The sequence below is a fragment of the Rhizobium ruizarguesonis genome, assembly GCF_017357285.1.
GTDB classification, from domain to species: Bacteria; Pseudomonadota; Alphaproteobacteria; order Rhizobiales; family Rhizobiaceae; genus Rhizobium; species Rhizobium ruizarguesonis.
The window spans coordinates 3775425-3833095 of sequence record NZ_CP071678.1 but is presented as its reverse complement, the minus strand read 5'-3'; the positions used below and the strand labels follow the sequence as shown (position 1 = coordinate 3833095).

Here is a 57671-nt window from a genome sequence, read left to right as displayed (position 1 = left end):
GTATCAAGTGACCCCACTTACAAGATAAGAAGAGGCCGAGTCGATAGGTCTTTGAAAGAGAAGGCCACAGCACCGTCTCCGCTGCCGTCGGTCTTTTTGGCGGATGCCGGCTCCCGGCTGTTATGCTGCATTGCACCATAACTGATCGCATGTTATGGCCGGGCGGTCGTCTGCAAGCAGGTCAGGATCGATGAGAGATATAATTTATTGGATTCTCTGCGCGTTTCTGACCGTTGCCATCGCGATCGTATCGTTACGCTATGTCACCAACTTCTGGCTTCTGTCCTTCGTCTACAGCTTTCAGGTTCACCTCGGCGTCGTGTTCGTCGCCGCCAGTCTCATCGTTCTGGCTATCAAAAGGCAGATCTACGGCTTTATCCTTCTGCTTGCCTCGCTTCTTCTCATCGCTCACGGCATCCTCATGCTGCGCGAATTCGCGGAGGGCGACAGAAGCACCGACACGCCGCCGCTTTTCCGTCTCATGTCGTTCAACATCGCGATCGACAATTGGAAAAACTCGACTGAAATCACCGACATGGTGATCGCGTCGAATGCCGACGTCGTCAATCTGCTCGAAGCCAAGCCGCTGACGTTTCACCTGCAGCAATTGTTCAAGGCCTATCCCTACCATATCGGTTGCGATGCCGGGAAGGATACATGCGATACGCTGGTGCTCTCCAAACGCCCGTTCGTCAGCCGGCAGGTTGCAAGTATGGGCAGTCTGCGAAAAAACAGGCTTGTTATAGCAAGCGTCGACTTCGGCGGCGAGACCATCAATCTGGTCTCAGCGCACCTGACCAAACCATATTTCGACGATTTCCAGATGGCTGAATTGGAAGATCTCGTCAAAGCGGTCGGCTCGATCGACGGCCCTCTGGTACTGTCAGGCGATTTCAACTCCTCGGTGATCGCCCCGAGCATCCAAGGTTTCCTGCGCGAACAGAAGCTGAAGACGATCACGCCAGAACCGGCAACATGGCCGGTCGGCGCCGGCGCGCTCGGGATCGCCATCGATCACATATTTGCGCGCGCGCCGCTTCATTTGACATCGCTGAAACGTCTCGATGACAATCTCGGCTCGAACCATTCAGGCCTGATCGCTGACTTCGTTCTCGACAGGGATGGCGAAACGTCGCCGGCAAAATGATTTTGCCTGGGGCAAGATAAGCTTGACCGAGCAAGGCAAGCTTGCTGGGGGTCTAAATCAGAATCTGGTTCGGCCGCCCTTTTTGTCGATCATCTGAAAGGTCTTGCCGTCGGTCTTCACGTTGACGCAGTCGGTCTTCTTGCTGGGGAACAGGACGCACACCTGGCCATTGTTTATCTTGTAGCCATTCTTATTGCCGTCGCGATATTCGTAGCCGTTCTTGCCTTCTTTCAGTTCAGACGTGCCGGGCAGGTGCTGGCGAATTTCCGACTCGCTTGCCGCTCTCATGCTTGCCGTTTCGGCAAACGCCATTCCCGGCACCATGATTGCAAGAAATCCAGCAAGGACGGTCAGGGTACGCATCAGGGGGGTATCTCCGGTCATGTCTGTCGGTACATCCATTCTACGAGAACCCCAAGAGGAAATTCAACAGCGAGATGGTCGCGCCGGAAAAGGCCCGACCATCGCTCCGGTTGCGATTTTACGTTCTTCCGAACTCATCAACGATACGGATGATGTCGTCCTCGCCGAGATAGGAACCCGTCTGCACCTCGATGAGCTCGAGAAGGATCTTTCCGGGGTTGGCGAGGCGGTGGACTTCGCCGAGCGGAATATAGACGCTCTCATTCTCACGCAGCATCCGCACTGTCTCACCGACGGTCACCTCGGCCGTTCCCTTGACGACGATCCAGTGTTCGGAGCGATGGTGGTGTTTTTGCAGCGAAAGCTTCTTGCCCGGTGTAACGAAGATGCGCTTCACCTGGAAGCGATCGCCGTTGAAGATGGAGGTATAGCCGCCCCAGGGGCGATAGGATGTCGGATGGGTTTCGGTGAATTTCGCGGTGGCGGACGTGGACGCCAGCAGCTTGACCAATTGCCCGACGTTCTGGCTGTCTTTGAGCGGCCCGACATAGACGGCGTCTTCGCTGGCGATGACGGCGACATCATCCATGCCCTGGACGGCAAGATGCACGCCATGCGTCATGACGAGCGAGTTGCGGGTATTGACCACGGTGGTGTTTGCGGCGGCGACGTTGCCGTTACCGTCGCGTGCGCCTGATTTCCAGACGGCATCCCAGCTTCCCATATCAGACCATTTGAAGGGCGAGGGGACAACGGCGGCCTTGGAGGTCTTTTCCATGATCGCGTAGTCGATGGAGATGTCGGGGCTCTTGGCGAAATGGTCGGCGTCGAGGCGGGTGAAATCGAGGTCGCGGCTTGCCTTCGAAACGGCCTTGCTGGCCGCCTTCAGCACGTCAGGCGCATATTCCTGCAGTTCGGCAACGAGTTCCGCCACCGGGAACATGAAGATGCCGGAGTTCCAGTAGAAGCCGCCGGCGGCGAGCATCTGCTCGGCCTTCTCAAGTGCCGGCTTTTCGACGAAGCGCTTGACCTTGTGCGCACCGTTTTTGAGCGCATCGCCGATCTCGATATAGCCGTAACCTGTCGCCGGCTCCGTCGGAGTGATGCCGAAAGTCACGAGCTTGCCGTCGGCTGCGGCATCGCGGGCGATGCGGATGCAATCGAAATAGGTCTCATCGGCCAGGATCTCGTGATCCGAGGCGAGCATCTGGATGATGGTGTTCTTGCCGAACAGCTCGCCGGCAAGCGTAGCGGCGGCGGCCACCGCTGCCGCGGTGTTGCGGGCAACCGGTTCGAGCAGGACGGCGGCGAGCGGGATGGCGAGCTCGCGGGCCTGCTCGGCGACCAGGAAGCGGAATTCCTCATTGGTGACGACGATCGCGGCTTCATAGAGATCCGGATTGGAAACGCGGTCGAGGGTCTCCTGAAACAGCGTCTTGTCACCGACGAACTGGATGAACTGTTTCGGTGCGGTGGCACGGGAAAGCGGCCAGAGCCGGGTGCCTTTGCCGCCGGCCATGATCACGGGAACGATTTTCTGCGTCATAGGCGGGTTCCTTGAAAAAAGCGTGTTCGTCGCATGTTTAGCGGGTGTCTCCGCCCAGTCTCGTATACGGGTCAGCCCGGCGGTCAGAAGATCCAGGGCTGCGGTCTCGCTCTCGGCTTCCACGTAGCAGCGCATTTCCGGCGCATTGCCGGACGGGCGGAAATGGATGATCCTGCCGTCCCTCAGTGTTACGCGAAGTCCGTCGATGTCGGACTTCGCAGCCACCTCGCCGATCGGCTGCAGGAAAGCCGAAAGATTTTCATCGGTGGCACGCAGATACTGCATCAGCGCCGCGCTCGTCTCGACCGGAAAATTCTCCAGGCGGTCGGCGGCGGCAAATGGCAGATGATAGGAGGCGGCAACGGCCGAAAGCGGTTGCTTGCGGGTGGCGGCGAGCGACAGGATCGCGAGCATCGGGATAAAACAATCGCGTGTCGGCAAGGCACGCACGTTCCGGCCGTTGATATCAAAGGCGGTTGCGGTCAGCAGTCCGCCATTGGCTTCAAAGCCCATGACATGATCCTTGCCGGCCGCCACGGCCTCTTCCATGCCTGAAATGACGAAGGGTGAGCCGACGCGGGTGCGCCGCACGGCGAAAGAGCCCGCGGCCTCGATGCCCGAATTGGAGGTAACCGGTGTCACCACCGTGCCGGCACCGAGGAAATTGGCTGCCACAAGGCCGAGAAGGTCACCGCGCAGCGGCGTGCCGGTTTCGTCTGCGACCAGCGGACGGTCGCCGTCGCCATCGGTCGAGACGATCGCATCGAACTTGTGCTCGGACACCCAACGCTTCATCAGCGCGATCGTCTCGTCGGAAACGGCTTCGGTGTCGACGGGAATGAAACTCTCCGAACGTCCAAGAGCGGTGATCTCGGCGCCGTAATGGGCGAGAACGTCAACCAGCAGGTCGCGGGCGACGCTGCTGTGCTGGTAGACACCGATCTTCAGGCCGGACAGCGCGTTTTGCGGAAGCAGGGCGGCATTGCGTTCGAAAAAGAGCTGCCGGCAGATCGCTTCATGCTCCTCCGTCTCGGCCAGCGCCTGCGTCACCGTTTCACCGGTTCGCTCGATCTCGGCCGCCAATGCGGTGATATCAGCCTCGTCCGATTTGTCGATCTCGCCATCCGGGCGATAGAATTTGATGCCATTGCGGTCGGCCGGAATATGCGAGCCCGTCACCATCAGACATGCGGCGTTGCTTTCGAGACCATAAAGGGCAAGGGCGGGTGTGGGGACATTGCCGCAGTCGAATACCCGAAAGCCGAGCGCGGCAAGCGCACCGGCACAATTTCCCGAGATTTCAGGGCTTGAATCGCGAAAATCGCGGCCGATCAGAATGACGTCGCCAGCCCGCGCCTCGCCGGTCTGCAGCAGATATTTGCCGAACGCGGTGGCGTAGAGGGCAGAGGCGCGTCCCTTGAGATCGACTGAAAGTCCGCGAAGGCCGCTCGTGCCGAATTTCATAGGAAGACATGGCTCCGATTTCACCATCAAGGTTCTACTCAGGCCGCCCGCCGGCGTAAATACCGAAGCTGTCATATAGTTAAACACGGACGACGATGTTTCGAGCAGGCTTTTACAATCTTCACTCGCCGAGTTCGCAAGACATAGACCATCGCCAAGGCGACAGGCATTGCAGCCTATATCGATTTTGCTAGAACCGTGTGTCCGTTGTTTTGTCCTATGCGAAGGATTTTCCCAGATGAGCGATACATCCGTCAGTCTCGAGGAGAGCTGGAAGGCTGCGCTGGAGGGGGAATTTTCCAGCCCCTACATGCAACAGCTCAAGTCTTTCCTCGTCGCGCAAAAGCAGGCCGGCAAGCGGATTTTCCCCAAGGGCAGCGAATATTTCCGCGCCCTTGATCTGACGCCGATCTCCAACGTCAAGGCCGTCATCCTCGGCCAGGATCCCTATCATGGACTCGGGCAAGCCCATGGGCTGTGTTTCAGTGTCCGGCCGGGCGTGCGCATACCGCCGTCCCTCGTCAATATCTACAAGGAGATGGAGACGGATCTCAGCATAGCGCCGGCACGGCACGGTTTTCTCGAACATTGGGCAAGACAGGGCGTGCTCCTGCTGAACAGCGTGCTGACCGTCGAGGAAGGGCAGGCAGCGGCCCATCAGGGCAAGGGGTGGGAGCGCTTCACCGACGCCGTCATCCGCAAGGTCAACGATGAATGTGAATCCGTCGTCTTCATGCTCTGGGGTTCCTATGCCCAGCGCAAGGCCGCCTTCGTCGATACGACGCGACATCTCGTGCTCAGGGCGCCACATCCCTCGCCGCTTTCGGCCCATAACGGGTTTTTTGGCTGCGGGCATTTTTCAAAGGCGAATGCCTTTCTGCAGTCGCGCGAGCGCACGCCGATCGACTGGCAATTGCCGGCCAATCCGCAGGATTTCTGAGTTTTCCTGAACGCTGACCGCGGATCGTTCACAAAAAGAAGACGATGCGTTGTGGTCGGCGGGTCTATTCCGCGGGCGCCGGAAAGCGCATTTATGGCCCATCGAAAGCCCGCAACGGCGGGCATGAAAGGGGTCTCAAATGCTCGATCAGATCAAGGGTCTGCATCACGTCACGTCGATGGCGCAGGACGCCCGCACCAACAACCAGTTTTTCACCAATGCGCTCGGCCTGCGCCGCGTCAAGAAGACTGTCAATTTCGACGCGCCTGACGTTTATCACCTCTATTACGGTGACGAGACCGGCACACCCGGCAGCGTAGTGACCTATTTCCCGTTCCCGAAGATGGCGCAGGGTCGTCCCGGCACAGGCGAGGTCGGCACGACGGTGTTTTCCGTTCCCAAGGGTTCGCTCGGTTTCTGGAGCGATCGGTTCAGCACGCTTGGTATCGACGGGCTGAAGGCTGAGGAAAGTTTCGGCGAGAAACGCCTGAATTTTTCCGGTCCCGACGGTGACGGTTTCGCGCTTGTTGAAGTTGAGGACGATAACCGCCAGCCCTGGACGCATGGCGGCATCAGCGAGGACCTTGCCATTCGCGGCTTCCATTCCGTTGCCATGCGGCTGCGGGACGAGGGCGCCACGGCCGAACTCTTGAAGTTCATGGGCTATCAGCTCCAGGACGAGAAGGACGGCGTCAAGCGGCTGATCATGCCTGCCGGTAATGGCGCCCATCTCATCGATCTCGAAACCATGCCGAACATCGCCCGTGCGCTGCCCGGCGCCGGCTCGGTTCATCATGTCGCCTTCGCCGTCGAAAACCGCGAGAAGCAGCTCGAAGTGCGCAAGGCGCTGATGGACACGGGTTATCAGGTCACGCCGGTGATCGACCGCGACTACTTCTGGGCGATCTATTTTCGCACGCCGGGCGGCGTGCTGTTCGAGGTCGCGACCAATGAGCCAGGTTTCGACCACGACGAGGACACTGCCCATCTCGGCGAAGCCCTGAAACTGCCGCAGCAGCACAACCATCTTCGCGCGCTGCTCGAGCAGCACCTGCAGCCGCTCGAAGCGTAAGGAGAGGCGATATGACCGAAACTGGATATGTGCACCGGCTGCATGCCGGTGCACCTGATAAACCTATCCTGCTGGTGCTGCACGGCACCGGTGGCGACGAAAACCAGTTTTTCGACTTCGGTCGGCGCCTGCTGCCGGAAGCGACGATTCTCTCCCCGCGCGGCGATGTTTCCGAACACGGCGCGGCGCGGTTCTTTCGCCGCACCGGGGAAGGGGTCTACGACATGCCCGACCTTTCGCGCGCGACCGAGAAGATGGCTGCCTACGTCAAGGCATTCGCTGACGAGTACCAGGCTTCCAAGATTCTCGGTTTGGGATTTTCGAACGGTGCAAATATTCTTGCCAACGTGCTGATCGAGAAGGGTATCTTCGATGCCGCGGTTTTGATGCACCCGCTCATTCCGTTTCAGCCCGAAGCCCAGGTAACGCTTGTGGGAAGAAAGGTGCTGGTGACGGCGGGACAACGGGATCCGATCGCTCCCGTCTCCATGACCGAGGCGCTGTCCGAACATCTGAAAAACCGAGAGGCGGAGGTCAGGGTGGTCTGGCACCCCGGCGGTCACGAAATTGCGCCGCTCGAGATCGATGCGGTCCGCGATTTCCTCGGCAATTATTGACCGCGCGCGCCGCGGCAGCGCCGCGTCTTTTTAGACGCGCAAAGGACGCTGTAGCATTTTGAAGTGCAACATAATTTGTCCTTCAATCGATTCCGATTCAAGGAATTATGCAAGTAGCTGGCGGGAGACTGATTTGCGGGACCGGCGAATGCCGGTCCCGCATCTTTGCTGGAACGATGATCCCATCGTCCGTTCTCGATAAGGCATTAGGGACGGGGAGGATATTTGCCCCTGATTGCCTTCATATAAAAATTTCCTGGCGATTCCGCCATCGTCAATCCGACGACGACACCCTTGGGAACGCCTTCATATTCTCGCCTCTGACCGTTGGTCAGATAGACCCTTAGATGCCGGCTGTCTTCGTCGTAGGTGATCGCCTCGATAAGCTTCGAATCAACCGCAGTTTCCACTTTGCACCCCGCAGTTTAGGATCTGAGATTCCTGATCAAGAATGTCATTCACGCTCGCAACGCGCCATCATTATGCTGCGCCGCAATGGCGTCAAGCGTGATCTGCTTTAACGTTCATTTTTTCCTGCGGTCTCTCGTTATAGTTGATTTTTGCAGCTTTTCGAAGGTCACGCCTGTGGAAATCCAATACCTGTGGCTCCCCCATTTGGGGAATATTAGCCGATAATGTCGCGAGAAACGCAATAATCGCCGGCTTAACGCCGGATTAATCATCATATAGCAAACTATAGCGTAATATTAACCGCAGCACCCTCCCAAGCATGAATGATTACATCCGCAAGGCGGAGCGTGACCTCGCCGCTGCAACGGCCAATATCGGAGCTGCCGAGTCGCAGCTTTATCCGAGCATCACTCTCAGTGCTTCGATCTCGCCGTCATTCATAAAACAAGCGGGTAGCGCGGCCGGTGGCCTGACCACCTGGTCCTTCAGGCCGACCCTCAACCTGCCGATCTTCGATGGCGGACGGCTGCGCGCGAATGCGGAGATGACGAGATCCGGTGCGAAGGTGCAGTATCTCGTGTGGAAGCAGACTGTTCTGACCGCCCTCGAAGAGGTTGAGCGCGCGCTATCATCCGTTCACCGCGACGCGCAAACCGTTCAGGCGCTGCGGGCGCAGGTCAGGACGACGCAGGAGACTCTTGCGCTTTCGATCGGGAGCTACAAGGATGGACAATCATCCTTGCATGATGTGCTGGATGCGCAGCCCTCGGTCGCGACCAGCCAGGCGAGCTTGGCGCAGGCGGTGCAGCAGATGGCGAAGGATTATGTCGTTCTGAATATGGCAATCCGGTTACAACTTCGATGGGGCCGCGATCCGGCCAATTTTCTTATGCAGACTGAGCCTCATGCCGTGGCAGCGATGGATAAGAGATGGATTATTTCCGGCAGCCCGCCATTCAGTCGGGTCTCATAAATGGGTTACATGTTTAACTATCTAGGGCCGTGGCGACGACACATACCGATACTGGCCGGCAACCTTAACAGACGCGCTCGGCTGACGTTTGCCGAAGGCGAATTCGCTGCGGTCTACGCGATGAGCGATGTTCACGGATGTTATAACGAGCTGGTCGAGGCGCATCGCCGCATCGTCGAGGATGCCGCGCGCTTCCCGGGGCCGAAACTCATCGTCATGCTCGGTGACTATGTCGATCGCGGGCCTGATTCGAGTGCGGTGCTGGAGTTCCTGAGCAAGACCCCGCCGCCGGGATTTCAGCGCTTCGTCCTGTGCGGCAATCACGACGCGGAGCTGGTCAAACTCTACCGCAAGCCGGCGCGCATTCTCGAATGGCTCGGCTTTGCCGGAACGGAGACGCTGCACTCATACGGTATCGACATCGAGCATCTGCTGCAGTCGGCGGCCGGAAGCGAAACAATTGCCCGCGTCATCCGCAACATGATACCCGAGCGGCATATCAAATTCCTGGAATCGCTGCCGATCATGCTGCGGATAGGAAGAGTCGTCTTTGTTCATGCGGGCATCAAGCCGGGCATCGACCTCAAAAAGCAGAAAGACAGCGACCTCATGTGGATCCGTCAGCCCTTCCTGGATGAAGGCCCGCAGCTTCCTGTCCTCGTGATCCACGGGCATACCCCGGCACGAATCCCGACATTCGGGCCGCAACGCATCGGTATCGACACGGCGGTTTCGGCGACGGGCCGGCTGACGGTGCTGACGATAAAGGGGACGCGAGTCGGCATCCTTTAAATCGGCGAACATGGGGCCGTCCGAAAACCACTGCACGCTTTTGCGCGACATGCTTAAAACCAAACGCCGCGGGACTTGCGCTCCGCGGCGTCAGGACGATCAGATGTTCAGGAGGCTATCTCAGGCGCCGGTCACGTCCTGATAAAGGTTGGTGCCGATGCCGGTATAGGTAAAGCCGTGTTTGCGGACCTCGTCGCTGCGGTAGATATTGCGCAGATCGACCAGGATCGGAGTGCGCATCGACTGCTTCAGGCGATTGAAATCGAGCGCGCGGAACTGGTTCCATTCGGTGACGATGACAATCGCATCCGCACCAGCGGCCGCCTCGTAGGGTCCGCTCGCATATTCGATGTTCTCGATCACCTTGCGGGCGTTTTCCATACCCTCGGGATCGTAGCCGACCACTTGCGCGCCGTTGTCCTGCAGGGTCTGGATGACCGCGATCGCCGGGCTGTCGCGCATGTCGTCGGTGTTCGGTTTGAAAGTCAGGCCGAGGATCGCGATCTTCTTGCCGCGAATGTCTCCGCCGACGGCCGAAATGACTTTGCGTCCCATCGCCCGCTTGCGGTTGTCATTGATCGAGATCGTCGTCTCAATGAGACGCATCGGCGCGTCGTAATCCTGCGCCGTCTTGGCAAGAGCAAGCGTATCCTTGGGGAAGCACGAGCCGCCGTAACCCGGGCCGGCATGCAGGAACTTGGAGCCGATACGGCCATCGAGACCGATGCCGCGCGAAACGTCCTGGACGTTTGCGTCGACCCGCTCGCAGAGATCGGCAATCTCGTTGATGAAGGTGATCTTCATCGCGAGAAATGCATTGGCCGCATATTTGATCAGTTCCGAGGTGCGGCGAGTGGTAAAGACCAGGGGTGCCTGGTTGAGGTAAAGCGGGCGATAGACCTCGGTCATGGTTTCGCGTGCCCGGTCGTCGTTCAGCCCGACGACGATACGGTCAGGACGCTTGAAATCCTCGATGGCGGCGCCTTCGCGCAGGAATTCCGGATTGGAAACGACGGCGACATCTGCCGCGGGATTGGTTTCGCGCATGATCCGCTCGACCTCGTCACCCGTGCCGACCGGCACCGTCGACTTGGTGACGATAACTGTGAAGCCTTCCACATAGGTGGCGATCTCGCGTGCAGCGGCGTAGACATAGGAGAGATCCGCGTGGCCGTCGCCGCGTCGGGACGGTGTGCCGACAGCGATGAACACGACGTCGGCGCTGCGGACACTTTCGCCGACATCGGTCGAAAAGGACAGCCGGCCGGTGCTGGTATTTTCGGCGACCAGTTGCTCGAGACCCGGCTCGTAGATCGGAATGCGGCCTTCGCGAAGGGCTTCGATCTTACTCAGATCCTTGTCGACGCAGATGACGTCGTGGCCGAAATCCGCAAAGCAAACGCCTGAAACGAGGCCGACATAGCCTGATCCAATCATCGTGATGCGCATATTTCCCTCAAATCATTAGAGTAGAACGTCATGCTGCGTCGCAGCATGACGTTCGTCATAGTTAATCTGGACGAAAAGACAATACCGAAGATCGCCTGAAACCCACATCGAAAATCGAACTCCGGGCACCGCAGCTTGCCGCGCGCTGCCCCGTCGATAGCCAAAACATAGGTTTGTGTGGGCGATATGACAAGTCGAGCGGCTCGTCAGAGCACGCTCGACTTCAATCCGGAAACAGGATCAATCAGTCTATGTCGCTGCCTCGGTTGTTATAGCCGGTACCAGACGTAGGGGTCTGTTCCCGATTGAATCTTGTCCCAGCGCAGATCGGTATCGCGCCAGTTCTTGATGCTGCTTTTCCTGTTGTCGAGGACGAGGTCGCCCTTGTCGGTTCTGACCACGAGGACCGCATGTCCTTCACCGGAGGGTGTATATGCCGTTGCGATTCGCAAAGCGCGCGACGACCAGCCCATCGCGATCAGCCGACTGCGCTTGGTCAACGCGAAATCTTCGCAATCGCCGCTGCGAACATTCACCTTCCAGACGTCGCCATTCAGTTCGTTGCGGGAGTCGTTCCGGCCGATCATCGTACGATTGACGGCGGTGTTGACATCCTTTAGTTGCAGCATTTGCTTGTCCGTCAGTGCAACGACCGCCAAACCATTGTTGTCGCGGCATTCGGTCGGGTTCTGGGCGCAGAACAGCACCTGGGCGAAAGGCGGAATGATCTTGCCTTTTTCAGAGATATAACTGACCGCCGAATTACCGGTCAGACCGCGGGCAAAACCTGCGGGACCGGCGGCAAATGCCGAGCACGCATTGCCTGCTGTAAGGGCCAGTGCCAGAAGTGTAACGAAAGTTTTCTTCATCTCTTAAATCCCCGTCAGGACAACCGATTGAGATCAGGCTTGCCTTTTTTCTCGGTCAATGGCATGGCGATCTGATGATCTGCCAAGTATTGGGCGCAGAATATCTGTCCCGTTTCTGCTGCTTGGAAGGAGCATAGCCAGGCCTTGTCTCGATTGGCTTAAACCTTTCGCGACAATTTTACACGATGTGGAATTCTGTTACACTTTAGCACGCAAGTGCTTGATGTTCAACTTATGTTAGTACGAGTAAATTAATCTCTTCGGTTGCAATGGCTTTGGTCGCCGCCTACTCTGGTAAACGAATTCACATGTTCTCCAACCTCATCAATAAGCGGGTCTTGCGAGAGGTTTTGCTTTTTGCCTTCATCGGCCTCGTTATATTGACGCTCATACCGTTCGGGAGCGTTACACCCTTTCCTTTCGCCTTCGCCGCGATCGGGATGTTTGCCCTCGCCATCATTTCGGGACTGCTGTTCGGAGAGCCGAGACAAAGCAGATGGGTTTTCAGTATCGCTTTGTTTCTACTCGTCGTCCTGGCGGGCTGGGCGTTCATCCAAACCATCGAACTGCCCGCCAATTGGTTGGCGAATCCCGCCTGGAATGCCGCGCGTGACCTGGCAGGTGCCCAGTCCGCGGCGATCTCGGTCGAACCGGCCGACACGTTCGCGTCGATCCTCCGGGTCGCCCTGCCTTTCGTCACGTTCCTGACCGGGCTCCTCTTATGCGATACCGATCAGCGCGCGAGAAAAGTGCTTGCCGGCCTCGGGCTTTCGGCGGGCATCATCGCTGTTTTCGGCCTGCTGCAGTTTTTGCTGTTTCCCAGCATCCTGATCGTCATCGAGAAACATGCCTACCTCGACAGCCTGACCGCGGTCTTCGTCAACCGCAATACCGCCGCGACCTTCCTCGGGCTTGGAACGCTGCTCATGCTGACCCTGGTCAGGGACATTGCCCGTGCCTATTCGAACTATCCGCCCGGTGAGCCGGGCCGAAACGCGCTTCTCTTGCGATCGTGGGTCTATATCCTGCTCTTGTGCGCATGCTTCACCGCGCTGATGCTCAGCCGCTCGCGCGCCGGGATATTTGCGACCTTTGTTGCCGCTCTCATCTATTTTCCGTGGCTTGTCATCAATTGGAACGGCTCGAGGCGTCATCTGAGACCGGCGTCAAGATGGCGTTCGATGCTGAAGCTCCTCTCGGCGATTGTCTTCGTCGTAGTGTTACTGACGATGTTTGCAGGCCAGGCGATTTTGCGTGCGCAAGAGCGGCTGCTCGAGGATGATGATCGGTTTTGCATCCTGCCGGGCATATGGCGTGCCATTTCGGATCATTGGTTGACGGGAACCGGGCTCGGTACCTTTCGGACCGTGTTTTCTGCCTACCGCGATCCGGCCTGTGGAATTTTCGGGATCTTCGATCGCGCACACAATTTCTATCTCGAAGGGTTTCTGGGCCTCGGAATATTGTTCCCCATTGCGGCCGTCCTTGTCCTCTCGGTACTTGCAAGAGTGTTTTGGCGCGGGCTCGTCCAAAGGCGGCGTCTGAGGCACTATGTTCTTCTTGGTCTAGCGGCGACGGTTTTGGTCGCCCTTCATGCGGCGGTCGATTTTTCGCTGCAGATACCGGGTTTTGCGGTGTTTTACTCCGCCTTCCTCAGTGCGGTTGTCGCGATAAGCCTCGGGCGTAGCAACGGAGAGGCGGACATGGCATATGAGCGGCCGTTAACCACTTAAAGTTTAAATGGATGGATTTTAATAAGATTTTCGGAAAAGATCGATTGTGCAGGTGCGAACGGTTGACTCTGAAACCCAAGAAATTTTATAGCGGGTGCAGCCTTCGGATTGTTGCGGCGCAAGAAAAGTCGCACCGGGGCCGTTTTTCGCTTCCTAAGGGCTCGACGTTGCCAGCCTGCCACAGTTAGGGGAATGTTAATCGGCTTTCAGTGTTATTGATCGGGGATCGTCTTGTATTTTGTCAGATTGCGGAGCAGTAGCTTCAGAGGCGTCAACACAGGGTATTCTATGGGTTGTTCTCGTATCAGTAGTACACGCGTCGCCATTGTTGTAGCGCTAACGACTATATTGGCAAGCTGCACATCGTTGCCAAGATCCGGTCCCGATCACAAAGATGTTGATCGCGATGCAGCCGTGAAAGTGACAACCAAGGAGCGTCGCGTCGGTATCGACTACGCCCTGATTGATCTCAGCAAGAACGTCCTGTCGTATTTTACCGCTCCCCAGCCAACATCCTTCAAAGGTTTTGGTGGTGGTCGAGGCGGGGCGCCCGAAATTCCGCTCGGTTTCGGTGATGTCGTTTCGGTTGCCATCTTCGAGGCTCAGTCGGGCGGTCTTTTCATTCCGTCCGATGCAGGTAGCCGACCCGGCAATTACATCTCGCTGCCAGAGCAGACCATCGATAGAAACGGAACGATCACAATTCCCTATGCAGGCCGGGTTCCGGCTGCCGGTCGCCTGAAGGAGACCGTAGAGCAGGACGTCGAGGATCGCCTGGCAAGCCGCGCGATCGAGCCGCAGGTGGTTATAACCACAACCACAAGCCGCTCCAGTCAGGTTGCCGTGCTCGGTGATGTCAACAATCCCCAGCGCGTCGAGATCAGCCCGGCCGGTGAGCGCGTTCTGGATGTCATTTCCGCCGCGGGTGGTTTGACGACCAACAATATCGAAACGAATGTGACGCTGCAGCGTCGTGGCAAGACGGCAACCGTCGCCTACACTACGCTATTGAAGAACCCGGCCGAAAATATTTATGTTGCGCCGGATGACACGATTTCGATCGATCATGAGCGTCGCACATATCTTGCGCTCGGCGCCGCAGGCACCAGCGGTCGCTTCGATTTCGAAGAGTCTGATCTGACCCTTGGAGAGGCAATCGCCAAGGCGGGCGGCCTGCGCGACGACCGCGCTGATCCGGCACAGGTCCTGCTCTACCGCCTTGTCCCCAAGAAAACGGTTGCAGCGATGCACGTGGACGCGACGAGGTTTACCGGTGAAACGGTTCCGGTAATCATCCGCGCGAATCTTCGCGATCCGGCAACCTTGTTTGCTGTTCAGCAATTCAAGATGGAAGACAAGGATATTATCTATATTTCCAATTCGGCCTCTGTTGAACTGGTCAAGTTCCTTGACATCGTAAACTCGGTATCGTCCACTATTTCCGGAGTGGCCGACGATGCCAACGATACCAGCAATGCGGTCCAGGATCTTGGAAATTGATTGACATAGGCGGGCCGTCATCGATCGCGAATGATCAGTGAGGGCGGCCTATATAGCGGATTTGATGAAGGACTGTGGTTATGGCAAGGTCTGGTGTTTATCGTAAGCTTGCGTATAGCGGAATCGTCGTCGCGATGTTTGCCGGCATGAATTCAAGCGCTTTTGCGGCAGCTTGTTTGGGTCCGGCAAGTCTGACTTCCGTCGATGTCGGCGGATTTACCGCTAGCCCTGCCGTTCTGCTCGACATGTCCGATCCGTTGGTTTTGTCATCGCGTGTTCGCGCGCTGGTCGGAAGCAGCAATGATGCGCTGTCGCCAGTGATCGAGCAGGCAAAGAAGGCCAGTGCTGCACAGATGGCGGCTATCGGCTCCGGTCTCGCGCGGGCCGCAAACAGCTGCCAGGTAACGGATCCGCAATTCAAGCTGGCGATCGAAAAGGCCGTTGCCGAGGCGACTATTGCCGATCCCAACCTCGCGCCGCTGCTTGCCGCCTTTGCAAAGGTCCTTGCCGAAGGCGGGACCGCAGCTCTTGGTCCGGGTGCAAGTGCCGCCGCCGCATCCGGCATCGGCAATGATGGGCAAGTTGGACAAACCGGGCCTGGAGCGGACGATGGTACGCCGTTCGACGGCGCTGCCACAACTGCGGGTACACTGAAGGTCTCGAATGCCGGCGCAGATGATTCATCGTCGACTTCAACGACGACGATCGTCAGCATCGGAGCGGCTGGGCAGTCGTCCACCGATCCGACGCAGTCGACGAGTCAGAGTGTCCCGGTCATACAATAGCTGGAATTGCCCGTAGATCTTAGCACTTGACGCTTTTGTTGGAGATCGAAATTGCTATCGCCAGATAAACTTACGCCGCGTATCGACCCCTCCCGCGATACGGGAAACGAAGCTGACTTCATCGATTTCGACAAGCTCATCGCAATCGCCCGCCGACAGTGGCGGATGGTTGCGGCGTGCGGTTTCGCCTTCGCCATTCTCGGCATTGTGTATGTCCTGACTTCGGTGCCTGTCTACACCGCCGACACGAGCGTGCTGATCGACCGCAGCGATAGTCAGGTGATCAATCAGCTGGCGGCTTTCGGCCAGATGGACGATGACGAAGGTACTGTCCTCAGTCAGGTTGAGCTTTTGAAGTCCGACACGATCGCCTATGCTGTTGTCGACAAGCTGAAACTCGTCGACAATCCGGAGTTCATGGGACCGAAGAGCTCGCTTTTTTCTGTCTCAACGTTGAAATCCTTCATGAATTTTCGGTCGTGGTTTGCCGACGACGCAGTCGTCGCCCCCGATCCGGAAATGAGGCGGCGAGGCGCTGCGGAGACTGTCGCTGGCAATATCGATGTCGAACGCGTCGGCCGCTCCTACGTCCTCGATGTCAGCTATACCGCGCAGTCGCCCGGCCTGGCGCGTGATATCGCGGCTGGGATCGCCGACGTCTATCTGGTCGACAAGCTCAATTCCAAATACGAGGCGACGCGCCGGGCCGGCCAATGGCTGCAGGAGCGCATCGAAGAGCTCCGGCAGCAGGCGCTGGACACCGACCTTGCGGTTCAAAAATTCCGCGGCGAGCATGGGCTTGTCGAGGCCGGATCCGGTACGCTGATTAGCGAGCAGCAGCTTTCCGAAATCAACACCCAATTGATCAATGCGCAGGCCGAGACAGCGAAGGCCGAGGCAAGATATGCCCGCGTCAAGTCGATCATCGACGCCAAGCAGACCGATGCGATCGTCACGGATGTGCTCGACAGCTCGATTTCGAACGACCTACGCAAGAAATATCTGGAAGCTTCCAAGCTAGAGACCGAAATTGAGGCCCGGCTCGGTCCCGATCACGTCCAGGCGGTTCGGCTTCGTGCGGAAATGGAAGAATATAAGAGGCTCATGTTCGATGAGTTGAATCGCATCGCCGAAAGCTACCAAAGCGAGCTGCAGGTCGCGAAATCGCGGGAAAATTCTCTGCGCGACAGTGTGACACAGGCGACGGGCGTAGCCGCAACGGCCGGCGAAACGCAGGTGCAGCTTCGCGAGCTGGAGCGCACGCGCGATACCTATAAGAATCTCTATCAGAGCTTCTTGACGCGCTATCAGGAAGCAATTCAACAGCAGAGCTTTCCGATTACCGCTGCTCGCATCATCACGACGGCGGAGACGCCGACGAAGCCGAGCGCTCCGAAGAGAGCTCTCGTCGTGGCTTTCGCGATGTTCGTGGGATGTGCATTTGGCAGTGGTATAGCCGCCTTCCGCGAATTCCGGGATCGGTTCTTCCGCACCGGCGACGATGTCCGTGACGTGCTCGATGTCGAGTCTCTCGGTGTCATGCCGCTGATTGAAAATAACGTCGACGATCCGACGCTCGTTGATCCCGGCAATCCGCGAAGCATTGCCAGGGGCGGGAAGACCACGACCTATGTCGAGGAGCATCCGCTCTCGGCATTTGCCGAGACGCTTCGAAGCGCCAAGATAGCCATCGACCTCAGTGCTGCCGATCAGCGCTGCAAGGTCATCGGCGTCGTGTCGAGCTTGCCTGGCGAGGGGAAGTCGACGACATCCATCAATTTTGCCAAGCTCCTGGCAATGCAGGGTGCGCGTTGCCTGCTTATCGACGGCGACATGCGCAATCCTGGTGCTACCCGGGCGATCGGCCGCCATGCCGAGGCCGGCTTGCTCGAGGCGATCGTTGACAGCCGCCCGCTCAAGGATCTGATCCTTCTCGATCCCAAAACAAAGCTCGCATTTTTGCCGACGGTGGCACGGTATCGTGTCCCGCATTCGTCGGAGCTGCTTGCGTCACGCGGCATGGATCAGCTTCTTCAAACGGCACGTCAAAGCTTCGATTATATTATCGTCGACCTGCCGCCCTTGGCGCCGGTTGTGGATGCACGCGCCATCAATTCGAAGCTGGATGCGGTGGTTTTCGTTATCGAGTGGGGAAAGACATCGCGCAAGGTCGTGCAGTCGACCTTGCTGTCCGAGCCGGAACTCTATGCGAAATGCGTCGGTACTATATTGACCAAGGTGGACCCGTCGCAGATGAAACTTTACCGGACATTCGGTTCGAGCGAGTATTATTATAAGCGTTATTCGCGATACTATACCGAAAGCTGATGTTCCGCGGTCAGTTCGTTTCGGTTACCAGAATCGCTTTCGTTATCGTCACCGTCGTCTTTGTGGTGCTGGCCGGTCGAGAGCTCTCCGCTTCGATAAGAACGGCCAGCACCTCGATCGTCGCCGAAAGGATCGAGCGCGGAGAGACGGTCGCGGATGACGTCGTGACCAAATATGCGGTGCGTAGTGTCGACGTCGTTGACGGTCATTATTGCCGATCAGACATTGTGGCTGCTGGCGTAACCCTCGTTCTGGCGCAACTCGATCGGCAGAATGTCAATGTCAACTACGACGCCTGGGCCGTTGCAGCGTCCAGTGCGCGCCAGTATCTGCGGTATGCGCTTTCGTGCATGCCGACGAACAGCAATTTTTGGCTTCGCCTTGCGGCCGTGCAGTCGAGAATTGCGGAAGAGCCGGTCGCGATTGCGGGAATGATGAAGCGTTCGGTTGTGCTCGCCCCCTACGACCAGGTGATGATTCTGACGCGGTTTTATTTCTGGAACGATTTTACCGATGCAACGCTTGCCGCGGCAAAGCGCGCGCTCGATAGCGATCTTACGACGATGCTGAAACTGGGCGATCGTTGCAGGGTCAACGCCACGATAAAAGAGATTAGCCCACAGCTTCGTCCAATCTTCGATCAAACCTGGACGAGCGTTGGAGAGGCTGCGACGGCGCGGTTCCGACAGCGTTGCAGCAAGTAAATCACCGAGGCGGTTTTCAAAGACAGTTCCAAGCTCCAAAACGGCAGTGAACCAACGCCCGATGGAATATAATCGTGCTGTTCTGGAGGCAGTTCCGAGCTCCGCTGAAGTTAGCGGTCCATCTGGTTGCCGGCAGCCGCGCACGACGGCTCATTCTCTTGACCGGAGCTCAACTTGTATAAAACAACGCCCGCTGCTTACGCGGCGGGCTTTGTTTTTGATTGGCTATTGATGATCAGACTTCTGCGTCCGCGCCAGTGATGTTGAGTGTCAGAACGCCGACGTCGGTGTGGCCTTCGCCGTCAGAGATCTTGTAGAACTGGACGGTTTCCGTGACGTGATCGCCCGCAGCAACATCTACTGCCAGATCATAGGTAAATGTTCCATCCGCTTTGACATGGAACGTGCCATACGTGCCGGCGACATCGGTCGTTGCGCTTGGATCGCCGTTTACGGTCGTGGCGCCGAACTGGCGGAGGAAGAGATGACCATTGTCGCCGGCAATGTCGTTATCCAGGGCGTTGCCGCCGATGGCGTCGCCTTCTGTGAAGCTGTAGTGGTCGTCGACGGCGATCGGCTTTACCTGGGTTACGCCCTGAATGTTCAGCGTGAACAGGCCGACATCGGTATGACCGCTGCCGTCGGAAATTTTGTACGAGACCTTCTCCTGGAGCAATTCACCATTGGTGAAGTTGACCTTGGCAGCGTCGCTCAGGACATAGGTGTAACTACCGTCAGGCTTGACGAAGAAGGTGCCGTAGTCGCCTTGGATCTCTGTGATCTGGCTGTTGCCGCTCTTGGCGCCAACGCTCGCACCGTCGAAGGCGCGCAGGAACAGGTGTCCGTTATCGGATGAATCGTTGGAAAGCAGATTTCCTGAAATGGCGTCAGTTTCCAGGAATGTTGCACTATCGTCGGTTGCGTGAACAGCCATCGGTTCTCTCCTTGAATTGTTCTTTGCTAGGTCAATTCTGACCTTTAGCGAGCTGCCCGATTAAGGATATCTTAATACAGAGAGTCAAGGGTGTAATTAACAGCAAGTGAACATTTTGGGGTGTATCGTACAATAATGACACACCTGGAACTCGCATAAGATAATGAAACGCCGGAGGATTGTTGCGTTAAAAATAAGTGAAAGTGTCAAATGACAGATACGAATCCATTTTTCTTCAGGAGAGAAGAATGTTTATTCAAAGGCAATTTATAAAAATACGTTGATGTTCAGATGTGCAGATGAGATATTGACATAATCACTACGGGCTATGGCGTGACATTTTTTGTTGCTCGCTCGATCTCATGATTTTCAGCGAAGTAACTGATGTCGCGCTCTTGTCACATATGTTTATCAAGTAAGCTTTCTTTCGAGGCGCAATTTTCGCAAATTAATATGCGTGCCCTGGAAGATAGTCTTAATGCCACTGCTGATGTCAGGTAACCTGTCCATAATTGTGCATCGCAACTTTTTTTGCAACGCGAAATATTCGAGAAGCGAAGATATTTTGTAGAGGATGTAAGAATTGTCGCGAGATAGAACGCATTTTAGTGTTCCATTTTAGGAGGCGGAGAGAAGTCTGCAGGTAAAAGATTTTCCAGTATCTTTGGGAGATCATGGCGTGACCGTCTACTATGTAAATTCGGCAACGGGATCCAATCAGAATAGTGGGATGAGCGAGCAGTCGGCTTTCGCGACGCTTTCCGCGGTCGAATCCTTGAGGCTAAAGCCGGGAGACAGCGTGCTGCTTGCCGCCGGAAGCGTGTTTAACGAGCAATTCGACCTGAAATACTCCGGCACTGTCAGCTCTCCGATTACCATTGGCAGTTACGGCGTTGGCGATGCGCCGGTCATTCACAGTAGCAATGACGGCATCCACGGCTCGAAGGCTTCAAACATCATCGTGGAGAACATCAAGATTGCTGATACCGGCGGTGCGGCGATATATGCGGGAAATGTCTCTAACTGGACCGTCCGCAACGTCGAGGTCGAAAATACCGGACTTGCCGGCAAGCCTGGTTCCGTCAATTTCCAGAGCAGTCAGAACATTACCATCGAGAACAGCAAGATTTCCGGCGTGAACGGAGACGGCATCTGGATGGATAAAGTGATTGGCGTTACCATCGTTAATAACCTGGTCATTAACAGCCAAGGCGCTGCGGCAGACGCCGTTCAGTTGAACGACAGCAGCAATATCCTGATCAAGGGTAACCACCTGGAGCAGACGGAGACCAATAGCGCAAAGGGCGTCCTGGTGCTTGTTCGGGCTGTAAATGCGGTGGTCGAGGACAACACCGTGGTCGGTGGCGGTTTCGGGATAGGTGCCAACGCAGGCAAGAATATCGCCATCCACGACAATGACATTTCGGGATATGGTGGTTACAGCTGGTCTTTCGGCATCGGCCTTGGCGACCAGGGCGATGCGACAAACTATGATATCAGTGGAAACTATATTCATAACGGCGTCTGGGGCGTGTCGATCAGCGCTGCAGGTTACCCAAGTTATACACGCACGGATATCGATATTCATGGTAATGTCTTTGACGACCTGTCGTCCTCGGCGCTGAAGGTCGACAGGCCTGCATCCGGCTCTTTCCATGATAATATCATCGACAGCGTGGTGTCGACGTTGACAATGCCGGTCGCAATTGCCCTCCAGAGCACCTTCCTGATCAACGACAATAAAACGCTGGAGCAAGCGCAGGCCGAACTCGACGCTACGACTGGCAACGCCCCGTCCACCAATGAGACGCCTACCACACCGGTTGTGGAGCCGCATGTCGAACCGTCAACACCGTCGCAGACAAGCACTCCGGCGCCGGCGACCGAAGCGCAGGTTTCCACCGCACCCACCGTCGCCGTTCCCAAGATTGTCGCAGCCCATGACAGCCTGAAGATCTCGACGGATACGGGCAGCGCCTATCATGGCAACCTCCTCGAAAACGATAGCGCAATCAATGGAACCGTGCTGCTTCGTCGCTTCGGTGACAGTGCAGTGGACAAGCATGGCCTGACGCTGACGGGGAAATACGGCGTCATCCATGTGGAGAGCGACGGTGATTACACGTATACGGTCGATGCGGTGAAAATCGCCGGTCTCAGCGGAAAGGTCAGCGAATCCTTCCAATATAAGATTTCTGACGGCGCTTCTCACGTCGATAGCGACTCGCTCGGCGTGTATATAAATGTGGACGCGTTCCATAGCAGCCAAGCATCGCACCTGCTGGTTTGAATCACGCCAAAGAGAGCGCCGGCCCGCTGTTCAACATCTGAAAGCTTGATGATGAAGGGGTGTCGGCGGTCGAAGGCGCGGATAAAAAAATAGTTCCGCCGTTCATAGGAAAAATGAACTATAGATTGAATTTATAGTTAACGCCCCAGTAAACGTCGCGCATATGCGCGCGATACGTTCATCTCTCTGCGCCGTTGTTGGGCAATTTGCGATTTTCACTTGCTTAGGTTGGTATATTTAGCGTAGCGTCAAGTCAGAATCCCTGAAGCCGCTCGTTATAAATTGGAATTTTTGGTCACTTTTTGGTTGGATTCATGTAATAGGTCGTGGGCTTGCAAGCGGGTCCGGCGCCGGTGTCGGGGTCCAAGGCAGTCGTGTCACTGATCGGGCGTGATGGACCCGGAGCTGGAGTGTGCGCCGGCATATTTGCTTTCGTGCGATGCGGTAAGAGAGGGATTATTTCGTGTTTCAGAATTCAGCAGCTGATGTCAGCGAGCCATCCAAAGCATTAAGGAAATGCAAGGGGGGGCTTGTTTTCATTGGAATAGCAAGCGCGCTTATCAATATCCTATACCTTACAAGTTCATTTTTTATGCTTGAGGTGTATGACCGGGTCATCCCCAGCAAAAGCATACCTTCGCTGGCTGTCCTGGCAATACTTGCGTTAATGCTTTACTGTTTTCAAGGAGCGTTCGAAGTTCTGCGAAGCAGGATGCTTGTGCGTGTTGCCGGTGCGCTTGACGAGATGGTGAACGGACGTGTGTTCCGCGCGCTGATCAAGGCTCCGTTGAAGGTCAAAATCGGCGGCGACGGGCTTCAGCCGTTGCGCGACTTCGACCAGATCAGAACCTTCCTGTCCGGTATGGGCCCGACAGCGATGTTCGATCTGCCCTGGTTGCCGTTCTATATCGTGATCTGCTTCCTCTTTCATCCGGCGATCGGATATATCGCGATCGGTGGATCGCTGGTTCTCGCCATCCTGACGTTCATGACCAATCAGGGAACGCGTACGCTCTCAAAGAAGCAATCTGACTCCGCCAATATGCGGAATGCCTTCGCGCAGACCTCGATCCGCAACTCCGAGGTTATTCACGCCATGGGCATGGCAGGCACGATGGCCGAAATCTGGGACCGCAAGAACAGTGAATACCGGACGATCACCCGGCAGGCATCGGATGTCGGCAACGGATATGCGACCTTGTCGAAGATTTTCCGTATTGCTTTGCAATCGGGAACGCTCGCGACAGGCGCAATCCTGGTCATTCAAGGGCAGGCCTCTTCGGGAATTATCATCGCGGGCTCGATATTGACCTCGCGCGCTCTGGCGCCTGTCGAAGCGGCGATCGGAAATTGGCGTGGTTTCGTTTCTGCTCAGCAGAGCTGGGCGCGGCTTTCGAGCCTGCTGAAAACCATTCCTGAGATTCCAGCCCCCCTTGCGCTCGCGGCTCCTACCAAGCAAGTCACTGTCGAAGGCTTGGCGAGCGGACCGCCGGCGGGCCAGCGCCTGGTCATCTCCGATGTCAGCTTCGGCTTGAGGGCGGGGAGCGCGCTTGGGGTCATTGGTTACAGTGCCTCGGGCAAGTCGTCGTTGGCACGGGCGATGATGGGCATCTGGCCGACCGTCAGAGGATCCATTCGTCTCGATGGCGCTGCGCTGGATCAGTGGGACGGCGACGCACTTGGCCGGCATATCGGTTATCTCCCGCAGGATGTGGAGCTTTTCTCGGGGACCGTCGCGCAGAATATCTGCCGTTTCGCGAAGGAGATGTCACCCGAGGTCGTGGTTGCCGCAGCGCGGGCGGCGCGTGTTCACGATCTTATTCTTCGTCTACCGAACGGTTACGAAACCGAAATCGGCGAAGGCGGTGCTGCACTTTCGGCCGGCCAGAGACAGCGTATCGCGCTGGCAAGAGCGCTTTACGGCGAACCATTCCTCGTCGTGCTCGACGAACCGAACTCCAATCTCGATGAAGAAGGCGAGCGGGCGCTGAGTGCCGCGATCATGAGCGTGCGGGCGCGCGGCGGCATTGTCGTTGTCATCGCACATCGGTCCGGCGTTCTGGCGGTCTGCGACTTCGTGCTGATGATGCAGGAAGGCCGTATGATCGCGTTTGGTCCCAAAGAGGAAGTTCTGGCAAGGGTCAGCCGGCCGGAAGCGGCGCGTACGCCGATTGCCGAGCGCGTGGCTCAGCTTAAAGTCGTGGTCGACGGCATGAATGCGGCCGAATAGGCCAGAAGGAAGATTGTGAGCAAGGTTATCAGTGAATCGAAACGCTCCCTCAATCGGCATGTTGCCGTTGTCGGGGTGTTGTCGATAGCCCTCGTTTGTGGCATCGGCGGTTGGGCGGCGACGACAGAGCTTTCGAGCGCAGTCATCGGCGAGGGCGTGATCGTCGTCGACGGCGATGTCAAGAAGATCCAGCACCTGACAGGTGGTATAGTGTCGGAATTGCTGGTCTCCGAAAACGACCATGTGACGGCAGGGCAGGTGCTGATACGTCTCGATGGAACGACGACCAGAGCGAACCTCTCGATTGTCGAAAGCACGCTCGCTCAGCTTTATGCGCGCCGTGCCCGTCTGAAGGCGGAACGGATCGGCGCCGAATCGTTCGAGGTCGAGGAAAACATCACCGATCTGACATCCAGCACCTCGGCGCAGAAGCTTCTCGATGGCGAGCAGAAGTTGTTCGACAGTCGCAGGTCGGCGCTTATCGGGATGAAGAGCCAGCTGGCATCGCGCAAGGATCAACTGGCCGAGCAGGTAAAGGGGTTGGTCGTTCAGATCAACGCCACCAATGATTCCCTGGGCTTGATCGAAGAGGAGCTTGGAGGCATTGATGTGCTCTATAAGAAGGGGCTGGTCACGCTTCAGCGTTTGAATCAGCTCAAGCGGGCACGTGCCGATCTCCAGGGCAACAGCGGCCAGGAAATTGCAGCAAAGGCGGAGGCCGAGGGCAAGGCAATCGAGATCGATCGCCAGTCGATCCAACTCGACGAGGATCGTCGTTCGGAGATCGCAAAGGACCTCACCGACGTCGAGGCGCAGATAGCCGAATATGAAGAGCGCCGCGGAACCGCGCTCGATCAGCTGCACCGTCTCGACATCACCGCGCCGCTGACCGGACGAGTTCACGAGCTTTCGGTTCACACCGTCAATGGCGTCATCGATCCCGGTCAGACGCTGATGCTCGTCGTGCCCGAAAACAACGAGCTTACGGTCGAGGCGAAAGTTGCCACCCGCGACATTGATCAGGTTCACGTCGGTCAGTCCGTCGATGTGCGTTTCAGCGCTTTCGATCAACGCACGACGCCTGACGTGAGCGGTGAGATTACCTCTATCGCTCCTGATATCGTCAAGGATGAGCGCACGGGCATTAGCTACTATCCCCTGCGCGTCAAGCCGAAACCTGAAAGCATCGCCAGGATGAAGACAATAAAGCTCTATCCCGGCATGCCGGCGGAGGTCTTTATCAAGATCGGCGACCGGACGGTTATATCCTATCTCACCAAGCCTCTGACCGATCAGATGCAGCACGTATTTCGTCAGGAGTGATTGGCGGCTGTTTCGCGTTAGGAGCCCCACGTCTTAAAGCAGCCGTTGTCATTCGCCGGGCTGGGGTTGGGTTATTTCGTGGCGCTTGAACAGAGGTATGAGCTTCCATTTCACGAAATTGTCTCAAGCCTGCTGCAGGGTCTCGCTATGATATGTTTGCGGCTTTGGCGAGCGGCGCCAATTGAGAGGCGACCGGCTTATGGACTGGTTCTGTTTCTGGCGTGTCTGGTGATGCTTTCAGCGACCAAAAACGGTTATGCCGATAGTCCTCCGCCGCTGAAAATAGTGGCCTTCGGAACATCCTTGACGGCCCGCGGGGGATGGCAGCCTGCCCTTGAGACAGAGCTTGCAGCCTGCCTGCACCGGCCTGTGAAGGTCGATAGTGTTGCGAAAAGCGGTGAAACGTCGCTGTGGGCTCTGACCCAGATCGATCGCGTCGTTGCCGAGCAGCCGGATATCATCCTGATTGAGCTCTACGCCAACGACGCAACGCTGCATCGGTTCGTGTCGCTTGCACAAAGCCGAAAGAATATCGGCGACATCCTCGACCAGCTTCGGCAGCGCCTGCCGCAAGCGCGGATTGTCGTCATGGCCATGAATCCGTTTTCAGGATTACGTGGGCTGATCCGCCCCTTTGTCGACAGCTACATCTCGGCACATCAGGCGGAGGCGCAAAAACGGGGCCTGGAGTTTGTCGACCACCGGCCCAACTGGGAGCGTCTTACGCCGGATGATCTGGTTACGGCAATTCCTGATGGCGCGCATCCTCTGCTCGACGTCGCCTCTAAAATCATCACGCCTGAACTCGTCAAACGCATCGCCGGCAACAACTGCGGAGAATGAAAAATTCTCTCACATGCCCGTCACAATCCGTGACGGCTTCCGGGTTCAGACGGCGGCAATATAATTTTTCAAGTAACTGACCAGCGAAGCCCGGCCGGCCTCAGACGAATCTTCGTCAGACGGACTATCCAGATCTTCGAGGAGATAGTTTTTGAGATCGTCATCGGTATGCGCGACATAGATACCCGGTCGGCCTGCGAGCTGGCCTACCGTGGCAAGCTGATGATCGTTTCGGTGCTCGCCGAGCGCCGCCTGTCGGGGAACGAGAATGATCGGCTTCCCAAAACGCTTGGCCGTCAGCACAGTGCCAATTCCCGCATGAGAGACGATGATGGTTGCATCGCGAAAGACCTTATCAAAGTCCTTCGGCTCGATATTTTTGATCCACTTCATGTTCTGTGGCGTGTAGCTGCCCCTGCCGATCTGTGCCAGAACCGGTTTGGACAGTTCCGTTGCGAATGTGTCGACGGCCTTGACGAGGCGATCGAATGGCAGCTGCGTTCCGACGGTGACGAGAATCAAAGGACAGCTCCTGCGTAGTGGGGGCCATCCGGCCGTGAAAGATGCTGCCATTGCGTGAGCCAGAGCGTCGCAATATGGCCAGCCAATTTTCCCGATAGGGAGAGCTTCTCGACATTGGCGACGCTATCGATCCAGATCGTTCGCTTGCCCATCAATTTGCCGGCAAGCAGGCAAAAAAGTCCGGGTGCGGCGCCGGTCGAGATAATAACGTCTGGCCTCTGCTTGATGACGATGGAGAAGGCGCTGAAAAAGCACCGGATCGACATTGTGATCGAGTCGCGGCTGCAATCGGGAAGCACCAGGCCGTCGCGAATGTCGTATTTGGCAAGCAGCCCTGGGATGGTTGTTGCAAAGACGATATCGCAGCCCTCGAATGCGCCGCGCATGGCCATCAGCTGTTCCCAATGGCCGCCTCCTGACGAGGCAGCGAGAACCTTCAATTTTTTCTCAGCCATAGACAGGCATCTCCTATATTTGACCGATGATAATAGCGCAAAACCGTTCTGTTCAAACTGCGGCTGTGCCGCGATAATTCAATAGAAGTGTACCATTTTTGGTTTGGTTGGTCGAAGCTTTGAAATTCATGGACGGCCGGTTAACCGTAGGATGTTTTCGTCTTGAACAAAAGAAGGACCGAAACTCATTCGAGGCGCTCCCGCAAGCAATATCAGTGGGCGGCATTGGGTTTGTATTCCTGGTAGGCGTGTCCGAGAATCCCGTTGACCATGCCAGCACCGCGCAGGACGTGGGTGAGAGCTCGCATGCCCCAATAGGGTGAAATCAAAATCGCCGGCAGCATGGCCAGTCCCAGTATGACCCTCGTCGCTCCATAAACCGCGCGATAGGCTCGGCGCTTGAGGTTGCCATGCAGGACCTCACTGACTGCGAAGGTATTTCCGAGCCGGTATTGTCTTTGCAGCACCCATTTCCAGGTCATCCGGTTCGCGGGAACGATATCATAGACAAGGGCCTTATCAGCCCAGAAAACCTGCATGCCGCGACGGATGGCCTGATTGAAGAAGAGATAATCCGTGCCTCCGGTGAAGCGCATCTTCTCTTCAAAACGCAGATTCCATGAGCGGATCAGGGGATAGTCGAACATGACGTTGTTCGAGGCCGCATAACCGATACGCTGACCGTCCTTGTTCTTTTTGCGCTCGAAGACTCTCGCCTTGATGAAATATTCCGGCGGGTTTTCCGGATAGACCGGCTGGACGGGACCGTAGACGCAATCGGCGCGGTTTTTCTCCCGTGTCTCCAGCATCGCGTCCAGCCAGCCGTCGACCGGCCATTCGTCATCGTCGAGAAAGCAGAAAAGGTCGGTGCCGGGAGGCGCTGAATCCATCGCGCGGTTGCGCGCAAAGGGTATGCCCTGGTTTGACTCGATAACGTAGATCAGGTTGTAGGCGCCTGTCTGGTCAAAGCCCTCCACCGTGGCCTTTGCGCTGCCGGCTGCATCATTGTCCACGATCACCATGGTGAGATGATAGGGACGATCCGGATGTCGGATCTGGCGGGTCATCACGTCAAGCAGCTTGGCGATCCCGTCGAGGCGTCGATAGGTCAGCACGCCGACGGCGATATTCAGCGGTGCGGCGCCTGCTTCTGTGCCGACGGATGAATGCGGAAAAGTCTGTTGCTGATTCATGACTGTCCTCTCCGCAGCATATTTCCCAAACGCTTGCGCGCCGCCATCAAGGCCACTTCGGTCGCGGCAGCGTCGCCGAACGGACCGCCGGCCACCGTGTTGCGAGCTTCGCCCCGGAGCTTCAGAAGCGATGTCGTTTCGGCAATTCCGCCGGCCACGAGGCTCTTGCCGAGTGCCTGCAGCCCGTCATAGCGGCGTGCCAGTTCGAGCCCAGTCGCGATCATGATCCGCGGGCGCAGTGTCTTTGCCCTGCTTGTGCCAGTGTAGCGGTTCGACTCATGAATGCGCTGAAACGTCAGCGGTGTTTCGACGATGGCGCCGCGGCCGAGAAAGGCAGCGGCAAACTTGATATAATTGTCGCTGAGGACGACGTCTGTAGCGACGGACATCGGCAGTATCTGGGACAGTAGATTGCGGCGGAAGCTCAAGCCCGATGTCGGAACCGGAAGCGAGGGAAAGCCGCCCCTGCGAAGCGTGTCCCGCTTGTCGAACAGTGTCACTTGCAGCACTGTAGGAGGCTGGTCGCTTTCCTCGGTCGTCACCCGGTCGAAGCACCAGTCGATCTCGTTGTGATCGTAGATCTCGGCGATACGAGCAAGTTTGCCGGGCAGAAACGCATCATCGGCATCGAGGAGAAAGAGGATATCGCCGCTTGCGGCCGCAAAACCCGCATTGAAGCTCGATGCCTGGCCACCATTTTCCTTCAATACGGTCAGGATCCGCTCGCCATAGGAAGCAAGAATCTCTTGGGAATCATCGGTGGAGCCATCGTCGACCACGATCACTTCGAAGTCGGGATAGACCTGCGACAGAACACTGTCGATGCATGGGCGCAAATACTGGCCGTAATTGAAATTGTTGATAAGCACCGATAATTTCAATGCACGACCTCCTGCGCTAGTCGACCAGAATGATTTACTGCCGGTGCGTATCGGCGAAGTCCGGCGCGGTAGCCACGCATGTAATAGTACTTCCAGATGGCCCAGAACCGCTTCTTTGATCGCGGCAACGGATAAAGGAGGGCTGCCCGAACCGCCCAGTTGGCGCTCTCGATCCAGGTTCTTAAGGGGATTCCCCCGATCCTTATACCTTTTGGAATGTCCTCGGCGAAGAGCGCTGGCATTCCATAGCCAAGACGTTCCCCACGCTTCTGTACCCAAGCCTCTGTCACGCTAGAGGCTGGAATCCAATGATGAACAATGGCCTCAGCGCACCGATAGGTTTTCACGCCGCTTCGGGATAGGCGGCTGACAATTTCCGTATCCTCTCCCATTGCGAAAAGACCTCCTGGAAGCGGCCCGATATCTTCGCGGAATCGAACATTGCTGCCAAGCAATTCGCGACGCACGGTCGTGTTCGGACCCCAAATTTTTGTCGGGTCGCATGGGCCACTGGATTCCTGGTCGGCTATGGCGAAGGTCGACCCCATGGGAATCCAGTCCAACAGCGGATCCCCATGGGGATAATGCTCCCAATTTGGAAGAATTCGGCCGCCGATAACGCCGAAATCCGGGTTCCCCTCCGCGCATGCAGCGATCGAACTCAACCAGTTCGCATCTGCCTCGACGTCGTCGTCCGTAAAAACGATCAGCGCTCCTCGAGCTATCGCCAGAGCTGCGTTCATAGCTCCTGATTTGCCTGGGCGGGTATGATTAACAACAACAATTGGAAGCTTCTTTGCATATTGATCGAGAAGTTCCTGTGTTTCGTCTTTACTGTTGTTGTTGACGCCAATCAGTTCCCATTGTTCGACTGGAAGGTTTTGCCCCAACATCGAATCCAGCATCTGTTGAAGCCGTCTGCTGGCGCCGTTGAAGGACGAAAAGATGACACTAATTCTCGGATCCGTCATCAAACCCACTCGCCTCCTGACGTGCGAAAATCCTGCCCGCTGCCTCCGCAGCTGGAGCACTTCCTGTCGATGCCGCGGTTTAGTACTTTCGTCATTTGGCGCCGACCTGAGAGTAGATCGTTTTATTCATCGTAGATCGCTGCTTGAGAAATTGGCGCAGGATCCCCTGTCTCACCGACTGCGCCCAGAGCAATTTGAAGCGAACGCCGCTTAGCGGAAATCTCTTGACGACGACGCTGGCCGGCACCATCAGAAGCCATCTCAAGGCGCTAGCGATGGGCAGACCGCCAATTTTCGTTTTTCTGTCGAAGAGGTCCGGCCGAACGATAACCAAGCCCATGCCATAACGCTCGCCGCGCCGCAAAACCCAGCCTTCGTTCACATAGCCCTTCCTGACAATGTGCCGAACCCCGGGATGCCGCGAGTGAAAAGCCTTGGCTCCATTCTTCTCCAACCTGAGAGCGAAAGCAGTATCCTCACCCATGGGGAACTGAGCGACAGTGGCATCGGGGCCGAGGCCGTCGTGAACGATATAGCCGGATCCTAAAATGGAACGACGGAAGGCCGAATTCGGCCCCGATATCAATGCCGCTGAAATCGCCCCCTCGGGTAGACCGCCATTTAGCGCATAAAGAATCCCCAGATGCCCGTAATTGATGAGCCACGGTGCAGGCCTTTCCTCCCATTCGGGCGTGATTAAGCCGCCGAATATGGCAAACTGTGGCTGCTCATCTGCCAAGGTGAGAAACTGCTCGATCCAATCCGGCGCGGGAATGACGTCGTCATCGGTTAAAATGACGAGTTCGCCCTCCAGATGGCGGAAGCCCAAAGTCAATGCGTACTGCTTACCTTGTTTTGGCTCAAAATAAACTTCCAGCGGAAGCCGCTCCTTATAGGAATTCAAGACTGCTGCAGTGTCGTCGCTGCTGTTGTTGTCGACCGCAACAATTTTCCATTCTTCCTTCGGTAGGGTTGAAGCGCACAGTGCGTCAAGCATCGTTGGCAGAGTCTTCTCGCCGTTATAAGTTGAGAACAGTATTGTAACCTTGACTTTGCTCATGTGATGCTCCGGACCTCATTTCGGTCGGGTCGCTTCCCTGTGCGATTCGGGTCACGCCTTTACCGATGTCTTGGGCCTGCGATAGAACGCTGTCGATGCGTGGGCGCAAATACTGCCATAAATTTTTGATGAGCACCGAGAGTTTCAAATTACTGCCTCCTATGCAATCGATTACTGCGTCATCGTCTGAGAAACGTATCGGCGAATTCCGGCGCGATAGCCACGCATGTAATAATATTTCCAGATCGCCCAGAAACGTTTCTTCGATCGCGGCAGGAGATAAAGCATTGCTGCCCGGAAGGCCCATTGTGCGCTTTCGATCCAGGTCGGAAGCGGAACTCCGCTTAACCTCACCCCTCCAGGCACCTCGTCGGGAAAGAGCGCCGGCATGCCGTAGCCAAGCCGCTCGCCTCTTTTCTGTACCCAATCCTCGGTGACACTTGATGCCGGAATCCAATGATGGACCACGGCCTCGGCGCATCGATAGGACTTGGCGCCATTGGCCGCCAGGCGAATGATGATTTCCGCATCTTCACCCATGGCAAAAATCTTTCCGGGAAGAGGACCGATATCTTCGCGGTAGCGCACGCTTGTTCCGAGCAACTCTCGCCGGACGATCGTATTCGGGCCCCAGACTTTCGTCGGGTCACACGGTCCGCTTTGGGTGTCATCGACTATCGCAAAGGTGGATCCCATCGGAATCCATTCGATAAACCTGTCTTTTGGTTCTTTCTCCCATTCGGGGACGATTCTGCCGCCGAAGACGCCATAACTCGGATGGGCTGCGGCGCAGTCGACGATCGCTTTCAGCCAGTTCGGCTCGGCACGAACATCGTCGTCCGTAAAGACGATGAGATCCCCCTTCACCCGATCCAAGGCCATATTCAGCGCGCCGGACTTTCCCGGCTTGCGCTGCTGCAGGATGGTGATGGGAAGCTTGTCGCTATAGGTTTCCAAAAGATCAAACGTGCCGTCATTGCTATTGTTGTCGACGGCTATCAGTTCCCACCGATCATGGGGAAGCTCCTGGTGCACCAAGGAATCCAAAGTATGGCGCAGCCGGCGGCTGGCGCCATTGTAAGATGAAAAGAGCACGCTGACGAAGAGATCCGACATCAGTTATCAACCCTCTTGGTGAAGTCGAAAGAGAAAAGCTTCATATTTTGACTGCCTGTGCGATGTTCGAATGGGATCGGCGCTTACGCGGGGGTCGACCGCGTCTTACCGAAAAACTCGCGCCTGTGACCCTCGCCGAGTATCCTCAGCTTACGAAGATTGCGTAACCATCGCCGGGGTTTGGTGAGCACGCCGCGGTTGAGGAAATACTGTCGCAGCAGGCTCGGCGCCTGACTATGCGATCCGCCGTGGGCGACCCGATAGACCGCCCCGCGAAAGGGAAGCTTCGTGAGCGGCGCTCCCCGTTGCGCAAGAATATCCGCTATGCGGACATGGCTGCCCAGCATCGACTTGATCCAGTCGAGCGAAGCATCCTCAAAGCGGGTCGGCAGTTCGTAGAGATCGGCACGAATGATCAACGAGGTACCGCAGAGATGGCTGAAGTCGTCGTGGCCAAACAGGAAACTGCCGCCATCGTCCCAGATATAACCACGGTCGATCGTCCACCCGTTGGCGTCCCGATTGTCGGATACGTGTTGAACGATCCGAGAGCTTACGAAATCGTCGTCATCGACAATCATGAAGAAACGACTTTCCGTGGCATTCAGCATGCCGCTCAGAACGCGACGCCCTTTGTCTGCCCGGAAGGCATCAAGGAAGTCTTCTTTGCTGCCCTTTCCAAGCTCATGCAGGTCGTTCGGCGGAAAGGTGACACGCACGGCGGAGAATTTTTCCGGCAGGTCAGGCAGATCGGCGCCTTCGTTTGCCACGATGATGCCGCGCCAGTCTCCGTTGGTCTGGTTGGAAATGGAGGCCACGGTCTGGGTCAGGTTTGCCTTCAGCCTGCTCCAATCGCGGGCATTCTCCTGATGTCGGACCGGGATAATGAAGGTGACAAGTGTCATCGAATGACCCCCTTAAGCCCGCAAGCTCACAGCTTCTTTTTCATCGACACGCCCCTTGGCTGCCTGACCACGCGCCCACTCTATTCCGTCCTCGAGCGAGGTTGCCTTGTATGAAAGGTCGGTTCCGCCGGAGAAAGCGTTCATGAAGCGGCGGATCTTTCCATAGCTGTTGTCCAGCACGGCATGCGGGCGGCCGAGCAGCAGCGAGCAGATATGGACGTGCAGGCGATCGGTCACGATTGCGCGGGCACGCGAAATCTGACTGATGCCGCGCTCGAAACGGTTGTGTGCCGCAGCGTCCAGTCTGCGCAAGGCAACTTCGCTCGGCTTCAATGCGAGATAGGCCGAAGCTACCCCTAACTTCTTGGCGATATCGACCTTCCGTTTCGACTCGGTAATCCAGTCTTCCACAGGAATATCGGAAGGAATTTTGCGATCGGTACCGCCAACCCGTTCCGCATCCTCCCGCAACATGGCGAGGACGGGAATCTGTGTCGCCCTTTCCGCAAGCGGGCCGATGGCAAAAGCCATATCGGGGCATAGTCGTACGGTGCAGTCGAAGTGCTTTTCGGAAAACTCCTTCGATTCTTCGTCGCGCACGAGCAGCACGAAATTCTTGTGGCGCCCGATTGCCCGTTTGGATTGCTCGATGCGCTCAGGCGAACTGTAGTGGATCGACTGCGGGAACTGGATGATCTGCCGATCCGGGAAACGCTCCATGATCGCTTCGCGGAAATCCTGGTGGGCAACCCAGATATCGCCGAAATTGCCGCCGCCGTGAATGAAGATCGGGCCGGTCGGTACGCGCCGTTTCAGATCGTCGGCGGAGAAGTCGTACAATCTGGAAACATAGTCCGGGCGCTTGCCGAAGCGATCCTTGAGATAGGCCATCTCACCCAGCCAGATTGCCGAGTCGCCGCAATTGCGGATGTCGGGAAAGTCGAGAATCGCAAGCGGTTCGTCGCGCGAGACATAGTCCTTCAGGCAATCATGGATCATGCCATTGAGTTTTGCGATCAGCTCCGATCTGGATTGGCTGGTCATTCTGCCTCTCTTCTTGATGTTCGTTTCACTTCAAGCCGACTTGGGTACGGCAATACGTTTGGCTTTTGTCAGGAACTTGACAACGATACGCTGAACTTCAGTTTCCGGGCCGTTTGGCTTCTTCATCGCGAGCCAAAGGACAAAGCTGGAACCGACATAGAGGATGCCGCCGGTGACGACGAGGATGGCCAGGTGAAGGGCCAGCGCCAACTTGTCGGTGGGAGTGTTCAGGACATGCGACAATCCCCAGACGCCGGCAGCCATCACGGCGACACTGGCAAGCGCGCGGAAGTTTGCCGCGAGCTGCTGGAAGAATGGCAGATTGATCAAGCGCTTGACGAGAAGCATGTTGACTACGGTGGAAATCAGGCCCGTCAACACGCGTGCATAAACGACGCCCGGAAGCCCGGCCATCATGAGACCAGCGATGATGATGGGCACGCGGACCACCAGCATCTGCGTGTCGCGGATGAACAGCATCTTGGTATGGCCCTTTGCCATGCCCAGCGGTTGGACGAGCGAACCGAGGGTCTGCAGAGCGAAGACCGATGCGAGCGCCTGTACGATGAAGATGGCGGGAACCCACTTTTCTCCCAAGGCAAGCCGCATCATCGGATCAGCTACCACTGCCATGCCGATTCCGGCCGGAAGCGCCACCGCCGCCAGAAGCGCCTGTGCACGCTGATAGGCTGCGACAAGCCGGACCGGGTCGTTGCGGACCTTCGAAAAGCCCGGGTAAATCGTCTGGTTCAACGGCGCCGTCGCCTCGCGCGTCGGCAGAGTCGAAAGAGTGTTGCCGACGGTATAATGGCCAAGCTGCGTGGCGCCCAGCATCTTGCCGATTAACAGATATTCGACCCGCCAGTTCAGCGTGTTGACGATCTGTCCGGCCGTCAGCCAGAGCGAGAACGAAAACAATTCCCGTGCATGCCGGAAGGTTATGCGCGGCCAGAACGGCAGGACGGTATAGGAAACGATGATATTCGTGACCTGATAGGCGAGGGTGCCGACAACGAGCGCCCAATAACTCTGGTAGATGGCAGCAATTGCCACCGTCACGACGAAGCCGACCAGCTTTTGCGAGACGTTGAGTACGAACTCCTGCCAGAAGATCAGATCACGCTGGAGCATGACGCGGCGTGGATTGGCGAGACCACTCAGGAGCAGGCTGAAACTCAAAGCAAGCATGACGCTCGTCAGCCGGGGCTCGTTGTAAAACTCGGCGATCGGATAGGCACTGGCCGCAAACAGCAGCGCCAAAACAGCGCTTCGCGTCACGCTCAACGTCCACACCGCACTGAAGTGAACTTCGCTGGGAGATTCGTGGCGGATAAGCGCCTGATTCAGCGAGAGTTCGGTGACGGAGCTCAAAATGACCTGGATCGTCGTTGCTATAGCAACGAGACCAAAGTCGGCCGGCACGAGATACCAGGCCAGGACAAAGGTGCTAAGCGCGGAAAGCCCGTTGACGATGGCGCGGGACAGACTCAGCCATATGCTGCCCTGGATCAGTCGGTCGGTAACACTGCTCATAGATGAATGGCTCCGCACGACCAGGACATCGACCATTTAAGTGGGCTGAATACCCGCCCAAAGTGCTTCTCCCCTTTGTCAGGGCAGAGTGGGTTGATGGAGTTAGAAAGGATCATGCCTATTGCCTCGTCACGAACTCGGTTTGCGACATCACAGGACGCTTGCCGTTTTCTTGGAAAAATCTTGCTTCAGTCGGTTTAGCTCAAGCAGCATTCTGTCGTGCGCCTCTACAATAGACTCATCTGTGCTGAGCTGGCCCGGCTTCTCCGCTACCCGCTGCAACGTCTTGACCGTCGATCCAAAGACATAGTTGCCGGTGAGCTGTCGGATGCGGCGGTGGCGGAACGTTATGTTCTTCAAAAGGTAGGTGTTTTTGCGTACCAGCGACGCGCCTGCTTCGACGATATTTGACGGGCCAATCGCGTCGAAGTCGATCTCGAGATCAAGCGCACTTGCCCAATCGTACCACTTGGCTCGATTCCCCGGCGCGATCGGTCGGATAGCCCGCCAGGGAACGCGCAGCGCGTCTGAGATAATGCAGCCATGCATCGCCTCGGAGACCACTTTATGCGATGCGCTGATTTCGGTCAGAACCTTTTCCACAGACCAGCGGGGATCGATATAGTGAATCCCTGCGAGCTCGCAGGCCTTATCCCAACTGCCGTACATGGCGCTTTCGTAATGCGGCATGAAAGAGACCGGGTAGCGCTTCTCGATGCTTTTTGCATCCCAGCAGCTGCGCGTGAGGATACCCGAATCGCCGATGGCGTAGCTCGGATCGATGCCGAGGACTTCGGCAGTCTTCTTTCCGCGCACGAAATAGAATGTCCAGTTGCGATCGACTTTCGGCGGGTTGGTGTAGCCGCCGTAGCCCGAGCCGAAGACAATCTTCTGCATATTCGGGTCGAAATTGTCGTAGAGAATCGAACCGATGCCGAGAAAAAGTTGGCTTTCGTCGTCGTCGAAGAAGCCGGGCAGCAAGCGCTCCCAAAGCCAATGGTTCAGTTCGTCGCCAAAATTCTCGTGTTTCCCCCGGTAGGCAAACATCTTCATCGTGCTTCTCCAGTCGGCAAGTGCGTCACGATCTGCGAGACCATCTCATCTTCGCGTGCCATGCGTCCGTAACGCGAAATGATCTTGATGTCGCTGCGGATTATCTTTGCCGGATTGCCAGCGACGAGCGAGCGTGGCGGCACGCTCTTGGTCACCACCGAGCCCGAGCCGATGACGCATTCGTCGCCGATCTCGACGCCGGGCAGAATGATGCTGCGGGCGCCGATGAAGCAGCGCTTGCCGATCCTCGTGTGAAGGTAGAGCCCGCGTGTGAGGTCGTGGGTCAGAATCGCAGCCTCAAAGGCAACGTAAGTTTCCGCGCCGATATGCAATCCCCTCGGGTTGGTCTTGTCGAAACGCACGCTCAAGGAAAAGCTCGCCGTCGGATCGATGTCCATTCCCCAGAATTTCGTATAGTAGAGCCACTTGGCCTTCACAAATCCGTTCCGCAGCGGCCGAAATACGTTCAGTCCCCACTTCGGCTTTTTTCCTGTCTGCACCATCAAGTCCGACCCCGGCTGGAAAATTCGTCTAGCACGGAACTGTAATAGTCCTCGAGCGTCCCCGTCTGACGACGTAAGTCGAAGCGTTCGGCCACCAGAAGCGGTGCCCGCGCGCTAAAGGCTGTCCACAGAGCCTGGTCGTTGAGCAGTCTTCCGACCGCCTCCGCCATTCCCGCGACATCCCGCTCCTCCACGAGATAACCAGTTTTCCCCTCTTCGATCGCTTCGCCGACGCCTCCCGAGCGAAATGCGACGACCGGAGTACCGACGGCTTCCGCCTCGAGATTTGCGAGGCCGAAAGCTTCGGCGTGACCATTGTCGAGGGTCACGCTTCCGTGGAGATAAAGCTCCGCACTGGCGAGCAGATCTCTTATCTCAGTCTGCGACAGATTTTCATGGATCGTGACGCTTGGCAAGGAACGACGCGCCAGTGCTTCGATTTCCTCCTTCAAGGGACCCTGGCCGACCATGACGAATTCGACCGGGGTGCCGGCGGCAGCCACACGCGAAAGCGCATCGATCATGAAACGATGGCCCTTATAGTCGACGAAGCGGGCAATTGAAACCACGAGCCCTTTTTTTCGGGGACGGGGTTCCATTTTGAAGAGATCGAGATCGATGCCGATATGATGGCGATAGACGCGTTCGGCTGGAAAGCCGAGGGCCAGCAGCCGGTCGCGGATGAAATCGGAAACGGCGATGTTCCAGCTGTTCCAGCCGGCCATCTCGCTCCGGCCCTTGGCGAAGAAACGCACCTGATTGAAGCCGCCCGGCTTTTTCGGGTCGCCGCGATAGGTGGCATCGAAGCCGTGGAACGTCGTGACGAGCGGCTTGCCGGCGGCCCGGGCCAGCGGGCCAATGACATACCCGTTCTTGCCGAAATGGGCGTGAACGAGATCGGCTTTGCCGATCGCAGGAAAGAGGAAGGGAAGGCCGATCTGCGGGATTTTCAGCAGCAGTTCACCGGCCCGCGCAATGGGAGACCGACGGATGTCATGAACCGGAACAGTGGATTTTTTTGTATGCGCCGAAGAAATTCGCGAGCCGGCAAGAATTTCAGCTTCGAAAGTACGAAACGCTACCGCCTGGTTGAGAACAAATGCCTGGCTGGCAGGCAAAAATTTTTCCACATAAATAACGGCTTTTTTCATGAATCTGTTCGCGTCTCCGTTGTCTTATGCATCACATCGCCTCTATTGCCCGCCGGACACCGTCGATCGCACTTCTTGGCGCATTATTTTCGTCGTAAAGATTAACGCGCTTCGTGCAAGCCGCGACGGGATCGGCCGCTTTCTCATCGCGCTCGCCGTATTTTTCCGACATGCCCCATACTGTCACGCCTTTCAAGTCGCCATGTTCGGCCGCCACGGTGATCACGTCACTGAAAATATCGGCGTAGGATGTCGGCGTGAAGGCTTTGTCGCGGTTCAGGAAGTGGCAGGACGCATCCAGTTCGGTGATGAAAACGCCGACACCCATGTCCTTCAGCGCCGCGCAGAAGCGCCCCATTCCTTCCGGATCGATCCGGTCGAGACCGGGGCGGAAATGCGCTTGCAGCCCCACCGCGTTGATCGGCGTTTTTTTTGCCACGAGATCCTCGACGATTTTCAAGATGCGCGCGCGCTTTTGTTCGAACACGTCGGATTTCTTCTCCAGATGCGTTTCGTTGAGCACCAGCGTTGCGCCGGGATTGGCCTGGTGCGCCATGTCGAAACTCATACGAATATAATCGTCGCCAAGAAGGCGTCGGAAAACACAATCCCGCAGATCCGGTGCATCATACTCCAACGGTTCGTTCACCACATCCCAAGCATCGATCGAGTTCTTATAGCGAGTGACAACCTGTTTTATATGACGGTTCATGGCCGCCTGAATGGTCTTTGCGTCCGTGATATCAGACACCCAGCCCGGGACGCGATACCAGATCAGCGTATGACCATAAACCCTCATGTTGTTTTTGCGTGCAAATGCAACCATGCGGTCGGCACTGCCGAAGCTGAAAACACCCGGTCTCTTTTCCGTCGCATTCCACTTCAGCTCGTTTCGCGGCGTTATCGAATTGACGTTGTCGATGTAGATCTCGGAAGCGATTGGATCGTTGATGTTTTGCAGGTCGATTGCCGATCCGAATCGGAACGATTTCTTGTCGGCAAGGGCGCGCAACCCTGCAGCGGCAGGCATCTGTGCCAGGGCCTGGCCCGTACGGACATACAACAGGGCGAGCGGAACCGAGGCGAGGAAACGTCTTCTATTCATTCTATCTCTCACTGTTAGCTTTTTTCATGTCCGCGGTGGAATTTGAAAGGCCGGACTCGTCGGCACCGATCCATCACAAGATTCGCGTTCAATTTAACAGAGTAATACAACCTCAAATATACTTTCCCCGCAGGGGATATTGTTAGTGTCTGCTAGACTTTTCAGCATATTCCAAGATATAAACCGCTCGGGGAGGGCGCTCGTGATGGAAGATTGGTCCAGCTATCTGATGAGCTATTTTCACATGGCATTTCAAAATGCCGTTTTTTTTATGGCGACCGTTCGAAACGGTCTGTCTCTCCTCGATGACTGGCAGTTCGCAGTCTTTGTTCTCGGCATCATCGGCATCATTTTCCTCCCGTTCGCAGCGCTGGTCAGAATGTCGTGGCGGTTGCGCCGATCGGAGATCGTCATTCGCTCGCTGAACGAAGACCTTGCGCAAGTCACGCAGGACCTCAATGTCGAGCGTGTCTGGCGCCTGGCAGGTGGGGACAGCACCGAACGGCCGAGTGCGGACAGTTTGAAAGAGCTCTACAAGATTCTGGCCAGACATCATGACGATGTAAGTCACATGGCGTGATAAGCCAGTGCCTGGGGTGAAGCCAGAAATCGAGAACATGTTCGCCTTTCTCCAGGTCGCGAAGATGCTCTATTCTCTTTGTTTTCGCGCAAGTCCTGTGAAACCGTTGCGCAGTTTTGCTGATGCGAGGATTGAAAGAGTTAAAGCGTCCTTTGTGCGTCTGAAAGGAGCACGGGGCTCTAGTGCTGGTGTTCCTGACTTTCTGCCGGGGCCTCGGCATCGGGAGGCCTGGAGACTGCTTCCGGTTGTGGGCTGTCGGTCTCGATCGCGGGATCCGGCAATGGCAGCCATATTCTGCCGGAAAAATAATTTCTCGTTCTTTTCTGAGCTCCTGAAGTCGCATCCAGCGAGAGTGTGAAATTGTAATTCCCGGGATTGAGCACCTCGCGAGTGAAGCTGATGCTGGCTCCGAATCCGTCTTCCTTGATGTCCCTCAGATTCTTGATCGCGTTCAGGGTCTCGTGAAAATCGAGCCACTGCGGTTGCTGCAGCATGATTTCGAAAATTCGCAGAATGCCGGGATCGAGCTGGCCATTTCGATCAGTCTCGGGATTGATGATTTTCACGCGCATATTGTTGATCGTGCCGGCGGCGTTGCCGCGAACGATGACGAAGATGGACTTTGGGAGCTGATCCTTTTCCCGCTTGCCGCTCTGCTCGAAAAAGCACTCGAACGTATCGGCGTTGAAGCTCGCCGCTGCCCAATCGCTGGTTTCGATGCCGGCATCGCGCAGTGCCGCACACATCGCGGCGCCGGATATCCGCCATGTCCGTAGAAAAGTCGACGCGGCCTGTACCATCGGTGGTTCGATGGCATGCAATGGGAGCGTAAAGCTGGCTGGGGGCGTCGGGCGGGGAAGGGCTTTGGGTGGAGGCGGCCTCACCTCATGGGGAAAGAGATCGAAGCCAAAATAATGGCTGACTGTCTTTAAGTGTTTCATGTCGTTGGAAAGCAGCACCGTTCCCATGACCAGTGACAAGGAAATCGTCAGCAGCAACCAGAAGACCACGGGAATCCGCGGTTTTCCCACCGGCTGTTTCGCATATGCGGACGACGAAGTATCGGGCAAGCTTGTCTTCTCCGGCGTGCGAGAAGGGTTTCGATCGGGCGGTCTAGAGCATTTCCGTTTTTCTCCAAGCCACGGAACTCTCTATCTTTTTGTTTTTGCGCAACTCCGGACGCAAACCGCTGCGCACTTTTGCTGGAATTGCTCTAGATCCAGCATATACATTCAGCCGTTAAATATCTTTGGCTTCGTGTCGGCAATTGGGCACCTTTTTGCCTCGTCGTTATCAAGGGCGCGCTGCAGATTTCGGCGTAGGAGCTTCAACCCTATGTCGATTGGGAATCTCCAATATAGCTAGGGACAATCGCGGTGGCAGATGGCGAATGATCTCACCATTCAGTCTATGAATCGATCACCGTTATCTCGGTTTCCGCGTGATTTCGACAGATTATTGTTGTTGTTATTATGATATGGATAGAATTTTCTAGATTATTTTCGAGCATACATAAATTTGTTATCTACATGTATTCGTTTATATTGCAATAACGGTCTATTTTCGCGCAGAAGTTTTATTATTTATTATAAAATCATAGTTTATATTTTTGAATTCCTTGAAATTGAGCGGGTTTTGACGGTTTTTATCAAATTTTCGACGTATTCTTCGATAGGGTTTGCCGCGCAATCGCCGAGGGGAGGGATATGTCCGTCGAGCTAAACGCAGCCACCTATGTTCACGCCAAACCAACAACCGCGCACTCCTATATCTTGCCTGCCGTGCTCGACGTGCTGGAGAGCCATTTCGATGGTTCTGCAGAAAACGACGTCTTTGATTTGGGATGTGGTACCGGCGGGGCAGCAGCGGCTCTTGCGGGAAAGGGATATTATGTCGTCGGCGTCGATCCTTCCAGTGATGGCATCACCAAGGCCAATGTCAATTATCCCGATTTGCCGCTGAACGTCGGCTCGGCCTACGACGACCTTTCAAGGGAATATGGCACCTTCAATGCCGTCATCAGCCTGGAGGTCGTCGAGCATGTCTACGATCCGAAGGCCTTCACTGCGACGATGTACGATCTCGTCAAGCCGGGCGGCATCGCCGTGATGTCGACGCCCTATCACGGTTATCTGAAGAACCTTGCCCTGGCTGCGATGGGGAAAATGGACGACCACTTCATGCCATTGAAGGAACATGGGCATATTAAGTTCTGGTCGAAAAACACGCTGAGTACGCTGCTGCTGGATACCGGCTTCGACAATGTTCGTTTTGAATATGTTGGAAGGATTCCCGTTTTCGCCAAGTCGATGATCGCCGTTGCCCAGAAGCCTCTAAGAGACGGTGTCGGAGCGGCATTGATTTCGGACGGCATTCGTCCGCTGCGACGTGCGTGATAGAGCGCGGGGTGCATCCGCGCCAAATGGCGATGGCTGCGATAATCCGCAGGTTGTTTTTTACTGTGTGCATTGCTGAAAAAAACCCTTACGAAATATTTACTTTTAGTTGCATTCTTGCTTAAACTCTCCATTATACAGCTGGGCGTGCTGATAACGCGGGAGACTTATTCACATGAAGGCTAAATCGCCGAATTCGATCGACGTCTATGTTGGCAACCGCGTAAGAGTTCGGCGGAAGACGCTCGGGATGACCCAGAACGGCTTGGCCGAACTTCTGGGCATTACCTTCCAGCAGATCCAGAAATACGAAAAAGGAACGAATAGAATAGGCGCCAGCCGCCTTCAGCGCATATCCGAGATTCTTCGCGTGCCCGTCGGCTTTTTCTTCGAGAACGGCGGCTCCGGGCCGATCGACGGCCAGACCAATGAATTGAACAGCTTTTTGTCCTCGAAGGAGGGGCTGGCGCTCAACAAGGCATTCATCGCCATCGAGGACCCGAATATCAGGCAAAAGCTGGTAGCGTTGGCCAAAAGCCTGGCAGCCGCGGGGTTGCCTGACAGCGACAGTGAGTTGCACGATTCGGTTATGAACAGCTGAGGACGGATTGTGCTCCATCTGCAGACATTCGGCGATCTGCGGTTGATTGAGACGAATGGCGATCCGGTTCGCTATCCGATCAAGGGCCTGTTGATGATGGCCCATCTCTATGTCGGCGCAGGCCATGAACTCAGCCGTTATGAATTGGCTCAGTTTCTATGGAATGACGTCGAAGCTGATCTGGCGCGACTCAATCTGCGCAAACTGCTTTCCCGCATCCGCGAGACAGACGGCGGACGCGCGGAAATGCCCTTCGATTTCACCGCCACCACGGTTCGTCTCAACACGCAGGCAGTTTCCAGCGATCTGGATATCTTTCGCACCGGCGGTTCGCCGCTGGAGCGGCTGAACGCGATCGCCGAACTGACCCAGCGCGGGTTCATCGGAAATATCAAACCGGCGACAAAGTTGATAGAAGCGTGGATCAGGGCGCAACGGGACGCTCAGGCGCTGCAGTTGCGGCAGGCACTGCTGGATGCGCTGCCGGACGCGCAAAAGCCCGGCGCGGCGCGCACCATTTCCAGCGCCGCCCTGCAGATCCTCGAACGGGATCCGAATGACGAGCAGGTCAGAGCCTTGCTGCACCGGCTATCTGGCGGTTCGTCCCTCAATGAGAGATTGCCAAACGGCGACGACCATGCCCGGGTACAGGTGAAGCGGTCAGAGGCCGGTGGTGAGACAGCTGCCGACATCGAACGTATATCGCCGATGCCGCTGATCTTGCCTCGGCTGGTGCTGCTTCCTCCGACATCGAAACATGCCGATGCCGGACTTGCGCTTGCCAACGCCCTGATCGAAGACGTCACGATCGAACTCTGCGCGCTCAGAAACATTTCCATCGTCGCGCCGCATACGGCTGGCCAGATCCGCCGCGATTCCGAGAAGGCTGCCGTGGTCGCCCGTCACTCGATCGCTTATCTTCTGGATACGAGGCTCTCCGAAGAGGGATTATTCGCCCAGCTGGTTTATTTTCCCACGGACGAGATTATCTGGGCCAATCGCTTTGCGATGACGCCCGCTATATTGCCGCGCCAGAGACGGCTGATCGCGCAGCAACTGACCATGTCGGTGGCCCGCGAGCTGGCTGAAAACGAGGAAGAGCGCTTACGCTTCGAAGCCAATCCCGAGGCCTATCACGCCTATCTGGTCGGCTCGAGCCTGATGAGCAAATTGACATTGCCGCATATCCGCCGGGCACGGAAGGCATTCAAGCAGTCGTTGTCGCATAAGGCGGATTTTTCTCCGTCATTTACCGGGTTGGCGAGGACCTTCACCAGCGAGTGGCTCGTGACAGCGCAGGGAAACAACGAGCTGCTGCATCTGGCGGAGCAGAATGCGCTTCGGGCCATCGAGCGGGATCCAGAATCGGCGGCGGGTCATCGCGAGCTTGGCGTCACCAAACTCTATCTCGGCGATGTCGATGCCAGTGTCGCCGCACTTCATCTGGCGGAAGAACTCAGCCCGCATTTTGCCGATGTCATCTACAGCCATGCCGACACGCTGGTGCATGCATCCCGCCCGGGCGATGCGCTCGCCAAGATCAAAAAGGCGATTTCGCTCAACCCCATCGCGCCTGACGCCTATCTCTGGTGTGCTGCGGGAGCGAGCTTCTTCCTGGAGCAATACGAGGAGGCCATCGCCTATGTCGAGGCGATGAAAGACAAAGCGCCGGCCCATCGCATCGCCGCGGCCAGTTGCGCAATGATCGGCGATCGAAAACGGGCGCTTTTCCATCGGCAACGAGCCGAAAGCATCAACCCGGTCTTCGACGTCGAGAAATGGCTCGCCATCGTCCCCTTCAAGGAGCATTGGCAAAAAGAGCTGTATCGGGAGGGCCTGTTGAAGGCCGGTTTTTAACAATAACTTAGGGGCATTTACATGGCGAAAGCTGTCATTATAGGTATACCCGGTGAGGCGGGTCTTTGGCTTGCCGATCTCGGCGCGGGTACGGTCAAGCCTCTCAATCCGACGGGGGATCTGGCGACCGCGAACGACCTGCGCAAAGCCGGCGGCACATTTGTGAAGGGCGTCGACCTTGCCGTTGCCGTTTCGTCGGCGCAGGTTGCCCTCTCCGGTCACGTCGACGGCTGAGCCGGCATTCTGACGGATCGGTCCATATATTCCGACAGGATCATGTCGCCGCGGGAAACCCTTTCCCGCGTCGAACCTTTTTTGGCCGGGTTCGGCATTACCAGGGTTGCGCGACATACCGGACTGGACGACATCGGAATCCCCGTCTGGTGCGCATACGCTCCGAATTCCCGCTCGATCGTGATTGCTCAGGGAAAGGGCCTGACCGATCTCGATGCCAAAGTATCCACCGTCATGGAAGCCCTCGAACGAGCGGTTGCCGGCGAACCCTCCGTCGATCTCGTCCGCGGCACCTCTTTCCGTCTGCAGGCGATGGGACGCAAGACCGACACGCTGAACTGCCTGACCGCTCTTCATAAACCCGATCTTGGACCGGAGGAGGAGACGGAATGGGTTGCCGGCGTCAATATCCTCACCGGCGACGAGGTCTATGTCCCCTTTGAAGCGGTGGTGCTCGACCGCACACGTGACGCGCGATACTGGATGTCTTCAGACGGCCTGGCGTCGGGCAACGATGCCGAGGAGGCGATCTTTCATGGCGTCCTGGAGCGTATCGAGCGTGACGCCCATGTGCTGTGGCAGGTGGGCGCGGAAGCAGATCGTTATGCCGCCTGCGTCGATCCCCGCGGCTTCCAGGACGTTGCTTTGGACGGGCTGATCGTCAAGATCGAAACATCAGGATTGGCGCTCAGGCTCTTCGATATCACCAGCGACATCGCAATCCCCTGTTTCACCGCCATGCTGGGGCCGGGAGATCTCGTGCCTGGCTCCCGGGATCTTCACGGAGACAGGGACATTCGCCTCGTCGAGGTGACCGGCGGCACCGGCGCTCACCCGTCTCCCGTGCGCGCGGCCATTCGGGCGGTGACGGAAGCCGTGCAATCGCGGTTGACCTATATCAGCGGAGCCCGGGACGATATCTCTCCCGCAACTTTCTCACGATGCTTGCCGCCGCTGATGCGGCAGGCCTTCGCTGCGGTTGCTGCACCGCCGGCTGCCGCCATCGGCCTTGATGGGATGGCCGGACATGAGCAGCAGGATCTGGCCCGCTTGCTGCAGCATGTGCTTGACCGGCTACGCAACAGGCGGATCGCTTCGGTGATCGCCGTGCGCCTCAGCGACGACACGCTTCCCTTCAGTGTCGTCAAGGTTGTCATTCCCGAGCTCGAAAATCCGGAGGGGGAGCGTGCCCAGCGGTTCGGAACGAGGGCGCTTGCCAGGGCAATAGGGTTTTGAAGATCATTTTCGCAGGTCCCAGTCTTCCCGATGCGGCGTCGCTTGCCGGCGAGGGGATATGCGTCCTGCCGCCTGCGACGCAGGGCGATGTCTTCGCGGCGGTGGAACAGGGCGCCAATGTCATCGGCCTGATCGACGGCGGCTTCGAATATGCCGCACCGGTCTGGCACAAGGAAATTCTCCATGCTCTGTCGCTGGGCGTCGCGGTTCTCGGGGCGGCAAGCATGGGCGCGTTGCGCGCTGCCGAATGCCATCCGTTCGGTATGATCGGGATCGGCCGCATTTTCGAAGACTATCGCATCGGCCGGCTGGTCGACGATGCCGCCGTCGCACTCACGCACGCCCCCAGCGCGCTGGGCAGCAAAGCGCTGACGGTACCGCTCGTCAATGTCAGCGCAACGCTCGATGTGATGGAGGATCGCGGACTGCTGGAAAGTCGGTTGCGCCAACAGCTGGAAGATGCCGCAGGCGCGATATTCTTCAAGAAGCGAACGTGGCGGGCGGTCGTCGAGCAATGTGCAGGGCTGCCCGAGCCGGATCGTCCGCGACTGCTGGCGGCACTTCTGTCGAATGCAGTCGACCAGAAACGTATCGATGCCTTGGAATTGCTGAAAGCCGTGCAGGACGTTCGCGATATTCGGTCGAATGCCGATCTGCCCTGGAAACCGCACGAAACTTCGTTCCAGACGCGACCTGCATTGTGAACCGAAGTCGGCAATTGTCACCGGGAGTTGTGTCACGCTTTTTTCACGGGGTGGATCACGTCCAGGCGCGTATCATTCCTTCAATTCATTGGAGAAATGGGGCATGGGCGTGACATCGGTTGTCAAGGTAGAAACAGACCAAGGGGCGGAAGACGGTCTGGAAGAGCTCGTCGCATTGGCGCGGATGATCGCCTATGCGCGACAGGTCGCCCAGGATGTCAAACTGCCGTTCGCGACGAATTGCCTCGACCTTGCGCTCGAGGCCGTGAAGCAGGAGGTCGGGGAGGGCTTGACCAGGGAATTGGCTGAATTGAGCTCCCCGGTACCGCAAGTGAGCGTGAGAAGCCATTAGACCGGCGTGCGTCCGATCGGACGCACTGGAACGCTCTACCACTTCAAATCCATGCATAACCCCGAAAATCAGCATCGATTTTCGGGGTTATGCATGTGTTGGTGTCCAGTGAGCGGTCAATCGAAATCCATTCTGTGAGCTGGCGCGAATTGTAGATTGGGAGAAGCCCGGCTCGTTCTGGGCCGGGCGCATGCGCTGTTGAGTGTGGTTGGGCGTTTTATTCAGAAGCTGTTCGACGTCATGGCTCGGATGGTTTCGGCGCAAGCGGTAAACGATTCCGTTGACGTTGCCTCCGGGCAGGGAAGCGGCGGCGATTTTGGGTCTCACACATCCTGCGGACGATCGGCCGATTGACGGCCGATCCATTGACCTCAATGGGTCAAATTGCGCTTCTGGGCCAGCAGTAAAATGTAATCGTCGGCAATGTCTGCGATCGCCATTGCGACTTCCGCCGGATCGCATCCCTCGACCTTCGTATTTGCAATGAACTGATAGACCGCCTTTTCGATCTGCTTCCGGCAGATCATCACGCGCTCATCGTAACCAAATTCCGGAATCTGCGATGCCATATCACTCATCGGTCGGCTCCCTCGCTACTTACAGTGACCATGACACAAATTATAAGTTGAGCAAGCAAATGCTTTATGAAGGGTTAATTCGCGGGCGCGGTGCGACCATTTCGACACAGGTCGGGGCATGCCGGGGGCCTCCGATGTAATGAATCAGGACTGTCCAACTTCGCCCAAGCATATCGGTTGTTTCGTTTCGGGCGGCTCGCCAAGAGGATAGGCATTTCTTACGCCGCGGGTTTTGCGCCGGTATTTCCATTGGCCAGTACAGCCTCATATGCCGGCGTTTGAAATGACAGACCGAATGCCGTTGGCTGAATTGGCCGGTCCAGTTCGTATCGAACTATGTAATATCTTTATGTATCAGGGTGTTAATGTTTCGTGCAGCGGTGTTGAATTGCATCGGCAACTCTTCCACGCGCGGCCAGCCCAGGACCACCGAGCCATCGGCCGTAACAACATCACCAGTGTGCCGGCAGGTTGTCGGATCGTTGAGAACCGGGGGAGGGAAATAACTTTCGGGAGATTTCCAGCCCTCGCGCGAAAATTAAACGCCGATGCTTGTGAAACGAAGGAACTAATTAAAGCGGTAGCGATAATTGAGTATAACAAAAAAAATTTATCAAAAGGTAAAAATTATGATTTTCAGATAATGGTTGTATTTAAATATCAATTTTAAGACGATTAAAATTATATCAAGAAATAATCATTGGACGTATTATTCTTAATGACGGCATCGATAATTATAAATTTCTATTGAAAAACAATATCAACTTCATGACGGATTGCTCCGTCTCCGACATTTCATTGAAGATCTAAAAATATCGCGCGCTCAATTGAAATTTTGATCGAAATATTAAGCAGGAGAGCCGGCACTTCGACCTTCACCTGCCTATGATGCGGGATTTTCTCATGAAGCCGATCTCAACAGCGTAATATCGTCATCTGAAGTAAGATCTATCTATGCTGATGCAGTGATAATGGTGACCGCATTTGTGCAACCGGCCGAAAAGGAAAGTTGAGGACCCGCCGGGGTGGTTGGCGGGTCCTCCAGTCGGAATGCTTGCACAGTGCGTAGGTATGATTGCAGTTAAAATCGACATTGTCGAAGATTATTATTGGGGTAGTTATTTTTTAGGTAGATTATTCTCTTTTTTAGCAATTGCTATTCTTCCTTAATATAAAATATCGCAGTACAAAATAGTGAGATAGTGACCAAGCTGATGGATAGGAAGCGTTGTCAAACCTCTCGATGTTTGACGGTGCTCGATCTCTCCGGCGCGATATAGCGGCCGAGCGAAAAACGCCATCGACAGCCGTTCAGCCGACAGACATCAAGCCTCCTGCGATGAGGTCGCCGCAGAGCATTCGCCAGACCGATCGATCTCAGACAAGCGGCTGAGCAATGCCTTCGTTCTGAAGCGAGACCAACCGCCGACCAAGGGGAGAAGCGGGTCTATCTCTTCGAATTTCCTGAGATTCTTTTGCTTTTGTTCCCTTGCTGGCCAGACTTTCGATAACGCTCTGCGTTTGGCTCTGCCGGCTTTTGAAAGGATCAATTTGGTGAGGATGCCGGAAGCAAGCATTGGGCTATGATGATAAATGTGTTTGAGCGAGGCCGCAGCGCTGTCCCAATCTTTCAAGGCGGCAAATTTTGAAAATGCATAAAGATGCGCCGACGTGCGGGCGCAGCTGACGACAAAAGCCGGAAGCTCAGGATTGCGAGCGATACATTGCTCGGTCACCGCCACAAGCGATCGCGCCATCCGCGACCTGTCTGAAGACATGGCTGCGGAATGTGAGCGATAGCCCACCAGACCCAACGGCACCGTCTCGATCTTGAAATGTTCAGCGGTGCGGAGTTCGAAATCGAAATCCTCGCATCCTCCAATCCCCTTTCTGGCATAGCTTGAATCGTAGCCGCCGATCTTGTCAACGACAGCGCGGCGAACCATGAAGCCGCTGCCATTGCCGACGAAGCGGAATACGAGATGACGGTTGAGAATGTTGTCCCGGGCGTTCAGCGACGAACCGGATCTTGTGCAATATCCTTCGGTATCGATGAAGCGGTGAAGGGCATAGACTGCGCCCCAGGCGTCCGGCAAAGGCTGAAGAGCCGAGAGCATTCTTTGGACATAGGTCGAATGCCATAGGTCGTCCGCATCGAGGAAGGCGATATAGTCGGATTTTGATGCCTGGATCCCGGTATTGCGGGCCGCAGCGACGCCACGGTTTTCGGTCGACAGAATTCGGATCCTTGAATCACTGGCGGCGAAACGGCGACAGATCGAGGCTGTCTCGTCCGTCGAGCCGTCGTCGACGATGATGATCTCAAGCGCCTTGTGGGTCTGGTCGACAACGGATTGGAGCGTCTGGGCAAGGTATTCTCTGGCATTATAGGCAGGGATCACGACGGCCACCCGAACCCCCGACATCGTTGACACATCCATGTCCGTCACCCGAGCTTAGATGTGGGTGCGGGCGGGCGGAGATCGATCCGGTTCTTCATCAGCCTGGCCACAGCGGGCCGATGGCTGACGACAATCAGCGTTCTGCCGGCGTCTTCTTTCATCGCCGAAAACACTCGCATCTCGGTCTCTTCGTCAAGCGCGCTTGTTGCTTCGTCCAACAGCAGGATCTGAGGCCGGCCGGCGAGCGCGCGCGCCAGACCTATGCGCTGCCTTTGCCCGCCCGAAAGCCGGATCGCCTCGTCGCCCAGCCATTCATCAAAGCCATACGGCAGATCTTTGATGAACTCCGTTGCGCAGGCCACATCGGCCGCCCAGCGGATATCCTGCTCCGAGATATCACGACGAAACCGGATGTTGTCGAGCACCGTGCCCTCCATCAGTTCAACGTCCTGGCCCGACACGGAGAGCAGTTGCAGCCAGCTGGAGCGGTCGATGGTTGTCAGATCCCTGCCGTCCACCGTGATCAGGCCCTGGGTCGGCGGGTTGAGATCGAGAATCATGTTGAGGATTGTGGTTTTGCCGGAGCCACTCGGCCCCGTCAGAGCCGTCGTCTCGCCTGCTCTGATCGAGAAACTGAGATTGTGAACCGCCGGTGCGTTCGATCGCTCATAGGCGAACGAGACGTCGTGGAAGACAAGCGCCTCCGCCAGGCGGCTTACCTTTTCCCCCTGCGAAGCCTGCTTGATGTCATCTTTCTCTGAAAGCAGCGCCAGGACGTTTTGCAGGGACGCTTCCATCTCGTAAAGGCTGAGAATCTGGGAATCAAATCCCTTGATATGCGGCTGAAGCCTGTAAAGAAGGATCGTGGCCGAGAGCGCCGCCTTGAAATCGACCGGCAGGAATTCCGAGGACAGAATGATCGTCAGGATGACCCCGAAGGTCAGAATTTCGCTCAGAAGCGAGGTTATCGCTCCCATCCAGTCCGACCGGCGCCAGGTCTGGCCGACGTCGTTGGAAAGCGCCTCGAAGAGTTGTTGGTGGCGCTTTTCCATGCCGAAGCTTTTGACGGCCTTCAAAGTCTGTAGCGTTGTCCAGCTCAACTGTGTCAAGGCTTCCACCGCAGCCAGTGCAGAGGCGCCGAGACGGCGGTAGGCGCCGGCAAAGAAACCCAATACAAAATTATGGATGAAGCCGAAGGCGAGGGCGAGCAACGCGATCGGCCAGGCCATTACCAGCATGCCGACGCCAAAAATCACAATCGTACCGAAATTCACCCCCAGTCGTACCAGGCTGGCATACGCCGACGACACCGCATAGGATTCGGTCGCGATGACGTTGATCAGGTCGCTACGCTCATAGTCCTGAAAGCGCTGAAAGGGCATGGTCAAGACCTTGGCGTAGAGGCGGTCTCGCATACGGTCGCTAATTCGGTGGTTGACTGCGCTTGCAATGAGCGAATTGGCGCATCCCAGAAGAATTCGCAGGATGATGGAGCCGATGAGGATACCGATCAGCACCGGTTTCGAAAGGTCGTTGCCGCCGAAAAACGCCGGAAGCCATGCGACGGCGGAACCGGAAACGGGACCTTGCTGCCCGAGAAGAAAGACGAGGCTGACCAGGAAGGTGATCCCGACCATTTCCGAGAGACCCGTGAGAATCCCCAGGGTGATCATCACCATCATCTTGAGCCGCAGCGTCGGCACGAGCTGCAGAAGCTCGCGGAACCGGGATGCTACGATCAGGTTGTAGGCGCTGGCCGGCTTTGGGGAAGGCGGCTTTCGAAACCTATTCATTGTTCGCCGTCCGCAAAGAGGTCGGGCCAGTCGCTTCTTCCCTGACAGGCATGGTCGTGAAGCGATCGCTGAATGCCGTTCCGGGTTGCGGAATGATCGCGCCCGCAAAGCGGGCTTTTGGCCGGGCCAAAGGCTTGTCAAGCGCGCGCTTTGCCATCCTCACGCCGTGACGTTTCGCCTGGCGCCAGCTCTGCTGCACACCATGGACCATAAGCTGCAAGGCATATTTTTTGACCATCATCGGCGCCAGCTTTTTGACCTGTGCATGATCGTCATCAAGAAACGCCTTATTAAAATACCAGCGCGCCGTGTTGAATTCGGCTGTCCGGATATCCCGCGTCAGATGCGGATAACGCTCGATGATCGGCGCCATCACCAGGCCGTGGGACTTCAGCATCCGATAGGCGTTGCTGGACATGTTTCCCTTGGTGAAGCGATAACCGGTCAGGAAATCGGGGACCAACGCGAAGGGCAGGGTCTCGGCCAAGGCCAGATAGAGTTTCAGATCCTCACACCCCTCGGCGCCGCTGTCGCGCAGGCTGGCGTCATAGCCGCCGCAACGAAGAACCTCCGCGCGCGGCATCAAGGGCGTGCTGCCATTGCCGATGAAGTTTTCCCTCAGCAGAGGTTCGAAGATGTTTCCTTGATGCATGACCGGCCGAGAATGGCCGAAAATGATGCCGTTTTCATCGATCGCCGCATACCAGTTATAGGCGACGCCCTGTCCGTCGGGGAATTTCTGCAGCGCCTGAAGCTGGAGTTCAATCTTGTTGGGGTGCCATATGTCATCGGCATCGACCGGGGCTACGTAGGGGCCGCGGGCTTCCCGGACACCATGGTTGCGTGCGCGTGCAACCCCTCCATTCTCCTGGCGGAGAACACGGACGCGGCGGTCGGTCAGGCCGTAGTCGCTTGCAAGTTCGAACGTACCATCTCGCGATCCGTCGTCGACCACGAGGATTTCGAGCTTGTCATAGGACTGGTTGGAGACGCTGCTCAATGTTTCGACAAGCGTCTTCTCGGCGTTGTAGGCCGGTATGACGATGCTGATCAAAGGGGCCTCTCTGGCAGTCATGGTTTTGTCATCCGATAAACGCGCCCGGCAGGCCGGTCAGTTCAGGGAAGCTTTCAAGCGGACGATCGCCGCGGACTTCGAGGCGCGGCAGACCGAAAAGATTATCGGAGAAGGTGGCTTTCGCCGGTTGGGTCGTGAAGCCGATACCGTAACCGGCAAGCGCCAGGATGCCCGGGACCCTGAAGTCCGTCGCGCCATAGGGGAGTGCGATGGATTCCACGGAGGCGCCCAGCCGGCTCTGCAGAGCATTGCGCGACAACATGGCTTCGGCGAGCAAGGCTTCGTTATCAATCGCGCTGGCCGGCGTGTGGGATGCGAGATGGGAGCCGAAGCAGATGCCCTTTTGGTGCAACTGCTGAATGTTCGACCACGACATCAGCGGCGCCGGCTCTCCATAGGCCGAATCCCAGTCGGACCGACCGCCGACTTTGTCGGTCACGACGAACACCTCGGCGCTGAAATCATTCTCGGCAAGGATCGGGAAGGCGTCCGTCAGGAAATCCAGGTAGGCGTCGTCGAAGGTCAGCATGACGGGCCGGCCCTGGATCGGCTTGCCGCTGCGCAGCAGATCCGTAAGCGTCTGCGCCGTCACCGTGTAATAACCCTGGCGCCGAAGGAACTGCATCTGCTTGCGGAAGATCTCGGGCGGCGTGCGGAAGCGCCGGAGTGCCGCGGGGCCTTCGTCTGCGATCCTGTGATACATGAGGATGGGAACCGAGGTCGTGACCTCCGTCGTCCATGCCGCCTCACGCTCAACGCCAGCCGGCCCCCAGATGATGTGCTTTGCCACATCGGCGTCCAACGGAGTTCCGTGCCGCTCGACCCGCAGCAAAGGATCGGCCACCGAGCCTTTCCTGAACCGGTGGATGGCGTAAAGTTCGGTTTCGATCGTGTCTTCCAGAACCAGCCCTGGCTGTGCGGCCAAAACCTGTTTGATCGTGCCGACACCGAAGGGATTGCCCCAGTCGAAACCGGTCCGGGTGGGTTCGTCCCGGCGGATATGCGCGTGGGCAGTGATCAGGTAGCCGTCCGGCTTCACCGCTGCGGCCATCTTACCGCAGACGGCCGCAAGCATCTCCTCATCCTTCATGTAATAAAGCACTTCGGAGCAGACGACGAGATCCTGTTCGGGTGGAAGATCTTGTCTGACGAAGTCGAGAACGTGAAGCTCGACGTTGCTATGGTCGCGGCACCGCTCGACCGCCCTGTCGATTGCCCGTTGGGAAATATCCGTGGCCGTCAGCCGGCCGACCTTTCGGGCCAGCTTTTCGGTGAAAATCCCTTCGGCGCAGGCGAGTTCCAGAGCCTTCTCGATCCCTTCCGGGATCAGGCTCAACGTCTGCGCATATTTGACCTGCTCGTAGACCGAGACATAATTCCAAGGATCGGGGCGTTCGAAGATATGTTCCCAGTACTCTTCTTCCGACCGAATGGGGGGAGCCGCCTTTCCTTCCTCCGGCTGTGGCCCGGAGGAACTTGAAAAGCGCGGAACCGGATCGCGCTGGAGATCTCGCCTTATGTCGGACAGGCGGGCATCATTGTCTTGTTTATCGCTCGGCGCAGAGGCAAGGAGGGCCTTGCGTCCGACATGCACCAAAAGCCGTTCGAAACGTCCTCGCCGCCGGCCGTTGCGGATGATGAGACCGCCGAAGGCTCTGTATCCGCGCAGCGCCTCTCTGGTCCAGGAGCCGATATAGGCGAGCGTTTGCGGTGTTTGCAGATGCTCTGCCGCCTGGATCTCCTGCATGATCAGCCTGATCTGCGCCCGGACCGAAAGATCGCCCCAGAGCGGCCCGACAAAGGTGCCGACATGCTGTTCGCCTGATAAAGCGTGCATGACGAGCGTATCGGCTTTCCCGGCCTTGGCGATCCTGGAAAGTGCACCGAGTTCGACGCTGACCACCTGGATATTACCGAGCGTGAAGGAGCGCAAAGGGTTCGCGGCGGTGAGCCGCCAACTGACGTTCTCCATGATCTTCCGCCCGGTGCCGGGGAAGGAATGCCGCTCGATCAGCTGGATGAGCGCAAGAAAAGTCGGCCGCCACTTGTCGAGCGCATCGATGAGATCGTCGGGTCGATCGGTGAACAGTCCCGTCTGCAATCCATGCATGATCACGTCGACAAGAAAGCCCTCGTAGCCCGCGGCATCAGGCATTTCCGGCAGGAGCGATGCGAGGGCCGCAACATCCGTTGCCGGATCGAGCTTGGCCGAGACGACCCAGGCGAGCATGCGCAGCTGGCTGAGGGCGGGCGTAAACCAGCCGGTCTCCGGCTCTTCGGCCGACAGGCATTGCTGCATCCTGAGGGTCTGCGCCTTCGTCGTCACGCGAACGGCGTCACGCACCATTTTGACAGGATCGCCGGAGAGCGAGCCCGCCTTCATGCGATAGAAAGCTAGGCACTTGTCGACACGGCGAAATTCGGCGCCTGCAAAGGCCATGCGCTGCCAGAGATCCCAATCCTCACCCGTCTGCAAGGTCTCATCCATACCTCCCAGATGTTCGAAAAGGCTTTTGGGAAAAACGACCGTATGGATGGCGAGCGCGCAAAAGGATGAGAACTCACGCTTGGCGACATCACCCGCCAGGACGGGAGGCTGCTCTACCCGCATCAGCCGGCCGTCCGGGGCGACACGGCGGTAAGCGCAATGGGCGATATCAGGTGGAAACGCATCGGCGGCCACCGGCAGCATATTTTCGATGAAGGTCGGATCCAGCCAGTCGTCGGCATCCAGCATGCAGAGCAGGGGTGCGGTTGCCAGTCTTGCGGCATGGTTTCGCGCCGCGGCGGCGCCGGCATTCGGCTGATGGGCGAGGCGAATGCGGCTGTCCGTTCTTGCGATGCCCTCAAGCACCTCCCAAGTGCGGTCGGTCGAACCGTCATCGACCACGACGGCCTGCCAGTTCGATCGCGTCTGCTGCTGCAGGCTGGCAAGACATTCGGCAAGCGTGTCGTCTGCATTATAGGCAGGGATGAGGAATGAAATGTCAGGCATCGCAGCGATCACCATGCGGGCCTCTTCCATCGCCGCAGAACGTAGAGAGCGCCGTTTACGCTTCCGAGCATCTCCTGCTTCAGGAAGACGTCGTGCGACGTCGTGCCTTTGCGAAGCCGTCTTTTGACCCTCCCGGCGTAATATTTCGGAAACGAGAGCAGGATGCGCCGCAGATTGGCGTTATTTCCTGTGTTCTGATACTGGACCAGCAGGGCTGCGACATGGCCACTCATATATTGGTAGATCTGTTTGGCGAGCCCCTTCATATCCTTGCGATGAAAGTGCCAGGCTACCGCCGTCGGCTCGTAGCGGCAGACATGGCCATGATGGAGAAGCCGGTTCCAGTATTCGGAATCGCCTGAGCATCCGGCAGCGCCCATGTCCAGGCGGACATCGAACAGGCCGATCTCGTCGAAAACCTTGCGGCGGATGGCCTGACTTGCGCCGGCTCCTATCGTCCAGACCGGAGCGCCGTAACGTGTATCCCTGGTATAGAAGTCCTGATTGAAATCCTGCCGCAGATAGCCCCGGCCGAAACTCCAATGCTTTTCGAAGATAAACTGTGCAGGCGTTGCGAGTTCTCCGGGAAGGACCAACCCGGTTACGCAGGCGATCTCCGGCAGATCGAACCCCTTCATCAGGTTCTCCAGCCATCGCTCGTGGAGAACCACGTCATCGTCCGTAAACGCGACGAATTCGGTTCTCGCCGCGCGAACCGCCGCATTGCGCGCATAATCCAGCCCGACCCGATCTTCACGGACATAGGTTGCGCCGGATTCCTCTACCACGCGACGCGTCGCCTCGCCTGCAGAGGCATTATCCACCACGATGATCTCGACGGGGCTGAGCGACTGTTTGGGGATCGAGGCCAGGCAACGGCGTAGGTCCTCCGGCCGGTCCTTTGTGCAAATCAGAATGCTGACGTCGCGGTTGCACACAGGGGTTTGCGCGACTTGACGCGCATGCTCGAGCGTCTCGGGCCGCACGACACGCTCGGCCAGTGCCGACGCCGTCTCGGGCCTTTCGATATAGGCTTGTCCTACGGGAAGACCATCCGACAGAA

At 56.9% G+C, this 57671-nt stretch carries 50 protein-coding genes and 2 pseudogenes (1 of these 52 only partly in view); 24 read left to right on the top strand and 28 right to left on the bottom strand.

The window, feature by feature from the left end; translation table 11 throughout:
* The first annotated feature begins 190 nt into the window (after positions 1-190).
* On the top strand, positions 191-1147 hold the full coding sequence (locus J3P73_RS18945) for an endonuclease/exonuclease/phosphatase family protein (RefSeq protein WP_130692453.1): 957 nt from the start codon (positions 191-193) through the stop codon (positions 1145-1147).
* 57 nt (positions 1148-1204) lie between these two features.
* On the opposite strand, the gene J3P73_RS18940 is transcribed toward J3P73_RS18945, so the two are convergent.
* From J3P73_RS18940 to J3P73_RS18930, 3 genes and pseudogenes are all read right to left on the bottom strand, one after another.
* Positions 1205-1510, bottom strand: coding sequence for a hypothetical protein (locus tag J3P73_RS18940; protein ID WP_027689248.1), 306 nt, complete (start codon positions 1508-1510; stop codon positions 1205-1207).
* Between the two features lie 118 nt (positions 1511-1628).
* A complete protein-coding gene (locus tag J3P73_RS18935; protein WP_018074644.1) occupies positions 1629-3056 on the bottom strand; it encodes a mannose-1-phosphate guanylyltransferase/mannose-6-phosphate isomerase in 1428 nt (475 codons plus the stop codon).
* Positions 3057-3107: 51 nt separating this feature from the next.
* A pseudogene (locus J3P73_RS18930) lies at positions 3108-4520 on the bottom strand (phosphomannomutase); the annotation flags it as partial.
* 238 nt (positions 4521-4758) lie between these two features.
* On the opposite strand from J3P73_RS18930, the gene ung reads away from it, so the two are divergent.
* From ung to J3P73_RS18915, 3 genes are all read left to right on the top strand, one after another.
* Positions 4759-5460 (top strand): uracil-DNA glycosylase, encoded by a 702-nt coding sequence (gene ung / locus J3P73_RS18925; RefSeq protein WP_027689247.1) that lies wholly within the window; start codon positions 4759-4761, stop codon positions 5458-5460.
* 139 nt (positions 5461-5599) lie between these two features.
* Positions 5600-6532 (top strand): VOC family protein, encoded by a 933-nt coding sequence (locus J3P73_RS18920; RefSeq protein ID WP_207579682.1) that lies wholly within the window; start codon positions 5600-5602, stop codon positions 6530-6532.
* Positions 6533-6543: 11 nt separating this feature from the next.
* Positions 6544-7149 carry an alpha/beta hydrolase gene (locus J3P73_RS18915; protein WP_130662064.1) on the top strand — a complete coding sequence of 202 codons (606 nt, stop codon included), beginning with the start codon at positions 6544-6546 and terminating at the stop codon, positions 7147-7149.
* Between the two features lie 206 nt (positions 7150-7355).
* On the opposite strand, the gene J3P73_RS18910 is transcribed toward J3P73_RS18915, so the two are convergent.
* On the bottom strand, positions 7356-7559 hold the full coding sequence (locus J3P73_RS18910) for a KTSC domain-containing protein (protein ID WP_018446824.1): 204 nt from the start codon (positions 7557-7559) through the stop codon (positions 7356-7358).
* A 332-nt stretch (positions 7560-7891) separates the two neighbouring features.
* On the opposite strand from J3P73_RS18910, the pseudogene J3P73_RS18905 reads away from it, so the two are divergent.
* Positions 7892-8533, top strand: a pseudogene (locus tag J3P73_RS18905) (TolC family protein); the annotation flags it as partial.
* Entirely contained in the window at positions 8534-9325 is a 792-nt protein-coding gene (locus tag J3P73_RS18900) for a metallophosphoesterase family protein (protein ID WP_024319420.1), read from the top strand.
* Positions 9326-9445: 120 nt separating this feature from the next.
* On the opposite strand, the gene J3P73_RS18895 is transcribed toward J3P73_RS18900, so the two are convergent.
* Together J3P73_RS18895 and J3P73_RS18890 are read right to left on the bottom strand one after the other, a co-directional pair.
* Complete coding sequence (locus J3P73_RS18895; protein WP_018073786.1) at positions 9446-10774, bottom strand: UDP-glucose dehydrogenase family protein; 1329 nt, start codon at positions 10772-10774, stop codon at positions 9446-9448.
* A 269-nt stretch (positions 10775-11043) separates the two neighbouring features.
* Positions 11044-11643, bottom strand: a complete 600-nt coding sequence (locus J3P73_RS18890) for a transglutaminase-like cysteine peptidase (protein ID WP_024319421.1) — start codon at positions 11641-11643, stop codon at positions 11044-11046.
* 308 nt (positions 11644-11951) lie between these two features.
* Here J3P73_RS18890 and J3P73_RS18885 point away from each other — a divergent pair, with 308 nt between their 5' ends.
* The 5 genes from J3P73_RS18885 to J3P73_RS18865 all read left to right on the top strand — a co-directional run bounded on the left by J3P73_RS18885 (position 11952) and on the right by J3P73_RS18865 (position 18693).
* Complete coding sequence (locus J3P73_RS18885; RefSeq protein WP_130693097.1) at positions 11952-13376, top strand: O-antigen ligase family protein; 1425 nt, start codon at positions 11952-11954, stop codon at positions 13374-13376.
* Between the two features lie 288 nt (positions 13377-13664).
* A complete protein-coding gene (locus J3P73_RS18880; protein ID WP_032988630.1) occupies positions 13665-14876 on the top strand; it encodes an SLBB domain-containing protein in 1212 nt (403 codons plus the stop codon).
* An 80-nt stretch (positions 14877-14956) separates the two neighbouring features.
* On the top strand, positions 14957-15661 hold the full coding sequence (locus J3P73_RS18875) for a hypothetical protein (RefSeq protein ID WP_029767213.1): 705 nt from the start codon (positions 14957-14959) through the stop codon (positions 15659-15661).
* 51 nt (positions 15662-15712) lie between these two features.
* Positions 15713-17989 carry a polysaccharide biosynthesis tyrosine autokinase gene (locus J3P73_RS18870; protein WP_018073790.1) on the top strand — a complete coding sequence of 759 codons (2277 nt, stop codon included), beginning with the start codon at positions 15713-15715 and terminating at the stop codon, positions 17987-17989.
* Positions 17989-18693, top strand: coding sequence for a hypothetical protein (locus tag J3P73_RS18865; RefSeq protein WP_207579681.1), 705 nt, complete (start codon positions 17989-17991; stop codon positions 18691-18693). The genes J3P73_RS18870 and J3P73_RS18865 overlap by 1 nt, the downstream gene beginning before the upstream one ends.
* A 235-nt stretch (positions 18694-18928) precedes the next feature.
* Here J3P73_RS18865 and rapA2 read toward each other — a convergent pair whose 3' ends face one another.
* Positions 18929-19627, bottom strand: coding sequence for a calcium-binding lectin RapA2 (gene rapA2, locus J3P73_RS18860; protein WP_018481614.1), 699 nt, complete (start codon positions 19625-19627; stop codon positions 18929-18931).
* Between the two features lie 679 nt (positions 19628-20306).
* Between rapA2 and J3P73_RS18855 the strand changes: the two genes are divergently transcribed.
* From J3P73_RS18855 to J3P73_RS18840, 4 genes are all read left to right on the top strand, one after another.
* On the top strand, positions 20307-21917 hold the full coding sequence (locus tag J3P73_RS18855) for a right-handed parallel beta-helix repeat-containing protein (RefSeq protein ID WP_130692447.1): 1611 nt from the start codon (positions 20307-20309) through the stop codon (positions 21915-21917).
* A gap of 463 nt (positions 21918-22380) precedes the next feature.
* A complete protein-coding gene (locus J3P73_RS18850) occupies positions 22381-24147 on the top strand; it encodes a type I secretion system permease/ATPase (RefSeq protein ID WP_018073794.1) in 1767 nt (588 codons plus the stop codon).
* A gap of 15 nt (positions 24148-24162) precedes the next feature.
* Positions 24163-25470 (top strand): HlyD family type I secretion periplasmic adaptor subunit, encoded by a 1308-nt coding sequence (locus J3P73_RS18845; protein ID WP_018073795.1) that lies wholly within the window; start codon positions 24163-24165, stop codon positions 25468-25470.
* A 147-nt stretch (positions 25471-25617) separates the two neighbouring features.
* Positions 25618-26313: an SGNH/GDSL hydrolase family protein gene (locus J3P73_RS18840; protein WP_207580013.1), complete on the top strand. Its 696-nt coding sequence runs from the start codon at positions 25618-25620 to the stop codon at positions 26311-26313.
* Positions 26314-26358: 45 nt separating this feature from the next.
* Here the strand turns inward: J3P73_RS18840 and J3P73_RS18835 are convergent, their stop codons facing one another.
* From J3P73_RS18835 to J3P73_RS18770, 14 genes are all read right to left on the bottom strand, one after another.
* Positions 26359-26835 (bottom strand): glycosyltransferase, encoded by a 477-nt coding sequence (locus J3P73_RS18835; RefSeq protein WP_130692445.1) that lies wholly within the window; start codon positions 26833-26835, stop codon positions 26359-26361.
* On the bottom strand, positions 26832-27290 hold the full coding sequence (locus tag J3P73_RS18830; protein ID WP_018073798.1) for a glycosyltransferase family protein: 459 nt from the start codon (positions 27288-27290) through the stop codon (positions 26832-26834). Before J3P73_RS18830 ends, J3P73_RS18835 begins: the two co-directional genes overlap by 4 nt.
* 212 nt (positions 27291-27502) lie before the next feature.
* Positions 27503-28483 carry a glycosyltransferase family A protein gene (locus tag J3P73_RS18825; RefSeq protein ID WP_130686744.1) on the bottom strand — a complete coding sequence of 327 codons (981 nt, stop codon included), beginning with the start codon at positions 28481-28483 and terminating at the stop codon, positions 27503-27505.
* Entirely contained in the window at positions 28480-29364 is an 885-nt protein-coding gene (locus J3P73_RS18820) for a glycosyltransferase family 2 protein (RefSeq protein WP_130692443.1), read from the bottom strand. Before J3P73_RS18820 ends, J3P73_RS18825 begins: the two co-directional genes overlap by 4 nt.
* Positions 29361-30335, bottom strand: coding sequence for a glycosyltransferase family 2 protein (locus J3P73_RS18815; protein WP_130692441.1), 975 nt, complete (start codon positions 30333-30335; stop codon positions 29361-29363). The genes J3P73_RS18820 and J3P73_RS18815 overlap by 4 nt, the downstream gene beginning before the upstream one ends.
* Before the next feature lie 91 nt (positions 30336-30426).
* Positions 30427-31395 carry a glycosyltransferase gene (locus J3P73_RS18810; protein ID WP_130692439.1) on the bottom strand — a complete coding sequence of 323 codons (969 nt, stop codon included), beginning with the start codon at positions 31393-31395 and terminating at the stop codon, positions 30427-30429.
* A 171-nt stretch (positions 31396-31566) separates the two neighbouring features.
* Positions 31567-32511 carry a glycosyltransferase family 2 protein gene (locus J3P73_RS18805; protein WP_018481607.1) on the bottom strand — a complete coding sequence of 315 codons (945 nt, stop codon included), beginning with the start codon at positions 32509-32511 and terminating at the stop codon, positions 31567-31569.
* An 83-nt stretch (positions 32512-32594) separates the two neighbouring features.
* On the bottom strand, positions 32595-33416 hold the full coding sequence (locus J3P73_RS18800) for a hypothetical protein (protein WP_024319428.1): 822 nt from the start codon (positions 33414-33416) through the stop codon (positions 32595-32597).
* Between the two features lie 12 nt (positions 33417-33428).
* Positions 33429-34460, bottom strand: coding sequence for a polysaccharide pyruvyl transferase family protein (locus J3P73_RS18795; RefSeq protein ID WP_018073805.1), 1032 nt, complete (start codon positions 34458-34460; stop codon positions 33429-33431).
* Between the two features lie 30 nt (positions 34461-34490).
* Complete coding sequence (locus J3P73_RS18790; protein WP_018481604.1) at positions 34491-35993, bottom strand: lipopolysaccharide biosynthesis protein; 1503 nt, start codon at positions 35991-35993, stop codon at positions 34491-34493.
* A 150-nt stretch (positions 35994-36143) separates the two neighbouring features.
* On the bottom strand, positions 36144-37046 hold the full coding sequence (gene pssM, locus J3P73_RS18785) for an exopolysaccharide glucosyl ketal-pyruvate-transferase (RefSeq protein WP_207579680.1): 903 nt from the start codon (positions 37044-37046) through the stop codon (positions 36144-36146).
* Entirely contained in the window at positions 37043-37549 is a 507-nt protein-coding gene (locus tag J3P73_RS18780; RefSeq protein WP_018481602.1) for an acyltransferase, read from the bottom strand. Before J3P73_RS18780 ends, pssM begins: the two co-directional genes overlap by 4 nt.
* The gene (locus tag J3P73_RS18775) at positions 37549-38700 is read right to left on the bottom strand and encodes a glycosyltransferase (RefSeq protein ID WP_018073809.1); all 1152 of its coding nucleotides are present in this window, start codon (positions 38698-38700) and stop codon (positions 37549-37551) included. The genes J3P73_RS18780 and J3P73_RS18775 overlap by 1 nt, the downstream gene beginning before the upstream one ends.
* 31 nt (positions 38701-38731) lie before the next feature.
* Complete coding sequence (locus tag J3P73_RS18770) at positions 38732-39805, bottom strand: endo-1,4-beta-xylanase (RefSeq protein WP_207579679.1); 1074 nt, start codon at positions 39803-39805, stop codon at positions 38732-38734.
* Positions 39806-39944: 139 nt separating this feature from the next.
* On the opposite strand from J3P73_RS18770, the gene J3P73_RS18765 reads away from it, so the two are divergent.
* Positions 39945-40385 (top strand): hypothetical protein, encoded by a 441-nt coding sequence (locus tag J3P73_RS18765; RefSeq protein ID WP_018073811.1) that lies wholly within the window; start codon positions 39945-39947, stop codon positions 40383-40385.
* 179 nt (positions 40386-40564) lie between these two features.
* On the opposite strand, the gene J3P73_RS18760 is transcribed toward J3P73_RS18765, so the two are convergent.
* Entirely contained in the window at positions 40565-41455 is an 891-nt protein-coding gene (locus tag J3P73_RS18760) for a DUF6030 family protein (RefSeq protein ID WP_130664964.1), read from the bottom strand.
* A gap of 636 nt (positions 41456-42091) precedes the next feature.
* Between J3P73_RS18760 and J3P73_RS18755 the strand changes: the two genes are divergently transcribed.
* The 7 genes from J3P73_RS18755 to J3P73_RS18725 all read left to right on the top strand — a co-directional run bounded on the left by J3P73_RS18755 (position 42092) and on the right by J3P73_RS18725 (position 47765).
* Positions 42092-42781, top strand: coding sequence for a class I SAM-dependent methyltransferase (locus J3P73_RS18755; RefSeq protein ID WP_018073813.1), 690 nt, complete (start codon positions 42092-42094; stop codon positions 42779-42781).
* A gap of 175 nt (positions 42782-42956) precedes the next feature.
* Positions 42957-43382 carry a helix-turn-helix domain-containing protein gene (locus J3P73_RS18750; RefSeq protein ID WP_018073814.1) on the top strand — a complete coding sequence of 142 codons (426 nt, stop codon included), beginning with the start codon at positions 42957-42959 and terminating at the stop codon, positions 43380-43382.
* Between the two features lie 9 nt (positions 43383-43391).
* On the top strand, positions 43392-45239 hold the full coding sequence (locus J3P73_RS18745; protein WP_018073815.1) for a peptide antibiotic resistance protein: 1848 nt from the start codon (positions 43392-43394) through the stop codon (positions 45237-45239).
* Between the two features lie 21 nt (positions 45240-45260).
* A complete protein-coding gene (locus J3P73_RS18740; protein ID WP_018073816.1) occupies positions 45261-45473 on the top strand; it encodes a hypothetical protein in 213 nt (70 codons plus the stop codon).
* 42 nt (positions 45474-45515) lie between these two features.
* On the top strand, positions 45516-46709 hold the full coding sequence (locus J3P73_RS18735) for a YcaO-like family protein (RefSeq protein ID WP_018073817.1): 1194 nt from the start codon (positions 45516-45518) through the stop codon (positions 46707-46709).
* Positions 46706-47413, top strand: coding sequence for a TfuA-like protein (locus tag J3P73_RS18730; RefSeq protein ID WP_130662053.1), 708 nt, complete (start codon positions 46706-46708; stop codon positions 47411-47413). The genes J3P73_RS18735 and J3P73_RS18730 overlap by 4 nt, the downstream gene beginning before the upstream one ends.
* Positions 47414-47516: 103 nt before the next feature.
* On the top strand, positions 47517-47765 hold the full coding sequence (locus tag J3P73_RS18725) for a hypothetical protein (RefSeq protein ID WP_024319436.1): 249 nt from the start codon (positions 47517-47519) through the stop codon (positions 47763-47765).
* A gap of 371 nt (positions 47766-48136) precedes the next feature.
* Here J3P73_RS18725 and J3P73_RS18720 read toward each other — a convergent pair whose 3' ends face one another.
* Positions 48137-48343 (bottom strand): hypothetical protein, encoded by a 207-nt coding sequence (locus J3P73_RS18720; RefSeq protein WP_004676311.1) that lies wholly within the window; start codon positions 48341-48343, stop codon positions 48137-48139.
* 283 nt (positions 48344-48626) lie between these two features.
* On the opposite strand from J3P73_RS18720, the gene J3P73_RS18715 reads away from it, so the two are divergent.
* A complete protein-coding gene (locus J3P73_RS18715; RefSeq protein WP_130692437.1) occupies positions 48627-49013 on the top strand; it encodes a hypothetical protein in 387 nt (128 codons plus the stop codon).
* Positions 49014-49668: 655 nt separating this feature from the next.
* On the opposite strand, the gene J3P73_RS18710 is transcribed toward J3P73_RS18715, so the two are convergent.
* The 5 genes in view from J3P73_RS18710 to J3P73_RS18690 are tightly spaced (at most 7 nt apart) and all read right to left on the bottom strand, a layout consistent with a single transcriptional unit that may run on beyond the window.
* Positions 49669-50793, bottom strand: coding sequence for a glycosyltransferase family 2 protein (locus J3P73_RS18710; protein WP_024319437.1), 1125 nt, complete (start codon positions 50791-50793; stop codon positions 49669-49671).
* Positions 50790-52538 (bottom strand): ABC transporter ATP-binding protein, encoded by a 1749-nt coding sequence (locus tag J3P73_RS18705; protein WP_024319438.1) that lies wholly within the window; start codon positions 52536-52538, stop codon positions 50790-50792. Before J3P73_RS18705 ends, J3P73_RS18710 begins: the two co-directional genes overlap by 4 nt.
* A complete protein-coding gene (locus tag J3P73_RS18700) occupies positions 52531-53613 on the bottom strand; it encodes a glycosyltransferase family 2 protein (protein ID WP_130771800.1) in 1083 nt (360 codons plus the stop codon). The genes J3P73_RS18705 and J3P73_RS18700 overlap by 8 nt, the downstream gene beginning before the upstream one ends.
* A gap of 7 nt (positions 53614-53620) precedes the next feature.
* Complete coding sequence (locus J3P73_RS18695) at positions 53621-56623, bottom strand: trifunctional glycosyltransferase/class I SAM-dependent methyltransferase/polysaccharide deacetylase (protein WP_027689239.1); 3003 nt, start codon at positions 56621-56623, stop codon at positions 53621-53623.
* On the bottom strand, positions 56617-57671 hold the 3' portion of the coding sequence (locus J3P73_RS18690; protein ID WP_024319441.1) for a glycosyltransferase family 2 protein. It continues 166 nt past the right edge of the window; the window shows 1055 of its 1221 coding nt (coding positions 167-1221); its start codon lies off the right edge, out of view — the gene reads right to left on this strand; the stop codon is at positions 56617-56619. The genes J3P73_RS18695 and J3P73_RS18690 overlap by 7 nt, the downstream gene beginning before the upstream one ends.

Bases quoted from the DNA above. Each gene is read 5' to 3' on its own strand.
- J3P73_RS18945 (WP_130692453.1), top strand. From the start codon at position 191: ATGAGAGATATAATTTATTGGATTCTCTGCGCGTTTCTGACCGTTGCC.
- J3P73_RS18940 (WP_027689248.1), bottom strand. From the start codon at position 1,510: ATGCGTACCCTGACCGTCCTTGCTGGATTTCTTGCAATCATGGTGCCG.
- J3P73_RS18935 (WP_018074644.1), bottom strand. From the start codon at position 3,056: ATGACGCAGAAAATCGTTCCCGTGATCATGGCCGGCGGCAAAGGCACC.
- ung (WP_027689247.1), top strand. From the start codon at position 4,759: ATGAGCGATACATCCGTCAGTCTCGAGGAGAGCTGGAAGGCTGCGCTG.
- J3P73_RS18920 (WP_207579682.1), top strand. From the start codon at position 5,600: ATGCTCGATCAGATCAAGGGTCTGCATCACGTCACGTCGATGGCGCAG.
- J3P73_RS18915 (WP_130662064.1), top strand. From the start codon at position 6,544: ATGACCGAAACTGGATATGTGCACCGGCTGCATGCCGGTGCACCTGAT.
- J3P73_RS18900 (WP_024319420.1), top strand. From the start codon at position 8,534: ATGGGTTACATGTTTAACTATCTAGGGCCGTGGCGACGACACATACCG.
- J3P73_RS18895 (WP_018073786.1), bottom strand. From the start codon at position 10,774: ATGCGCATCACGATGATTGGATCAGGCTATGTCGGCCTCGTTTCAGGC.
- J3P73_RS18890 (WP_024319421.1), bottom strand. From the start codon at position 11,643: ATGAAGAAAACTTTCGTTACACTTCTGGCACTGGCCCTTACAGCAGGC.
- J3P73_RS18885 (WP_130693097.1), top strand. From the start codon at position 11,952: ATGTTCTCCAACCTCATCAATAAGCGGGTCTTGCGAGAGGTTTTGCTT.
- J3P73_RS18880 (WP_032988630.1), top strand. From the start codon at position 13,665: ATGGGTTGTTCTCGTATCAGTAGTACACGCGTCGCCATTGTTGTAGCG.
- J3P73_RS18875 (WP_029767213.1), top strand. From the start codon at position 14,957: ATGGCAAGGTCTGGTGTTTATCGTAAGCTTGCGTATAGCGGAATCGTC.
- J3P73_RS18865 (WP_207579681.1), top strand. From the start codon at position 17,989: ATGTTCCGCGGTCAGTTCGTTTCGGTTACCAGAATCGCTTTCGTTATC.
- rapA2 (WP_018481614.1), bottom strand. From the start codon at position 19,627: ATGGCTGTTCACGCAACCGACGATAGTGCAACATTCCTGGAAACTGAC.
- J3P73_RS18840 (WP_207580013.1), top strand. From the start codon at position 25,618: ATGATATGTTTGCGGCTTTGGCGAGCGGCGCCAATTGAGAGGCGACCG.
- J3P73_RS18830 (WP_018073798.1), bottom strand. From the start codon at position 27,290: ATGGCTGAGAAAAAATTGAAGGTTCTCGCTGCCTCGTCAGGAGGCGGC.
- J3P73_RS18825 (WP_130686744.1), bottom strand. From the start codon at position 28,483: ATGAATCAGCAACAGACTTTTCCGCATTCATCCGTCGGCACAGAAGCA.
- J3P73_RS18815 (WP_130692441.1), bottom strand. From the start codon at position 30,335: ATGACGGATCCGAGAATTAGTGTCATCTTTTCGTCCTTCAACGGCGCC.
- J3P73_RS18810 (WP_130692439.1), bottom strand. From the start codon at position 31,395: ATGAGCAAAGTCAAGGTTACAATACTGTTCTCAACTTATAACGGCGAG.
- J3P73_RS18805 (WP_018481607.1), bottom strand. From the start codon at position 32,511: ATGTCGGATCTCTTCGTCAGCGTGCTCTTTTCATCTTACAATGGCGCC.
- J3P73_RS18800 (WP_024319428.1), bottom strand. From the start codon at position 33,416: ATGACACTTGTCACCTTCATTATCCCGGTCCGACATCAGGAGAATGCC.
- J3P73_RS18795 (WP_018073805.1), bottom strand. From the start codon at position 34,460: ATGACCAGCCAATCCAGATCGGAGCTGATCGCAAAACTCAATGGCATG.
- J3P73_RS18790 (WP_018481604.1), bottom strand. From the start codon at position 35,993: ATGAGCAGTGTTACCGACCGACTGATCCAGGGCAGCATATGGCTGAGT.
- pssM (WP_207579680.1), bottom strand. From the start codon at position 37,046: ATGAAGATGTTTGCCTACCGGGGGAAACACGAGAATTTTGGCGACGAA.
- J3P73_RS18780 (WP_018481602.1), bottom strand. From the start codon at position 37,549: ATGGTGCAGACAGGAAAAAAGCCGAAGTGGGGACTGAACGTATTTCGG.
- J3P73_RS18775 (WP_018073809.1), bottom strand. From the start codon at position 38,700: ATGAAAAAAGCCGTTATTTATGTGGAAAAATTTTTGCCTGCCAGCCAG.
- J3P73_RS18770 (WP_207579679.1), bottom strand. From the start codon at position 39,805: ATGAATAGAAGACGTTTCCTCGCCTCGGTTCCGCTCGCCCTGTTGTAT.
- J3P73_RS18755 (WP_018073813.1), top strand. From the start codon at position 42,092: ATGTCCGTCGAGCTAAACGCAGCCACCTATGTTCACGCCAAACCAACA.
- J3P73_RS18750 (WP_018073814.1), top strand. From the start codon at position 42,957: ATGAAGGCTAAATCGCCGAATTCGATCGACGTCTATGTTGGCAACCGC.
- J3P73_RS18740 (WP_018073816.1), top strand. From the start codon at position 45,261: ATGGCGAAAGCTGTCATTATAGGTATACCCGGTGAGGCGGGTCTTTGG.
- J3P73_RS18735 (WP_018073817.1), top strand. From the start codon at position 45,516: ATGTCGCCGCGGGAAACCCTTTCCCGCGTCGAACCTTTTTTGGCCGGG.
- J3P73_RS18725 (WP_024319436.1), top strand. From the start codon at position 47,517: ATGGGCGTGACATCGGTTGTCAAGGTAGAAACAGACCAAGGGGCGGAA.
- J3P73_RS18720 (WP_004676311.1), bottom strand. From the start codon at position 48,343: ATGAGTGATATGGCATCGCAGATTCCGGAATTTGGTTACGATGAGCGC.
- J3P73_RS18715 (WP_130692437.1), top strand. From the start codon at position 48,627: ATGACAGACCGAATGCCGTTGGCTGAATTGGCCGGTCCAGTTCGTATC.
- J3P73_RS18705 (WP_024319438.1), bottom strand. From the start codon at position 52,538: ATGAATAGGTTTCGAAAGCCGCCTTCCCCAAAGCCGGCCAGCGCCTAC.
- J3P73_RS18700 (WP_130771800.1), bottom strand. From the start codon at position 53,613: ATGACTGCCAGAGAGGCCCCTTTGATCAGCATCGTCATACCGGCCTAC.
- J3P73_RS18695 (WP_027689239.1), bottom strand. From the start codon at position 56,623: ATGGTGATCGCTGCGATGCCTGACATTTCATTCCTCATCCCTGCCTAT.